This window comes from Pseudooctadecabacter sp. (assembly GCF_020627745.1).
GTDB lineage: Bacteria > Pseudomonadota > Alphaproteobacteria > Rhodobacterales > Rhodobacteraceae > Octadecabacter.
The window spans coordinates 1-55,893 of record NZ_JAHDGE010000007.1; the positions used below are offsets into that span (position 1 = coordinate 1).

The window sequence follows — 55,893 nt, forward strand, 5'->3', positions numbered from 1 at the left end:
TCGCCGACCCCGAACACGCGCTTGTACCGTTCGACTTCCGCCTGGGGGCCCATCGCTTTGTTGGGATTGTCGCTGAGCTTGACTGTCGGTTTACCGTTGGCCTGTACGGCTTTGCAGACCAGTGAAAACGGGGCGAGGGTGTCGCCGTCGGTGAGGCCTTTGAAGTCGTTGGTCAGCATGGTGCCCCACCCAAAGGAGACGCGGGTGCGGCCTTGGAATTGTTGGTGGAGGCCCACGATCTTGTCGACGTCGAGGCCGTCGGAGAAGATGACCAGTTTTTCGCGCGGGTCTTCGCCGCGGCTTTGCCACCAGCGGATGGCGCGTTCGGCAGCGGTGGCGGGGTCGCCGCTGTCCACGCGGATACCGGTCCAGCCGGCAAGCCAGTCGGGCGCGTTGTCGAGGAAGCCTTGCGTGCCGTAGGTGTCGGGCAGGATGATGCGCAGGTTGCCGTCGTGTTCGTCGTGCCAATCGCTGAGCACGTCATAGGGGGCCTGCGCGAGGGCGGCGTCGTTTTCGGCCAAAGCGGAATAGACCATGGGCAGTTCGTGGGCGTTGGTGCCGATCGCCTCAAGATCGCGGTTTTTGGCGATCAGACAGTTGGAGGTGCCGGGGAAATTGTCACCCAAACCTTCCTGCATGGCCTGAACGCACCAATCCTGCCAGAGGAAACTGTGGCGGCGGCGGGTGCCGAAATCCGCGACGCGAAGACCCTCAAGAGGTTGAAGACGTTCAATCTTTTCCCAAAGCTTGGTCATGGCGCGGGCGTAGAGGACCTGCAGTTCGAACTTGCCCATTTCGCCCAGAACGGCGCGGCCGCGCAGCTCCATCAGGATGGCGAGCGCGGGGATTTCCCAGAGCATCACCTCCGGCCAGCTGCCTTCGAAGGTGAGTTCGTACTGTCCGTCGCGTTTTTCCAGATGGTAGGGGGGCAGACGCAGGTTTTCGAACCAGTCCATGAATTCGGGGCTGAACATCTGGCGTTTGCCGTAGAAGGTGTTGCCGCGCATCCAGGTGCTTTCGCCACGGGTGAGCGAGAGAGAGCGGACGTGGTCAAGCTGTTCGCGCAATTCCCCTTCGTCCACAAGGTCGGCCAGACGGATGGATTTTGTCCGGTTGATCAGGCTGAAGGTCACCTGGGTGTCCGGTTTGTTGCGAAACACCGACTGGCACATCAGCAATTTATAGAAATCGGTGTCGATGAGGGAACGAACGATCGGGTCGATCTTCCAGCGGTGGTTCCAGACGCGGGTTGCGATGTCGACCATTTTAGTCCTCCCTAAGGCTGAGCACGTTAGAGCAAACCGGAGGGGCTGTTGCAATGAAGATGACGCGGATGTTGACCGCCGTGGAGGCCCATGCGGAAGGCGAAGGCGGGCGGGTGATCACAGGCGGGATGCCGGTGTTAAAGGGCGCGTCTGTCTTCGAGAAGATGCGATATATGGAGGCGCATCACGACGATATCCGGCTGTTGATGCTGCGTGAGCCGCGGGGCAATCCGGCGCTGTGCTGCAACGTGATTGTGCCGCCGTGTGATCCGACGGCGGACGCCGGTTTCATCGTGATGGAACAAACGGAATATGCGCCGATGTCAGGATCGAACGCCATTTGTGTGACGACCGTTTTGCTGGAGACCGGGATGGTGCCGATGGTCGAACCGGTGACGGCCTTGCGGCTGGAGGCACCGGCGGGCGTCATCGAGGTGCGTGCAACCTGTCGGGATGGCAAGGTGAGGCGGGTCGAATTTGACAACGTTCCGGCCTTCGTGGCCCATCTGGATGTGCCGCTGGAGGTGCCGGGATTTGGCACGGTGGATGTCAGTATCGCATGGGGCGGGATGTGGTTTGTCATCGCCGAAGCCAGCGCGTTCGGCATTGACCCGACGGCAGAAAATGGCGGGGCCTGCGTGCGGGCGATCGAGGCCATGCGTCACGCGGCGGTGGAGCAATATCCGGTGAGCCATCCTGAAAACCATGATCTGCGGGGGCCGACCATCGGACAGATTGTGGCCCCGCCGATTGACGCGGGCACCCACGGGCGTGGTGCGATTTCGGTGTCATCCGGGCCCTTCGATCCGGCGCGACCCGAGGCGTTGACCGGCGCGTTGGACCGGTCCCCCTGCGGGACAGGCACATGCGCGAAGATGGCGGTTTTGCACGCGCGTGGGGAATTGGCGGTGGGAGAGGATTATGTGAATGCGTCGCCCATCGGGACCCGGTTCACGGGCCGGATTGAGAGGGTCACAAAGGTGGGCGACTTTGACGCGATCGTGCCCAGCTTGTCCGGGCGCGGCTGGATTGCCGGTGTGTCGCAATGGATGCTGGACCCGACGGACCCGTTTCCGACGGGGTTCACGATTGGGGATATTTGGGGGTGAACCCTAGTTCATCCGCGCGGTGTGCTGATCCAGCGGGGTGCCGACAAGGGACTTAAGCAACCCGTCATCCAGACGTTCCTTGAACGCCACGCCGGCCTTGGATTCCGTGGCCCATCGCACCACGGCGTCCACGCTTTTGCTTTTGAAGTTGAGCGTCACTTTTTCACCCACCCGCAGGGGTTTTTCGCCCACGACACCGGCGCCCGATTTGCTGACGTTTTCAAGAATGAAATGGCGGCCGAACCCGCGGGCGGCAAGGATGATGGGTGAATGGGCGGGCAATCTGGGTTCACGCGGAATCATCGAAATCTCCTTTCGGTTTATCACCGGTGTAGGGACGACTTCTTAAAATCCGGTAATCAGACGAGGGTCACGCCGGCCTTTGCCATGCCCGTTTTTGCAGCCTCAAGAGAGCCGTCAAAATCAATCGCGCGGCACAGGTCCAGACGGACGGTTGCGGCAAAGCCCAGTCTGGCGGCGTCCACGGCGGAGTAGTTAACGCAGAAATCTGTCGCGAGGCCTACAAACGTCAGATCGGTGATGCCACGGGTGCGTAGATATCCTTCGAGGCCCGTGGGGGTCTGGTGGTCGTTTTCAAAAAACGCCGAATAGCTGTCGATAGCGGGGTTGTGCCCCTTGCGGATGATCAGATCAGCGCGGGTGGTGTTGAGGTCCGCGTGGAACTGCGCGCCGGTGCTGCCTTGCACGCAATGATCCGGCCAGAGAACCTGCGGACCATAGGGCATCTGGATCAGGGTCATGGGGTCGGCGTTATGACTGGTCGCAAAGGAGCTGTGGCCCGCCGGGTGCCAATCCTGCGTCAGGATGATGGCGTCAAAATCGTCCATGAGAGCATTGATCGGGGGCACGATCCGGTCGCCCTCTGCCACGGCGAGCGCCCCGCCGGGGCAAAAATCATTTTGGACGTCGATGACGATAAGGGCGTGCATTGGGGGGCCTCCGGTCAAGATTGGGTGCCGCTATCCTACGGGTTGAGCGGTCGGGCGCAACGGCGTAAAGGGGACGCCATGTATACGGTTGCAGCACTTTATCATTTCACGCGGTTTGACGATCCGGCGGCCCTGAAGGGGCCGTTGGCAGCGGTTTGTTGTGGCAACGAAGTCATGGGCACGCTGTTGTTGGCGCGTGAGGGGATCAATGGCACGATCGCGGGATCGCGCGCAGGGATTGATGCGGCGCTGGCCCACATCCGCACCCTGCCCGGTTGCGCCGATCTGGAGTGGAAGGAAAGCACGGCGAGCGTGCCGCCCTTCAACCGCATGAAAGTTCGCCTGAAACGCGAGATCGTGACCATGGGTCAGCCGGATGTAGACCCGACAGCCGCCGTGGGCCGCTACGTGGCACCCGAGGACTGGAACGCATTGATCGCCGCCCCCGATGTGGCTGTTATCGACACGCGCAACGATTACGAGGTGGCGATTGGCACCTTTGACGGGGCCATTGATCCGCAGACCAAAAGCTTCGGTGAATTTCCCGCGTGGTGGGAGGCCAACAAGGACCGGTTTCACAACAAACGGATCGCGATGTTCTGCACGGGCGGTATCCGCTGCGAAAAGTCGACAAACTTCCTGATCGGTCAGGGTGTGGAGGAGGTTTATCACCTGAAGGGTGGTATTCTGAAGTACCTTGAAGAGGTCCCCAAGGACGACAGCACGTGGGACGGCGAATGTTTTGTCTTTGACGCGCGGGTCAGTGTGGGGCACGGGTTGGAGGAAGGCCCGCATGTGCTGTGCTACGCCTGCCGCAGGCCATTGCTGCCCGAAGACCGCGCGCGGCCCGAGTACGAAGAAGGCGTATCGTGCCATCAGTGCGCCGATGAGACGTCGGACGCCGACAAGGCCCGCTTCCGCGAACGCCAGAAACAGATCGCGCTGTCAAAGGCGCGGGGCGAAAATCACGTGGGCCCCAAAGTCTGACTGGCCATCGTGCGTGATTTAGGGTGAGGTCTGCCCAAAGGAGACACGCCCATGATCACGCCCGAACTGCTCGCCACCATCCGGTCGAAATTCGCCCATGTGGACGCGTGTCCGTTTCAGGGCCCGCGGGTGTTTTTCGAGAACGCAGGCGGGGCGCTGACGCTTAAGGCCGCCGTAGAGACATCGGCGCGGTTTGCCGCCATTCCCGACAATCAAGGGCGCGATAATCCGGCGGCCCATGCGTTGATGGGCATTATCGCCGAGGCAAAGCTGGCAGCGATGGAATGGTTCAATGCGCCCGGCGGTCAGGTGTTCGTCGGTGAAAGCGGGACGGAACTGTTGTTCCGCCTGATCCGTACAGCAGTTGCCGGGACATCGGGCGGGGTGCTGTTGGGGTCCACGGTAGAACACCCGGCATCGCGGTCCGCCATGGCCCATTGGGCGGACAAATTCAGCCGCGATTACCGGCTGGTGGCCCATGACGACGCATTGGGTCTGGTGACGGCGGATGCCTACGCAGCGGCGGTCACGCCGGACACGAAAGTGGCGACGATCCTGCACACCTCACCCGTGACAGGGATGGGCATGGATCTGCCGGCCATTTCGGCGGCGATCCGGGCCGTGGCACCGGAGTGTTTTATTATCGTGGATGGCATCCAGCATGCGTCCCACGGGTTGGTCGACCTGACGGCGGCGGATGTGGATGGCTATGTCGTATCGCCCTACAAGGTCTTTTCCCGACACGGGTATGGGGTGGCATGGGTGTCCGACCGGCTGACGGAGCTTGGACCGGAGCAGTTGACCGGCGGGCCGCAAAACGCGTGGGAATTCGGCACGCGGGACACCGGTGCCTATGCAACGTTCCATGACGTCGTCGATTACTTTGACTGGCTTGGCGGGCAGGTCGGAGAAGCGGAGACGCGGCGTGGCCGTATCGAGGACGCGGGTGCCGCGATCAAGGCCCATGAACACGATTTGTGTGCCGCTATGCTGCACGGGGTTGGAAACCTAAAGGGATTGGCAGACTATGACGGGGTGACGGTGATCGGTGGCACCCAGAACCCGGCGCGCGAGGGGCTTGTGTGTTTCTATGCTGATGGCCACAAGGCGGCAGACATCGTTGCGGCCCTGAATGCCGAAGGCGTGCGGACCCATGTGCGCAAGGCAGACCACTACAGCGGAAACATCCTGACGCCCCTAGGGCAGGATGCAGCGGTGCGGGTGTCAATGTGCCACTACAACAGCAAGGCGGAGGTCACCCGCTTCCTGTCCGTTTTGGCCGATATCTTGTAAGCGGGCCGCCCGTTTCGGGGCGACCCGCGTTCTGTCAGGCCGCCGCTGCGGCGTCGTCCAGTTTTGGGTAATCGGTGTAACCCGCCTCATCCCCACCGTAGAACGTGTCCTGATCCGCCTCTGCCCAATCCGCACCCTGACGGATACGTTCGGGCAAATCGGGGTTGGAGATGAAGGGCCGTCCGAAGGTCACGGCGTCTGCGTGACCGTTTTCGATAGCGTCTTCCGCGCGGTCTTGATCGTACCCCCCATTGGCGATGTAGAGCCCCGAAGAGAAGTTCTTGCGCAGGGTCTGCGCCAGCTTGCCATCGCTTTCGTTACCGGGGAAATTTTCGACCACATGCAGGAAGGCAATCTGTTCATCGCTCAAGGCGCTGTAGATTTGCGCAAAATGCCCTTCGGGATCGCTGTCAGACATATCGTGGGCCTGTCCCAAGGGAGACAGCCGGACGCCGATGCGGCCGCGTTCCCAATGGGAGGCCACGGCACCGATCGCCTCACGCAGGATGCGCAGGCGGTTTTCCAGTGATCCGCCATAGGCATCGTCGCGTTGGTTGACACCGTCCTGCAGGAACTGGTCCAGCAGGTATCCATTGGCTGCGTGAACCTCGACCGCATCGAAGCCGGCCTGTTTGGCAAGGCGGGCGGCGCGTTCGAACTGGCCTATCACCTCGTGAATGCCGTCGATGGTCAGGGCATCGGGTTTCGAGGTGTCGGTAAAGCCGTCGGATGTGAAGGTCTGGGCGTCTGCGGCGACATCCGTCGACGACACCGGATTGCGGCCCTCAGGCAGAACAGAGGTGTGACTGATCCGGCCCACATGCCACAGCTGGATGCACATGCGTCCGCCAGCGGCATGGACCGCGTCGTTGATCTTGCGCCAGCCTGCGACCTGTTCGTCGGTATGGATGCCGGGCGTCTGGATATAGCCCTTGCCCATCGGATCAATCTGGGTGGCTTCCGTCCAGATCATGCCTGCGGTGGCACGCTGGGCGTAGTAATCTGCAGATTTTTCCCACGGGACACCGTCGTCATGGGCACGGTTGCGCGTCAAAGGCGCCATCAGAACGCGATTGGGCAGTTCGATCGGACCCATCGCAAGCGGTTTGAGGAGGGGGGATGTCATCGTTGCGGCCCCCTTATTTTGCGTCGACGTCGTGATAGGGCGCGGTGGCGTCCTGCGCGTCGTCGGCGTGATTGACGTCTCCGTCGCCGGACCAATCGCCCTCAAGCCGGATGGCGTCTTTCATCTCGGGCGGGAGTTCGCGGGCCAGATCGGCCACCGGTGGATCGTCGCGGTCCACCTCTTCGGTGCGGATGTCGCGGCTTTCACCGGGTGTTACGATGCTGAGGCCCTGAGCCTCGGCTGTGCTGTCGGGCTGGGTGCTGTCTGTTGTTTTATCTACCATGGGACGTCTCCTTTGGAGAGCCAACCCGTGGCAGGCCAAAAGGTTCAGAGGAAACGCCGGTTCCCCCCACCCTTTCTTCGATTGAACCGGACCTTCCGACCAGGGGCCAGGTCCTTAACGCAAGTTTTGGCCTATCAAAAATCGAGGTTTTCGACAGACAGTGCGTTCTGCTGGATAAATTCACGGCGCGGTTCGACCACGTCGCCCATCAGCTTGGTGAACAGATCGTCAGCCTCTGCCACATCTTCGACCTTGACCTGCAGCAGGGTCCGCGCGTCGGGATCAAGCGTTGTTTCCCACAACTGGTCCGGATTCATCTCACCCAGACCTTTGTAGCGTTGGAGGGACAGGCCGCGTTCGCCTTCCTCAAGGATCGCTTTGAGCAGATCGAGGGGGCCGTAGATGTTTTGCACACGGTCCTTGCGGATCAGCGTGGCAGGTTGCGAATAGACGTCCTGCAGATGCCGGGTGAAGGAGCCGGATTTGCGCGCTTCCCCCGACCGCATCATCGGGCCGTCCAGCGTGCGGACTTCTTCGACCCCGCGCAGAATACGCGTCAGGCGGATGCCTTTGTCTTGTGTGATCCGGCCCTGCCAGCCGCGTTCCCATTCCAGAGCGATAAGGTCCAGACGGGCGGCAACACGATCCGCCACGCCCTGCAGATCGTTGTCCACGGCACCGGATACAAACGCGCCTGCGATGGCCGCCTGTTCAAGAATGTGGCGGGGGTAATGGGTCGGGAAAGCGTCAAGAACACGTTTCAGGCGCCCTGCCTCATCCACAACACGGCGCAGATCGGCACCGGTGATTTCTTCGCCGTTGCCCTGCCGCAGCATCGCGCCTTCAACGCCCTGTTCGGTCAGGTAATTGTCCATGGCGGCCTGATCTTTCAGATAGACCTCGGATTTGCCACGGCTGACCTTATAAAGCGGCGGTTGCGCGATGTAGAGGTGCCCGCGTTCGATCAGCTCCGGCATCTGCCGGAAAAAGAATGTCAGCAGCAAGGTGCGGATGTGCGCGCCGTCCACGTCAGCGTCGGTCATGATGACGATCTTGTGGTAACGAAGTTTGTCGATATTGAATTCGTCGCGGCCAATGCCCGTGCCCAGCGCCATGACAAGGTTGCCAATCTCTTGGCTGCCCAACATCCGGTCAAACCGCGCGCGTTCGACATTCAGGATTTTACCTTTCAGCGGCAGGATCGCCTGCGTGGACCGGTCACGGCCCGTCTGGGCAGAGCCACCGGCGCTGTCACCCTCGACAAGGAAAACTTCGGTCTTGGACGGGTCTTTTTCCGAGCAGTCTTTCAATTTCCCTGCGAGGAAATTCACATCCATCGCCGTCTTGCGGCGGGTAAGTTCGCGCGCCTTGCGGGCGGCCTCACGGGCGTGGGCGGCTTCGATGATTTTGCCCACGACTTCACGGGCGATGGCGGGGTTTTCCTCAAACCACTCGGCCAGCTTTTCGTTCATCAGGGATTCCACCGCCGGGCGGACCTCGGAACTGACCAGTTTGTCCTTGGTCTGGGAGGAGAATTTCGGATCGGGCACTTTGACCGACAGCACGCAGGTGAGACCCTCACGCGCGTCATCGCCGGTGAAGCTGACCTTTTCCTTTTTCGCGATGCCGCTGGACTGCGCGTAGTTGTTGATGGTGCGGGTCAGGGCCGCGCGGAAACCGGCCATGTGCGTGCCGCCGTCGCGCTGGGGGATGTTGTTGGTAAAGGGCAGCACCATTTCGTTGTAGCTGTCGTTCCACCACATGGCGACTTCGACGCCGATGTCGTCCTTTTCACCGACCACGTAGATCGGTTCGGGGATCATCGCGGTTTTGCTGCGATCAAGGTATTTGACGAATTCCTTAACGCCACCTTCGTAGTACAATTCGGACCGCAGGGGTTCGGCAGGGCGTTCGTCCTCGACAATAATGCGCGCGCCGGAATTCAAAAACGCCAGTTCGCGCAGACGCTTTTCGAGGGTTTCGAAGGAATAGTCACGGTTGGAGAACGTCTCGAGTGACGCCATGAAACGCACTTCGGTTCCGGTGCGGTCGCCCGCGTCGCCCACGACCTCAAGGTGCTTGACGGTATCGCCCCGTTCAAACCGTGCGATGTGTTCCTTGCCATCGCGCCAGATCCGCAATTCAAGCCAATCTGACAGCGCGTTCACCACCGATACACCCACCCCGTGCAGACCGCCGGAGACCTTGTAGGAATTGCTGTCGAATTTACCGCCTGCGTGCAGCTGGGTCATGATCACTTCGGCGGCTGAGACGCCCTCTTCCTCGTGGATGCCCACAGGAATACCGCGCCCGTTGTCGCTGACCGAAACGGATCCGTCGGCGTGAATTTTGACGTTCACCGCATCGGCGTGACCGGCCAATGCCTCATCAATGCCGTTGTCGACAACTTCGTAGACCATATGGTGCAAACCGGAGCCATCATCGGTGTCGCCGATATACATGCCCGGACGCTTGCGCACAGCCTCTAGGCCCTTGAGAACCTTGATGGAATCGGCGCCGTATTCTTCTGGTTGCTGCTGCTCGTCGGCCATGTCGGACCCTTTGTGTTTTGTTCGCTATTTTATAGCGATTTTACAAAGGATTGTCACGCGAACGGGGCACATTTTGTGGGGTTACGTAAGGGGGATCACAAGGCCCACGCAGATCATCAGAACACCTGCCGTAATGTTCATCCGCCGCACGGATTTGGGAGAGGTCAAAAGGCGGCGGACCCGGTCGATCATGGCGGCCATCGCAAGGTTGCCCACAAGCGGAACAAGGGCCGACATGGAGGCCACGGCGATGATATCGGCGGTGGTGAACGCGCCCAAATCGAAGAAGCCGGGCAACATGCCCATGTAGAACAAAATAGCCTTCGGATTGCCGAGGATCACGGCAAGGCCCGCCACAAAACCGGCCCAGACACCGGGACGGGTGAGGCGGCTGTCGGCGCGGGAAAGGTCCTTGTCGGCGGATTTGAGGATCAGGTAGCCCATCAGGATGAATGTGGCACAAGCCACCCATTTCAGCGCCTGTAACGTGCCCGGATACTGGTCAACGACCCACGCCATGCCAAGGACCGCAAACAGCGACCACAGCACGTCGCCGATCACCACCCCCATGGTCAGCGGCCATGCGGCGGCGAACCCGCCCGACAGTGCGCGGGCAATCAGGCCGACCCAAACCGGACCGGGTGTCAGAAACAGAATGGCAAGGGCTCCTGCGTACAGGGCGAGTTCTGTAAGCGTGATGGTCATGATTGCACCGTCTGTGAAATGCCGTCTGTGTCCGTCACTTCGACGGATTGGGCGCGCGGGCCAAGTTCTGCAAAAAGCTCGGGTCCGGTCCCGGTCATGAACGCCTGCGACTGCAATGCTGTGATCTCATCATAAAGGGCGGCGCGACGGCCGGCATCAAGGTGGGCTGCAACCTCGTCCAGCAACAAGATGGGGGCGGCGCCGAAATCATCACGCAGCGCACGGGCATTGGCAAGAATGAGGGAAATCAAAAGCGCCTTCTGTTCCCCCGTGGAGCAATCCTTGGCCGCGACAGACTTTGCGGCAAAGACCGCGCCCAGATCGGACCGGTGGGGGCCCACAAGCGTGCGCCCGGCGCGCATATCGGCCGGACGGCTGGCGGCAAAGGCAGCACGCAAGGCATCCGCGTCTGACGGGTCATCACACCCGTCGGCCACCAGATGGGTCAAAGTCGCGGTCGGAAAGGCGGTTTCTGCAGCGTCCTGTGCCTGTTCCAGACGGGTCAGGGTATGACTGCGGCTGGCGTGAATTCTGGCCCCTGCCTCGGCCATCTGACGTTCCAGTGCGGTGTACCAATGGGGATCGCGCACCATATCCTTGAGCAGGCGATTGCGTTCACGCATGGCTTTGTCATAGGCCAGAACAGCCTCGGCATGGCCGGGATCGAAGCTGAGCGTGGCGCGGTCCAGGAACCGGCGACGTCCATCCGCGCCCTCGATCCAGAGGCGGTCCATGGCAGGGATCAGCCACAGCACGCGCGAAATCTTTCCAAGGGCGGTCTGGGGCGCCGACTTTCCGTCGATTTTTGTCTGACGTGACGCGCCCGCATCTGACCACGTCTCGATCTCGTGACCCTGCGAGAGGGAGGTGAGGTCGGCAGTGACCTTCCAGCCCAGCGCCTCGGGCCGGCGGGTCATGTCCTCGGACGAGGCGCGGCGCAGACCGCGCCCGGGCGACAGAATAGACACCGCTTCAAGAATGTTGGTCTTTCCCGCGCCATTGGGGCCATGAATGGCGACCGGCCGTGCGTCCAGATCAAGGGCCGCACGTTTGTGAGACCGGTAATGCGACAATGTCAGGCGGGACAGATACAAACCCGTCATGGCGCGCGGGTCCCCTGTTCATCTGGCCCGAAAAACTCCCGCCGGAGGCAGAACAAAATTCGCGAATTTTGTTCACACCGCCGACATGCGAGACGGTCAATCACACGCGCATGGGCATGACGACATAGACGGCGGAGGTGTCGTTGCCTTCGCGCATAAGCGTCGGATCGCCGGAGGAGTTGAACATGAAGACCGCATTTTCGCGATCCACCTGGGACGCGATCTCGAGGAGGTATTTGGCGTTGAAGCCGATTTCCAGCCTCTCGTCGCCGTAGGCCACGGCCAGTTCTTCTTCTGCAGCGCCGCTGTCGGGGGCGTTGACAGACAGGATCAGACGGTCCTCGTCCAGCTGCAATTTCACCGCACGGGACCTCTCGGATGACACAGTGGCCACACGGTCCACGGCTTTGGCAAATTCGGAGGCATCGACCTCAAGCTTGCGGGTGTTTCCCTGCGGGATGACACGGGTATAGTCGGGGAAGGTGCCGTCGATGACTTTGGACGTCAGGGTGATGTCGGGGGTCGCGAAACGGATCTTTGTTTCGGACACGGACACCGCGATTTTCATATCGTCATCGTCCAGCAGCTTGCGCAACTCGCCCACGGTTTTGCGCGGCACGATGACGCCCGCCATGTCTTCGGCACCGGCGGGCAGTTCGGCGTCAATACGGGCCAGACGGTGACCGTCGGTGGCCACACACCGCAGGACCTTGCCGCCGTCGGCCTCGGACACATGCATGTAGACGCCATTCAGGTAATAGCGGGTTTCCTCGGTCGAGATTGCAAATTTGGACTTGTCGAACAAGCGACGCAGGACCGGTGCAGGGGCCGAGAAATTCGCGGCATAATCCGAGGATGCCATGACGGGGAAGTCTTCTTTCGGCAGGGTCGCCAGCGAGAAGTTGGACCGGCCCGCCTCAATCGTGAGACGGCCCGAGGCGCTGTCTTCGGTCAGCGTCACCAGAGCGCCGTCAGGCAGTTTGCGCACGATTTCATTGAGGGTGACAGCGGACACCGTCGTGGCGCCGGCGCGTTCGACCTGCGCGGGGGCTTTGTCGACCACTTCGATGTCCAGATCGGTGGCGCGGAAGGTGGCATCGCTGCCTTCGGCTTCGATCAGCACGTTGGCCAGGATCGGGATGGTGTTGCGGCGTTCGACGACCGACTGGGCTTGCGCCACGGCCTTGAGCAGTGTTGCGCGTTCGATGCTGAGTTTCATGGCCCTGTCTCCGTCAATCATGCCCCGTTGTGTCGGGACGCTGAAATTAGCGGTTTCTGCCCCGTCCACAAGGGTTTTGTGGACGGATCAGGGCGTTTGCACAAGGGCTTGGGGGTCTTAATCTTCCAGCGCGCGACGCAACAGTTCCAGATCGTCCGCGATCTGGCTGTCGGACTGGCGCAACTCGTCGATCTTGCGCACCCCGTGCATGATGGTGGTGTGATCCCGTTTGCCGAACTTGCGCCCGATTTCGGGAAGGCTGCGCGTGGTCAGTTGTTTGCACAGCCACATGGCCATCTGACGTGGACGGGCCAATGTGCGGGTGCGTTTCGGGCCCAGCATGTCGCTGAGGCGGATGTCGTAATGTTCGGACACCTTGCGCTGGATTTCCTCGATCGTCAGCTTGCGGTCCGACGCCCGCAGGATGTCGGACAGGCAATCCTGTGCCATTTCAACGGTGACTGTCCGACCCACGAGGGATGCCAGTGCGTAAAGGCGGTTCAACGCGCCTTCGAGGACGCGGACATTGCTGGAAATGCGGTGCGCGAGGAATTCAAGCACACCGGGGGCGATGTCCACTCCAGGATAAATGGCGTGATAGGTTTCCTGTTTGGCGTGCAGGATGCCAAGACGCAGTTCGAAATCCGTCGGGTGCAGGTCAACCACAAGACCGCATTGCAGACGCGATTTGATCCGTTCCGACAGGTCACGGATTTCACCTGGCGCGCGATCGGCTGAGATGATGAGCTGTTTGTTCTGGTCGACCAGTGCGTTGAAGGTGTGGAAAAATTCCTCCTGCGTGGAATCCTTGCCTTCGAGGAACTGGATGTCGTCCACCATCAGCACGTCAACGGACCGGAAGTGCTGTTTGAAATCCATCATCTTGCGGTCCCGCAGCGCGGAGATGAAGCGGTAGATGAACTGGTCGGCGGAAATATAGAGAACGTTCAGATCGGGGCGTTTTTCAGCCAGCTCATGGGCGATGGCATGCATCAGGTGGGTTTTGCCCAGCCCGACACCGCCATACAGGAACAACGGGTTGAACGTGGTGGGCCCACCTTCGGCCACGCGCTTGGCGGCGGCATGGGCCAGTTCGTTGGGCTTGCCGACGACGAAACTGTCAAAGGTGAACCTCTGATCGGGCTGCGCGTCGGTGTTGGCGACAGATTTGGGTGCCGCGGGGACGGTACGGGCCGGGGCGGATGCGGTATTTGCGACAGAGGCCGCGACCGTATCAAAGGCCAGCCGCTGCACGGACAGGCCCTGACGGTTCAGATGATACACGATCTGGTCGCCATAGGTTTTGCTGACGTAATCGCCGTGAAACGGGCTGGGCGCACCCAGATGGGCGACGCCGTGATCCGCTGTCATCAGCGACAAAGGCTCGATCCAGCTTTTGTAGTTGCCTGCACCAATGGCTGACCGCATGTCCGCCTTAACCTGTTCCCAGTGCACCTGTGTCATGTCTTCCCCGTCTGTCCCAAACTGTCCCTGCGGCTGCCGCCACGCTCGCGCAATTCGTTCGGTTCCGTGAGGACGAAAGACACCGGTCGCCGCACGGTGATGTGCGGCGGCGGGTCGTTCAGACCGTTGCGTAAAACCATACCGGATCGGGGTCATACCCCCCTCGCCTCGCATGGCATCGCAGACAACATGGTCACATTAAACCGGCAAAGCTCCCACACTTCGCCGATTCATGGTGTAGCAAGATTGGCCTTGTTTCTAAGGCTCAGAATGCCTGTTTGCAGATGCAAACTGTCCCGACATCCTGTCTTGCAGTCCCACGCTCCCCCAGGAACGAAAATGAATCGCTTGCTGAAATTAGCCTTCCGTCCGATGCGATTTCAACAGCAAGGTTGGCCTTGACAGGGAAAGGTCTGAAACGAATCTGGCGGGCCTTTGAATCTCAAGGAAAAGTCGATTTGGACGATGGCAAAAATGAGACTCCGGACGGCAAAAGGCGGCCCATCGGGACCGCCTTTTGCGTTGTTAACCAAAGAATCGGGCGGCTTCATCCGCCGCCTAAAATTCAGCCGATTGCTTTGACCCGCGCCACGAGGCGGGACATTTTGCGGGCAGCTGTGTTCTTGTGAAAGACGCCCTTGGACACGCCGCGCATCAGTTCTGGCTGGACAGCACGGACAGCAGCCGCGGCTGCGTCTTTGTCGCCGGATGCAATCGCCTCTTCTGCTTTGCGCAGGTACGTGCGGATGCGCGAACGACGGGCTTTGTTGATTTCGAAACGACGCTCGTTCTGGCGTGCGCGTTTTTTGGCTTGTGGTGAATTGGCCATGTCAGTCTCTTTTCGGTTTGTACGTCAAAATTTCAGTAACGCACGCAACCCACCGGAAGACCGCAACCGGGATTGATTCGAGCCTTTAGCGGGCATCACGCGCATTTCAGCGCCGCGTATAGGCGACGCGGCGGGGTTTGGCAAACCCCTACTTGTCGCGGAACTGCGGTTCGCGTTTTTCCACGTAGGATGCCATGCCTTCGGCCTGATCCTCGGTCGCAAAGAGAGACTGGAACAAGCGGCGCTCATAGTTGATGCCTTCGGCCAGCGTGGTTTCATAGGACCGGTTGACCGCATCCTTGACGGCCATGGAGGCCAGCAGGGACTTTTCAGCAATGCGCTGTGCCGCACCCATGGCTTCGTCCTTGAGCTTCTTGGCCGGGACAACACGGCTGACAAGGCCCGAGGCTTCGGCCTCTTCGGCGTCCATGAAGCGCCCCGTCAAATGCATGTCCATGGATTTGGATTTGCCAACATATCGGGTGAGGCGCTGGGTGCCACCGATGCCTGCAATCACGCCAAGGTTGATTTCAGGCTGGCCGAATTTGGCCGTGTCTGCGGCGATGATGAAGTCGCACATCATGGCCAGTTCACATCCCCCGCCCAGCGCGTAGCCCGCGACGGCGGCGATGATGGGCTTGCGCACGCGCAAAAAGCGGTCGGATTCCTCGCCAAAGAAATTCTGGCGGTACATGTCCACGAAGGATTTGTCCGCCATTTCCTTGATGTCCGCGCCTGCGGCAAAGGCCTTTTCCGACCCGGTCAGAACGATGCAGCGCACCTTGTCCGAGGCGTCCGCCTCAGCCACGGCTTTCGACAGCTCCTTCATCAGTTTGGAGTTCAGCGCGTTCAGGGCGTCGGGGCGGTTCAGGGTGATCAGGGCGACATCGTCAGAGATATCGACGGTGATGGTTTCATAGGCCATTTGGGAGGCTCCCGTTGAGGACATGAGCCGCTACGAATACCCCAAAGGGCGCGGCGATCAAGTTATCTTTGGCATTTGGGGCAATAGAATGTGGACCGACCGGACTGGACGATGCGGGCGATGGTGCCGGTGCAATCCGGGGTCTGGCAGGGCTGGCCCTCGCGGTCATAGGCCTGAAACCCGTGCTGGAAATAGCCCAGTTCGCCGTCAGCCTGACGGTAGTCGCGCAAGGACGACCCGCCTGCGGCAATCGCTTCGGACAGGACGTCACGCACGATCGGGACGATGCGGGCGACGCGGGGTTTGGACAGCCCGCCCGCCTTGCGTTTGGGGTTGATGCGGGCGCGGTGCAGGACCTCACACACATAGATATTGCCCAAGCCCGCAACAATGCGCTGATCCAGAAGGGCCGTTTTGATGGGGGTGTTTTTGCCGGCCAGTCTGGCGGTCAGGTAGTCTTCGTTAAATGTGTTGCCCAAGGGTTCGGGCCCGATGGTGTTGATCAGCCAGTGGTTGTCGAGCGCGTGGGTCGCGGCAAGATCCATAGCGCCAAACCGGCGCGGGTCGTTGAAGGTGATCCGCGCGCCGTTACCCATGTGAAAGACAACATGATCGTGCTTTTCGGGCGCGGGATGATCATGGTGGAACTGACCCAGCGGGTCGCCGGACACGGTCATCCGGCCCGACATGCCAAGGTGGATGATCAGCGTTTCGCCTGTGTCGAGGTCGGCCAGCACGTATTTGGACCGCCGCCGCAGCGCCGTAACCTTGGCCCCTGTCAGACGGTCCGCCATGTTGTCGGGGAAGGGCCAGCGCAGGTCGGGGCGGTTGACATCGGCCTGTGTGATCACCTGCCCCTCCATCGAGGGGGCCAGCCCGCGGCGCACGGTTTCGACCTCTGGTAATTCAGGCATCCCGCATCCCCGCGCTGATTTGGCCGTTTGTATCTGAAGGCGGCACGCTATATCTGCGATGTGAACTGCGCAAGGTGCCCGTAAGATGACCGATGACAAGACCACCCATTTTGGTTTCGAAACCGTGCCCGAAGGCGATAAGGCGGGTCTGGTGCAGGGCGTGTTTTCCAGTGTGGCCAGCAAATACGACGTGATGAACGACGCCATGTCGCTGGGTATTCACCGGCTGTGGAAAGACGCGATGATGGATTGGCTGGCCCCGCGTCCGGGCCAGCGGTTGCTGGACGTGGCCGGTGGCACGGGCGACATTTCCTTCCGGTTTTTGAAACGGGCCGGGTCTGGCCACGCAACGGTGCTGGACCTGACGGAACCGATGTTGATTGAAGGGCGTAAACGGGCCGAGGCCGAACGGCTGGAGGCATCTTTGGACTGGGTTGTGGGTGACGCAATGGCCCTGCCGTTTGAGGACAACACCTTCGACGTTTACACCATCAGCTTTGGCATACGAAACGTGACCCGCCCGCAAGAGGCCCTGAACGAGGCTTTTCGTGTTCTCAAACCCGGCGGGCGTTTGATGGTGCTGGAATTCAGCCAGATCCCCAACGACGTGCTGCAAAAGATGTATGACTTCTATTCGTTCAACGCCATTCCGGTGATGGGACAGGTCATCACAGGGGATCGCGACAGCTATCAGTATCTGGTGGAATCGATCCGCAAGTTCCCCGATCAGGAGACATTCCTTGGCATGGTTCGGCAGGCCGGATTCGACAATGCCAAGTACCGCAACCTGAGCCTTGGAATCGCCTGCCTGCATTCGGGGTGGAAACTCTGACATGCGGGGACCGCACAACATTATCCGGCTGATCCGCACCGGCGCCACGTTGGAACGCACGGGCGCGATGAAGGTGATTATGGATGCGGTCGAGGCACCGGCGACGGTGCGGATGGTGATGCGAGGACTGGTCTGGCCGTTCCAGTGGCTGGGTCTGAAAGGTGATCCGAACCAGCCGCCTGTGACGCGGGCTTTGCAGGCGCTGGGTCCCGCCTACATCAAGTTCGGGCAAATCCTGTCGACGCGGCCCGACGTTGTCGGCAATGATCTGGCGCTGCAGTTGCGGGTTTTGCAGGACAAGCTGCCGCCCTTTCCTGTTGATGTCGCGAAGGCAGAGGTCGAACGGGAGTTGGGGCAACCCGTCGACCAGATTTTTGCGGAGTTTTCCGAACCGGTCGCCGCTGCGTCCATCGCGCAGGTCCACAAGGCGCGGCTGGTGGAGGATGGGTCTTTCGTGGCCGTCAAAGTGCTGCGTCCGGGGATCGAAAAGGCGTTTCAAAAGGACATTGACGCCTTTTATCTGGCCGCATCCGTCGTGGATATGGTGTCGCCGTCTTCACGCCGATTGCGGCCTGTCGATGTGATTGAACATTTCGAAGGCGTGGTGCTGAGCGAGCTGGATTTGCGGCTGGAAAGTGCATCAGCCTCCGAATTTGCGGACAACACCAAGGATGATGCCGGATTTTCCTTGCCCATGGTGAACTGGTCGCTGTCCGGGCGGCGCGTCATGACGCTGGATTGGGTCGAGGGCATCAATGCCGCCGATGTCGAGGCGATTGAAGCGGCGGGCCATGACCGGACAGAACTGTCGCGGCGGGTGTTGCAGCTGTTTTTGAACCATGCGTTGCGGGACGGGTATTTTCATGGGGACATGCACCACGGGAACCTGAAAATCGCCGCCAATGGCGATATCGTGGCCTATGATTTCGGGATCATGGGGCATCTGGATGAATACACCCGGAGGGTCTACGCAGAGATTTTGTTCGGGTTCATCCGTCGCGATTACAAACGTGTGGCCGAGGTTCATTTTGAGGCGGGTTATGTGCCTGCCGACCGGGATGTCGATGAATTTGCCCGCGCGCTGCGCGCTGTGGGCGAGCCGATTTTCGGCATGAACGCGGAAAAGATTTCAATGGCGCGCTTGCTGTCCTACCTCTTTGAAGTGACGGAACGGTTCGGCATGCAAACGCGGACGGAATTGATTCTGCTGCAACGGACGATGGTTGTGGTTGAAGGTGTCGCCCGCACCTTTGATCACCGCATGAACATCTGGGACGCGGCGAAACCGGTGGTCGAAACCTATATCAAGGACAGCATCGGGCCGCGCGCGGCGGTGGATGATCTGGTCAAGACAGCGCGGGTACTCGCACGGTTCGGGCCACGTTTGCCGGCGCTGGCTGAAACCGCTCTTATCCGTCTGGGCGAGGATCCGGCCCCGCCACCGCGCCGCAAGTATGGGCCACCTTTGGGGTGGATGGTTCTGGGGGCGGGGCTGGCCGTCGCCATTGCTGTGCTTGTGGATGCCCTGACCTGATCATTCGCGCAAAGCAGACACGTCAGAGGCCAGTACGGCCACGTCCCCGTCTAACAGCAAAATAGCCTGTCCGTTTTCACTGCGGACTTCCTGCACGCGCGCATAGACATCTGCGGTCTCGTTTATAAGAACCTCTCCGTTTGCGGAGCTGATGACGCGGAATTCATAAACACCATCGGGATAAGGTGTTCCATCTGGTGAAGTTCCGGCCCATTCAATCGGGTCGGCAGAGACCGCAATTTCAGTGCGTTCCAGTTCGGTTCCGTCCTCATCCAGGACCAGCAGTTCAACCTTGTCGGCCACAGCCGCCGGATTGGGTGCGATGGTGACGGGGCTGCCATCAAAATAGGCCGGCACTGGCGCGCGCGCCTCTTTACCGACCCAGTCCGCCATCTGCGCCATGCCGGTCGTGTTCATCTGAAGCATCAGCGCATTGAGCAGATCATTGGTCAGAACCTGCTGTTCGACACCCGAAAATGTCGCAAGCTGCATGGCGTATTCGGCTGAATCGGTCGGGTCGAGGGGGTCCTGATTTTCCATCTGGACCGTCAGCATTTTCAAGAATGTCTCAAAATCAGAACTGATGACGGTTTCGGATGTTTCTGCCTGTGGGGCAAAAGACGGACGGGAGGTGGCCGCGGTTTGTAACAGTTCCATCGAAGGTCCTTTTCAGAGTTTCAGATCAAGCGCGCCGAGGGCGGTTGTTGTATGCTGCGGGGTCATTTGCGGACCGGCTACGGGGGGCTGTCCGTCGGGCATATCCTGATCCACGTCGCCGTCTTGCGATTTTTGGTCACCGTCAAAGGTGAAGGACGGGTTGTCGTATCCCATGGATGCAAATTCGGCCATCAGACTGTCAATGTTGCGCCTCATGAGGTCGGCGGTGTCCGGCCGTTCCGCGAGAATGCTTACCACAAGGCCCGCGTCCCCTGTCGTCAGAGAGATGCGGACCGTTCCCAGTTCGTCAGGATTGAGGTGGATTTGCGTGGTGGCCGAAGATGACTGAGCCGCCGCCAATGCGATCTGTTGCGCGATGACAGCCGGTGCAGCCCTGATCGGGTTGGGCACCTGCACCGCAGCGGTCTGGGTTACGGCTGTTGTTGTCCTCAGGGTGACCAAATCCTCCTCCGGTCGGTCCGGATCGGACAGCGCGAATTGCGGGTCGACGAATGGATGCAGGTTATGGGGGAGAGGCATCGCAGATGATATCGGGAAAGCCGCCGCCGGGGTTTGGAAATAGGCGGCTGTCACTGCGTTTGACCCATGTTGCCCCGTTGCGGGAATTCTGTCGAAGCTCTCTGTCTTTTGTGAAGGCGTTAGACCCGTCCGGTCGACTTTACGGGCCATGTCTTGCTGCAGATGTGCGCCCCCCCGATCCCGCGGCATCACGTTGGTATGTGACGCAATTTGATGGATCATAGGCAACGTCTGGGGCTGTCCTTGGGCCCGAGCAGGATGTTGCGACCCATCGAATAGACGTGATGCGTGGGATGAGTGTGCCACGCCGCCTTCCGGGGTCGCCAGCGCGGTCTCGGCTGTGGACATCCGAACAGATAAAGGCGCGATGTCTGTGGCCGTCCTCCCCCTGATCGGCTCCGGCCCGCCAGGCACATGTGTCCGCTGTTTGCCAATGCTTTGGGATGCCGGAAGGGCCAAAAGCGCGCCGTTTTCGCCTTTGGGACGTTCGATTGTCGTGTCGGCCGCCGTTGAGAGTGTTGCAGATTTTGTGGTCGGAAACGCGGCCAAGGCATCAGTCGATACAATTGGTTTCTGGCCCGAGGGTGAATTTTCAGCCCTCCCCTGACGTTTTAGGAGCGCGACATCATTCAGGGCCTTGGACGGGGCAGAGGTCAGGCCGGGCGGGGCCATTTCCACAGCCTCGTCCTCCTCCGCGTCAGCGTGAGGCCCGTCTTCGGCGCCGTAATCGTCACTGCCTTCAGCCTCATCATCCAACTGAGGGGCACCGTTTCCGATATCCCGTAGCGACGACCATGCGGTCATGAAGTCACCGGACGTACCGGCATGGGCAGGTCGCGCGCCATCGCTGCCCGCAAGTGCCGCGAGCGGATGGGCGTTGGGGGCGGTATCAGACAGAATCATCGGTTTCTCCGATCCAGGGTCAGTCGCCTTTCACTATCCGACCTTTCCTTACTGATTCTTTACCGATGCTGATTAAGACATCCCCAAATAGATCAAATTGGAGCATTCGATATGGACGTCTCGGCATCACAGCCTCCTAACCCGACGCAGACACGATCCGCGCTGATGGATGTGGCAAAGTCACTCGAGGCGGCGTTTCTGGCGGATATGTTGAAATCCGTACGGTTTGGCGAACAACCGGAGGGCTTTGGCGGGGGCGCAGGCGAAGATCAATTCGCGTCGTTCATGCGCGAGGAACAGGCCAAACGGATGACCGAGGCCGGGGGCATCGGGCTGGCACAGACCCTGTTTGAAGCGATGACGGAGGGTCAGCATGTCGAAGACATCAATTGACCGCCTCAAGCGGCTTCTGGAAACCGAGAAATCCCTGCTTCTGTCCGGTAATCTTGCGGGCGTTGCCGATCTGACCGAAGAGAAGGAGGCTCTGACAAAGTCGCTTGAAAATGGTGGGCCGTCAGACCTGCTGCCATTGGCTGCCCAGTTGCAGGAAAACGGGCGGCTGATGGCAGCGGCGAAAACCGGGGTCGCCCAGGTGTTGGAAACGCTCAGACAACAAAGGGCCGCGCGGGCGTCGCTTTCGACCTATGACCGTCACGGGACGGCGACCCATATCGGGGCCGTTCGCGAAGGAACATCGCGGCGGTTCTGAAAATTGATGGCAAATCGTATGTTTTCGGCCGCGGCTCATTAAGACCTGATTAATGGATTGGTCCGATGTTGCAGGTGCACTTGAAGAAGTGGCGCAGGGCCAAAGCCAGCCGTTGCATCCGTCAGAACGACGTCTGCCCGAGAAAACCTCGGGTTTTCCGAAATCAGCGCAAAACGCGCTTCAAAAATGGATGACACAACATGTCCAGCATTCTGACAAACAACGGCGCAATGGTTGCGTTGCAAACCCTCAAATCCATCAACAACGATCTGTCCAAAACCCAGTCGATGATTTCGACCGGTAAGGATGTGGCGTCCGCAAAGGACAATGCGTCTGTGTGGGCGATTTCCAAAGTCATGGAATCGGATGTCAAAGGTTTCAAGAGTATTTCCGACAGTTTGAGCCTTGGCGAATCCACGGTCGCGGTGGCGCGACAGGCGTCCGAGTCGATCACCGATCTGCTGACTGACATGAAAAGCAAGATTGTCGCCGCTCAGGAAGAGAACGTGGACCGTTCGAAAATCCAGACCGACATCGAGGCGTTGACCGACCAGATCACCTCGGTCGTTGGTGCCGCACAGTTCAACGGCCTGAACCTGATTGACGGGTCCTCCAGCGATGCGCTGGGCGTCTTGTCGTCCCTCGACCGCAATTCCGACGGCACCGTATCTTCCTCGACGATTGATGTGGCGCGTCAGAATTTGTCGGTTACGACGCCGGTCAGCGCTCAGGCCTTCGGCGGAACCGACCTTGCCAATGTCGCCGCAGCATCCGCGCTTCTTCAGGGGTCCACCGCCAACACGATCGCAGACGATACGGCCTATACACCTGGCACAAACGATACGGATACGATCGCAAACAACACCACTGAAACCTTCACGATTGGTGGTGTGGCTGAGGGAAATTCCTATCAGATCGTTCTTGATAACGTTGCGATCAACACCGCCGATGGCGGCACGGCCCAAGGCCAGCGAACATTCGAATATGTTGCAACGGCAGGTGACGGTACCGAGGATGTGGCCCGCGCTCTGACAAGCCAGATCAACGCTTTCTTCGGCGCAGGGACTGATACGGCAAATGCCTATTCCGTCGCGCAGGGGACCGGGGCCAACACCAACCAGCTCACGATTACCAATGGGTCCGGGACGACGACAAACGGTGCCATTGGCGTGTTTGCGCGCGTTCAGACGGGCGGTACTCCCGGCACTGATGTCAGCAGCGGCGGTTTGGGCGCCCTGCAGAACATTGACGTGACATCGGATTCAGGTGCGACGTCAGCCCTTGTGGCCATCGACGGGCTGATCAGCCAGTCTATTGATGCCGCAGCCGCCTTCGGTTCCGCAGAAGGCCGGATCGAGACGCAGTCCGATTTCATCAGCAAACTGTCCGACAGCCTGAAATCGGGCATCGGGGCTTTGGTCGATGCAAATATGGAGGAGGCATCCGCCCGATTGCAGGCCCTTCAGGTCCAACAGCAGCTGGGTGTTCAGTCTTTGTCCATCGCAAATCAGGCGCCTCAGTCGATCCTGTCACTGTTCCGCTAAACGTCTTGTCGGGGGTGTCCTCGGGCGCCCCCGAACCCCATCTCACGCGAGGTAAAACCTCGCGTCTGTCAACGTCGTCCCGAAAGGACCAGATGTGAATATCATCGACCAGGCCCATCAGGCCTACGCCCCCAAAACCTCCGTCATCCGCACCGATAAATCCACAGAACACCAGCTTTTCAGCGATGTGACTGTGCGCCTTCAAAAGGCAGCCGTTGATTCAAAGGCGCAGTTTCCGGCCTTCGCGGAAGCCCTCCATGCCAACCGGGCAGTCTGGATCCATCTCGCCACACAAGTTGCTGATGATGAGAACGCCCTTCCCCGGGATCTGCGCGCCCGGATATTCTATCTGGCGGAATTTACGGCCACCCATTCTGCAAAAGTTCTAAAGGGTGAGGCCGACATAGCGCCTTTGATCGAGATCAACACGGCCATCATGCGTGGTTTGAACCCCGGGGCTGTCGTCTGATGTCGGGGCTTGTATTGAAATTGGGACCCAAAGAACGGGTCCTCGTCAATGGCGCTGTCATTGAAAATGGGGATCGTCGATCCAGACTGTCGATCCTGACCCCCCATGCGAACATATTGAGGCTCCGCGATGCGATCCGTCCCGACGAGGCCAATACGCCTGTCAGCCGCCTGTGCTATATTGCCCAGCTGGTCCTATCGGGGGATGCTGACGAAGCCGAGGCGGGAGAGCAACTGCGTCGCGGCGTCGAACAACTGGGCCATGCGTTTACGGACGCTGAAAGCCTGAATGTCCTGTCCGATGCGATGATCGCATTCGAGGAGCAAGAATTTTACCGCGGTCTCAAGAAATTGCGCAGCCTTTTGCCGCGCGAGGCTGACCTTCTGGCCCGCCATCCGAGGGCGTCATGACATTTCAGCCGGTCATTCCGTTCTCCGGATATAGCGGCTGGCTTTTCCTCGACCGGACCGGCGCTGCCCAGAAAGAGGCCTTTGTCGAAAGTGCGGCCGTGGAGCGTGTCACTGACACATTTCGTACCAGAATTGCATCCATTACCTCCGCCGACGATCTGGTGAAGGATCGCGCCCTTCTTTCGGTCGCACTGGGTGCGTTCGGGCTGGACGATGATATCAACAACACATTCTTCATTCGGAAGGTCCTGGAGGATGGAACCAGCGATCCGGATGCCTTGGCCAACCGGCTTGCCGACCCCCGATACCGGGATCTCAGCGCGACATTCGGGTTTGGCACCGGTCTGGTCCTGACGGGACTGTCTGTTTTCGCGGACGACATTATTGACCGTTATGAGGCCAAACAATTCGAAAAGGCCGTGGGCGAACAAAACAATGACCTGCGGCTGGCGATGAACCTTGCCCCTGCGATGGGGGATGTCCTCTCCGGAAATCAAACCGACACGGGCCGATGGTTTGCAATGATGGGGAATGCCCCCATGCGAGAGGTGTTCCAGACGGCTTTGGGGTTTCCATCCAGCTTTGCGGCGCTTGATCTTGATAAACAACTTGAGCAATTTCGCGCACGATCTGAGGCCACCTTTGGCAGCAGCAGGATGGAAGATATCTCGTCACCGGAAAATCAGGAAAAGCTGATCCGGCTGTTCCTGTTACGGTCAGAGACTGCATCTGCAGTGACGTCAACGGCCTCAATTGCGCTTACTTTATTGCAGCAGGCTTAAGGACCGGACTTATCCGACGCGAGGGCGCGCTGCAAAAGTCGATATGATCCAGCGATGCCTTGGGTGCCTTCGTTGGCGACAAATTTTTCCAAAGCGTCCCGCGTGGCAATCGCTGCATCAATCTTGGCGTCGCTTCCATCAACATAAAGTCCAGATTGGATCATCAGTTCGGACTGCGCGTAGGTGCCCATAAGATGGCGCGCCTGAGAAATCAGTTTGTTTTCTGCGGGATTGGCGGCTTGCGGCAAGGATCGCGACACCGACCGTGTCACGTCAATCGCAGGAAACCGGCCCCTTTCAGCAATCGTGCGGTCCAGTACGATATGGCCGTCCAGAACACCGCGCAACATATCGGCCACCGGTTCCTCCATGTCCGAACCGCTGACTAAAACTGTGTAAATGGCTGTGATGTCGCCCTGACTTTCCAGCCCGGGTCCAGCACGTTCACACAAGCCCGCGATCGCGGCGGGTGTGGTCGCCGGATGACCGCGCAGGCTGGCGGCCTCACCGGCCGCGACGGCGATTTCCCTGTGGGCTTCGGCAAAGCGGGTGATGCTGTCGATCAGCAGTAGAACCTGCTTTCCCTGATCGCGAAAGAACTCCGCCACCGCTGTGGCCGCCATGGGACACGCCCGTCGTGTTTTGGCCGGTCGGTCGGACGTTGCGGCGATGACGACGCTGCGCGCCATGCCGTCCGCCCCGAGTGCGTTTTCGACAAATTCACGAAGTTCCCTGCCCCGTTCCCCCACGAGGCCGATCACGATCACATCTGCATCGACTTTCTTAGCGAGGGAGGACAGTAAAGTCGATTTGCCGACGCCCGAGCCGGAAAAGAGGCCGATACGCTGGCCGCGCACGATCGGTAAAATTGTATCGAACACCGCAAAACCAGTGGACAAGCGCGCGCCCAAACCCCGGCGGTCGGCAGCCGCCGGCGGGGGCGCATGAAGGGGAACGTCAGCACATGCCGGCAGCAGCGGTCGCCCGTCCAACGGGAGGCCGTCCGGGTCCACAACGCGACCAATCCACCCATTGTGCGGCGCGAACGGCGTCCGGCGCGACAGGGCCGCGTGAAGGCCCGGAGACAAACCATCGGTTGGCCCGTCCATCATCGCGGTCACGCCGGTGGGGCAGACGCTGACGATATCCCCCTTTTGAGAGGCTCCTAAAATTTGAACCGTATCCCCCACCTTTGCGTGGCCGTTCAAACCCGCGATTTCAACGTGGGAGCCCTTGACCGCACTGATCTTTCCGACCGGTCGGGTCGGGGAAATACGCGTCAGGCTGGCCGATATCCGGTCGAAGATTTCTTCTGTCATGGGTCCTCACAGTTCTGGCGACAACCAATTCTTAGGGAATCATCATTAAGGCTTAGTTGAAGCCAATCGAGGGAGAAGCCCCGATGTTTGAAAATCTGAAGATGTTCGAGACATCCTTTGCCATGGCCCGTCACGCGGGCGCCCGACAGGCCGCAACTGCGGCAAACATGGCCAATGCGGACACGCCGGGATATCGCGCCCGCCATATCGCATCCTTCGCAGAGAGTTACTCTGCGCATTCTGCAAGCCCGATGAAGATGACCCGCGCCGGTCATCTTGCGCTTGATATGAGCAGCGCGCGTGCACGCACGGATGCCGGGAAGGGCGAACCCTCCCCCAACGGAAATTCCGTTTCCCTGGAGCAGGAGATGATCAACGGCGTCGAAATCCAGCGGGAGCATAATCGCGCGCTGGCAATCTATAAACATTCGCTCGACGTGATGCGTCTGAGCATCGGACGGAGGTGACGGATGGCCGATTTTTCGGACGCCATGAATATCACGGCCAGCGGGATGCGGGCGCAGGCGTCAAGGCTGCGCCATGTGTCGGAGAATATCGCGAATGTAGACACCCCCGGCTATCGCCGCAAAACGGTCAGTTTCGAGGCTGAAATGCAGGCAGGTCGCATGACAGGACATGTCGAGACCGGGCGCATGCGGCTGGATCAATCCGATTTGAGCCAGATTTACGATCCGGCACATCCAATGGCCAACGAAACCGGAATGTACGACGGGTCGAACGTCAACCTCCTGATTGAAATTGCCGACGCTCGCGAAGCGCAGCGCAGCTATGAGGCCAATTTGAAACTGTTCGATCAGGTGCGGCAGATGTCGTCGTCCCTGATGGATCTTCTGCGGAAATAGGGGCATACAACATGGAAATTGCTACACGTCTTGTCGCCGACGCCTATGCGGCCAACAAACCTGCGACCGCACCGGACCCGTCAGGCGGGCCCGCAGGGGTCTTTGGTCAGGTGGCGACATCGTTCACCGAGACGCTGCAAACAAGCGAAAACACGGCAATGGCTGCGATGACGGGTGGGGCCGACCCCCATGCGCTGGTGCAGGCGCTGGCCCAGACGGAACTGGCCGTCGAAACAGCCGTCACGGTGCGCGATAAAGTGGTTGAGGCCTATCAGGAAATTCTGCGGATGCCTGTCTGATGGATGAGGCTGTCTTTTACGACACCCTGCGACAGGGGCTTTGGGTTGCGACGCTGATCTCGCTTCCCATTTTGTCTGTGGCCTTGTTGACGGGACTTGCCATCGGACTGTTTCAGGCGCTGACGTCAATTCAGGAAATGACATTGACCTTTGTCCCAAAGCTTGCGGCGATCGTAGGGGTGTTCTGGGTGACGATGGGGTTCATGACGGAATCGCTCGTTTCCTATTTTCAAAACACGCTTGTGCCAATCATTTCGGGGGGTTGAGACATGGAAAACGCAACCTATGCCGTGCTGACACGGCAATCCGGACTGACGAGCCAGCTTCGTGTGGTGGCCAACAACATCGCCAACCTGTCGACCACCGGCTTTCGGGCGGAGGACGTCATATTCTCGGAACATGTGGCGGCGTTGGAAGGGGGGCATCGGTCTTTGTCCATGGCGACCGCGGCCGCACACAATGTGGTGTCGTCGCAGGGCACCCTGACCCAAACGGGCGGTCCCTTCGATCTCGCGATTGAGGGGGAGGGATTCTTTTTGATCGAAACACCGGCAGGGGAACGCCTGACCCGCGCGGGGGCTTTCACGCCGAACGAAAACGGTGATCTGGTCACGATGGACGGATTTCGGGTTCTCGATAGTGGCGGCGCGCCTGTGTTCGTCCCGCAGGGGGCAGGTCCTGTTGGCATTGCGCCGGACGGTACGATTTCGGCCGGTGGGCAACCTGTCGGGCAGATCGGTTTGGTCGTGCCTGCCGACGCTACCGGACTGGTCCGGGAAGACGGGGTCAGGTTTCGGTCTGAGGAAGGGTTTGATCCCGCCCCCGAAGGCCGGATGCTGCAAGGATTTCTGGAGGAATCCAACGTTAATCCGATCCTTGAAATTGGCCGCATGATCGAGGTGCAGCGCGCCTACGAACTTGGTCAAAGCTTTATGGACAAAGAAGACGAACGCATCAGAAGCGCAATCCGCGCACTGGGCAAGTAACCTGCAGGAGGCAACACAATGCGCGCCTTGAGAATTGCTGCCGCCGGGATGGCGGCCCAACAAACACGGGTCGAGGTGATTTCGAACAACCTCGCCAATATGAGCACGACGGGCTACAACGCGCGTCGCGCGGAATTTGCCGACCTTCATTATCAACAGATGCAACGGCCCGGCACGATCAATGCCTCTGACGGTACGGTCTTGCCGACCGGGGTCCAGCTTGGCCTTGGTGTGCGTCCGTCTTCGGTGTCGATGATGTTGAGCCAGGGGTCACTGGCCGCGACGGGTGGGGATCTTGATATCGCAATCGAAGGGAACGGCTATCTGGAGGTGACGTTGCCCGACGGTCGCGCAGCCTATACGCGCGACGGCGCGCTCAAGCGCACCGGCGACGGTTTGATCGTCACGTCGGATGGATACCCCGTGGCCCCCGACATCACGATCCCGCAGGATGCACGGTCCCTGTCGATCAATGCGGAAGGGGAGGTTTATGCCTTTTTCCGGGATCAGATCGAACCGCAGCTTCTTGGACAGTTCAATCTGTCCGGTTTCACCAATGCCAAGGGTCTGGAGGCGATCGGATCAAACCTGTTTCTGGAGACACCCGCGTCGGGCCCGTCCGTCGCCACGACGCCCGGACAGGACGGTTTGGGGGTGCTGCGGCAAGGGTATCTGGAAGACAGTTCCGTCGATCCTGTGCAGGAGATTACCGATCTGATCAAAGCCCAACGGGGGTATGAACTGAATTCAAAAGTCATTTCCGCAGCTGATCAGATGCTCGGCTCAATGGTGCAGATCCGATGATCCGTCTGGCCATTTTGCTGTGTTGCCTGTGCAGTCATGCCGGCGCCGAAACACTGATCGCGGCCCGCACGATTCCCGCCCGGACGATTCTGGGACCGGAGGATATTCTGATCCGCGATGTCTCTGTCGCGGGCGGGATGGCCGACCCGTCCTTGGCCATCGGGCAGGAGGCACGGGTTGCTTTGTATGCGGGCCGTCCGATCCGGTCGGCCGACCTGTCGGCGCCCGCCGTCGTCGAACGAAACCAGATTATCCAGATCATTTATCGGCGTGGGGGGATTGTCATTTCCACCGAAGGCCGCGCGCTGGATCGGGCAGGCCCGGGGGACTGGATCAGAGTGATGAACCTGTCATCCCGCGCCACGATCACAGCACAGATTCACGAAAGCGGCGTGGCCGTCGTCAGCCAGTAGTAGGAGCCTTCCCTTGCGCAATCTTGTTTTTACCTTGCTGATCGGTCTGATATCCCTGACGGCCTGTTCCCGTGTCAAAGCCATCGGGCAGGAGCCTCAGTTTACATCCCCGCAGGCTTCTCCCGAGGCGGTGGCGATGACCACATTCGGGCTTGAGAACGAATTGACAGTCGGCCCTGTTCGCACCGGCACACCCTCGCTTTGGACCGGGGAGAGGGGGTCGCTTCTGGGGGACCGGCGCGCCGTCCAGCGGGGGGACATTCTGACTGTGGTCATCGAAATTGATGACAGCGCGTCAATCTCGAACTCGACCGACAGATCGCGCAGCGGATCTGAAAACCTGTCTATTCCCAACCTGTTCGGGTTGCCGCAACTGGCAAACGAGGGCCTGCCTGAAGGCGCGTCGCTGGACGCCGCTGTCGGCATTAATTCGTCAAGTTCGTTTGGCGGCGATGGGTCCGTCAGGCGGAACGAACAGTTGGAGTTGCGGATCGCCGCGACTGTTGTCGGCGTGATGCCGAACGGTGTTCTGTCGATACAAGGGTCACAGGAGGTGCGCGTCAACTTCGAGATGCGGGAGCTTCTGGTGTCGGGCTTTGTGCGGCCGGAGGACATTTCGCGGCAGAATGAAATCACCTATGACAAGCTTGCTTCGGCACGGATTTCCTACGGCGGGCGCGGACAGATTTCAGACGTTCAGCAACCCCGCGCCGGACAGCAGCTTACCGATATTCTGTTGCCGTACTAGGAGGCACCCATGGCCAAGTTTCTTCTTCCTCTTTTGTTATTAATCGCGGGCACCGCAGCCGGCAGTGGTGTGGGATATTTCTTAAGGTCGGAGCCTGAGACAGAGCCCCTTTCCAGCTCCGTCGCGGCGGAGCCGTGCGGTGATACCGAGATGGCAGCAGCCGCTGTCGCAATGGCCCCCGTTGCGCTGGAAGAACGCGAATATGCCCGCATGAACAACCAGTTCGTCGTTCCAGTCATTCTGAACGAAAAGGTCGCCGCATTGATGGTGATGTCGTTAAGTCTTGAGGTGGAGGCAGGCGGGCAGGAAGCGGTGTTCTCCCACGAGCCGCGCCTACGGGATGCCTTCTTGCAGGTTATGTTCGATCACGCGAATATCGGGGGGTTCAACGGCGCATTTACCACAACGTCGAATATGCGTCTGCTGCGTGACGGTTTGCAGGACGCCGCTGACAGGATCATGCGCGGCCATATTTCGGATGTCCTGATTGTTGATATTGTCCGTCAGGATATTACCAACTGATCCGGCGTTCGGCGGCCTTTGCATCCTCGGCTTGCAGCTTTTGCTGAAGACGTCGCGCCACTTCGAGTTTTGCAAAGGCTTGTGCCACATCCGCGCGATGATTTTCCAGATCGCGGGACGCCAATGCGATATCGCGCTGAAGCACCGTCTTGCGCCCCATGACCCATGTTTCCCACAAGACATCCGCCCCGGCGCGGGTTGACGGCTGTGCCAAATCGCCTCCCCTGGGCCCGTCAAGTTGAGCGACTTGCGCCTTGAGGGTCGCAATCCGTCGGGCAATCGCTGCCAGTTTCATGTGCTTTGACTGATAGGCCACCTCAAGCATCGGCAGCACTTTTGTCAGTTGTTCGGAATGGCTTGTCATGTGCGTGCCAGCTTTCTGACTTTGTCGGCAAACCGGATGGCTGCGGCCACGGCCTTGTAATGGTCGGGGGGTATATGTTGGCCGATCTCGACGGTGGCATGGAGCGCACGGGCCGTGGGCGGGTCCGAATGGATGGGGACACCATTTTCCTGAGCGCATTCGCGGATACGGGCCGCAACCAGATCGACACCTTTCGCAACGCATTCCGGTGCCCCTCCCCCCGTCCGATCCCATTTGAGGGCGACGGCATAGTGGGTCGGATTGACAACGATCACATCCGCATCGGGCACGTCCGTCAGCATCTGGTTCATGGCAATTGCCATCCCTTTCTGGCGGCGTTGTTGTTTCAGAGCCGGGTCACCCTCGCTGTTTTTGGTTTCATCCGTCAGTTCCTTGCGCGACATGCGGTTTTTGCGCAGATGTTCTGCGCGTTGCCATGCATAATCGACAACGCCCAGTGAAAGCGCGATGATCAGGACAATGCCCATCAACGCCATACACAGCTGCAGCAAAAGGGCGATCACCTGACCCGAGGATACGGCCATCGCGCCCATGATTTCGGGAAGGCGGCCCAGCACAAACAGAAACAGGACTGTTGAATACAAAACCAGTTTGGCAAAGCTTTTGGCAAATTCGAACAGACCGGTCCGACCGAATTTGTTCTTGGCCTGCGCGACGGGCGAAATGCGCGATAATTTGAGCTCCAGTTTGGAGGGGGCGAACACAAATCCCTTCTGCAAGATCAGCGAAAGGATCACGGCCACCGCCGGAATGGCAAACCACGGTGCCAGCCAAAGGCTCAGGTCGCGCGCCACGCCGCCCATGAAGGGAGCACCTGATGACGCGAAGACCTGCGCCGAAACCTCGTCCGCACGCGCAAGGGTACCGGCCAAGATCGCGCCGGTTTCGATCAGCGACGCCGCACCGACCGACACGCCTGCCACAAGAAGGCCGGCATAGGCCGCGGCGGTATTCAGATCGGTGGAACGAGGGAAATCACCCTTTTTGCGGGCCTCCGTCAGTTTGTGCTGGGACGCCTCGTATTGCTTGTCATCATCGGTGTCCTGATCGCTCATCCCGGCGCTCCGAAAGGATCCATCAGGAACCGACCGAGTGCATCGACCCAAAGCGATAGCATAAGCGGGGCCGCAAGCATCAGGATGATCAGCCCACCGGCCGTGATTGCGGGCGCCCCCACGAAGGCGACCATCAGTTGTGGCATCGCCTTGTTGATGACGCCCAGAGTCACGTTATAGATCAGCGATGCGATGACGAAGGGCGCCGCAAGGGTGAACCCCAGCGCGAAGGACCGTGAAATTTCGGCGACACCGGATCGGGTCATCATGTCGGACGGGATGACCTGCCCCAGCGGGATCATGTCGTAGCTGTGGATTATGAATTGCGCGATCTGGACGTGCAGCCCCATCAATGTGGCCAGTGCAAGGCCCCCGATCACCAGAATGTGGCCCATGGCAGGCAAGGGGTCCATGCCGGCACCACCGAAAATCTGTGACAGTGATGTCGATTGCGCGGCGATCGACCCGGCGACCTGCAGGGCCATAACGAAAAGCCGCAACATCAGGCCAAGGAACGCGCCGGTCAGAGTTTCACTGATTAGCAATCCCAGGCTGGACACGGCGGAGGATGGGAGTTCGGGGACAGGTGCCGCAGGCGCGACGATCGCAGTGAAAGCGATGGCCAGACCCAGTTTGACCCGCATCGGAACCGATTGTTCGCCGAATGCCGGAAGCAGCGAAAGCATGGCACCGACCCGCAAAAAAACCACGAAAACCTGCCATAAAACAGTCTGCCCGAGGCCGGACAAAAGGACCATATCCTCAATCATGCAGGGACCAGACCGACCAGGGCCGGCTTTGCATCGACCCCGATTTCTTCGAAGGACAACACCGGATTGGGCAGACCCTTTGCCGTCAGAACGGTGCGCAAAAAACGCCGGCGTTTCATCGAGGTCACAAGGGCCGGGTAGGATCCCGCCTCGCTCGCGGTGGCGATCTTGTCTGAAATCGCAGTGGCAAGGCGGTTAAATTCGTCCGGCGGGAGGGCCACATCGCCGGGCGATCTGTCCGACGCGATCTGGTAGGTCGAAAAGGTATCCTCCCACTCCGGTGCGAGTTGAACGAGAGGAATGGTCCCGTCGGTCCGACGCATCGCGGCAACCAGTTGAAACCCCAGCCTTTGCCGCACGTGTTCAGCGACACCTTCGACCGCTGGATAGAGTTGTCGACCCTCGGCACATCCCTCAATGATCAGACCAAGGTTGCGAATTGATACTCTTTCCTCCAGCAGGAGGCGCAAAACGGACAGCAGCAGATCAAGCGGCACTTTATCAGGGATCAGTTCATCCAGCATTTTGCGGTTGGCGTCCGCACGGCCACTGTCCGTCAGGTTGCACATTTCGTCCAGCAAGCGGCGCAGGGCCTTATGTGTCAGAAGACGCGCAAAGTTCTTCTTGATTGTTTCAAGAAGATGGGTTGCCAGAACTTCGGTTGGGTGAACCGTCGTCAGGCCGGCAAGTGATGCGGTTTCCTGATCGGTCGGATTGATCCAGCGCGCCGGGGCGCCGTAGACCGGTTCACTGACATCCTGACCCTCGGGTGCGGTGATACCCGGATCCGACAGCAGGGCCAGAACGCGCCCTGGCTGCAGCGCATCACGCACCTGTTCGACGCCGTGCACCAAAATGCGGTAATACCCATCCGGCAGGGCAGCATTGTCCGTCAATCTGATTTCAGGCAGCAGAACCCCGAATTCCGTGGCCACGTGGTTGCGCATATTGCCAATCCGGACATCAAGGCCGACACCGGGATCAAGTACCATTTCCACCAGATCCGGGGCAAATTCGACGTGGATATCATCCAGGTCCAGCATATCGCCCATGCTGTCTTTCACGGGTGAAAGAACCGGTTGGGCGTCGGCCTCTTCTTGAAGCTGCGTTGCCACCTTTTTTCGATGGCTGAACAGGGCCGCCAGTCCAAGGATGCAGGCACCGGCCAGAAACGGAACGAACGGCAGGCCCGGAACCAGGGCGAACAGCCCCATCAGGACCGCGACTGTCGTCAATGCGGCAGGGTGCCCGCCAAGTTGAGCGACCAAGGCAAGATCGGTCGCGCCGGTCGCCCCGCCGCGCGCCAGCAGGAGAGCCGCCGCGATCGAGATGATGACCGACGGGATCTGGTTCACCAAGCCATCCCCGACGGTCAGGATCGCGTAGGTTTCGAACGCAACGCCCAAGGGCATACCATGAACAGCCGCGCCCATGATCAGCCCCATGACCAAATTCAGGGCAGTTATCAACAGCCCCGCAATTGCATCGCCTTTGACGAATTTCGATGCCCCGTCGAGGGAGCCGAAGAAAGTCGTTTCAGCCAGTTCGACTTCGCGACGGCGCTTGGCCTCGGCGTGGTCGATGGCCCCCGCACTCATATCGCTGTCAATGGCGAGCTGTTTTCCCGGCATCCCGTCGAGGGCAAATCGCGCACCGACTTCGGCCATGCGGGTCGCCCCTTTGTTGATCACGATAAAATTGACAATCAAGAGGACGCCAAACACCACAAGCCCAAGAAAGACACTGCCCCCCATGACGAAATTGGCAAAGCCTTCGATCACATCGCCCGCGGCATTCGTTCCGGTGTGACCCTCACCGATGATCAGTTTGGTCGAGGATACATTCAGGGAAAGGCGCAGCATGAGGGACGCGAGAAGGATTGTCGGAAAGGCCGAGAAATCCAGCGGACGTTCGATGAACAGGGTGACGGTGAAAATCAGGATCGCGAGGGCAAAGGATGTCGCAAGGCCAATGTCGAGAACCCATGATGGCATTGGCAAAATCATCATGACGATAATGGCCATCAGCGCGAGTGCCAGCAGGATTGTTGGCTGGAAAATGTTTCGCAGGGAAAGGTCCGGCATCATGGCTGTCCTGCCGCTGGATCGGTACCGGCAGAGTGATGCGAATGGGTCATGGTCCAGCTCTCCAATAAGTGCGCCTATGTTGGTTAATGGCGAACCCTTTCGATTTGGTAACCAAGATTGCTATTGAGGGGCGGTGGCCTCGTCAAACTGCTGCAAGAGGCTTTCAATCGCACGGCGGCTGTTTTGCGATTGCTCCACAAGCGATTGCCGGTCTGTCAGGGACAGGGTTTCAAGCGGACCGGTTCCGTCAAGGCGGGCGCGTGCAAAGTTTGCAAGAACCGGGTCCTCGCTCAAAGTAAGCCTCTCCCATGCTTCTGCCCGAAACTGTTGCAGAATTTCGGGTTGCGATTGTCCGGCGTCGCCTTCGGATAAAGCTGTCCGGTAGTCCCCCAAACCTGCAAACGCGTCGGCGCGAAGGTCTTTGGCACGTGGCGTGTTAATACCTCTCAAAACCTCGATGGCATCGGCGTATTGTTCCGAGGAGATCGCCGATTGCGCGCGCAGATATCTTCGTTCGGCTGCGGCGTCACGAACCGCGGGACGGTCCAGCACTGTCCATGCCTGCTGCGCAAACCCGAGATCCAGCAAACGTGCGCCAAACGCATTGATTGTGTCATCGGGCACATGGTCCGGCAGATCCTCGAATGCAAAGTTCAAAAACTCGCTTGCCGGAGACTGATCCACCACAGCGGCATAAATTTCATTGAGCTGGAGAGACTTCATCTCAGATGGCAGATCATCCGCAAAATTGATGGCATCCTGGAATTGACCCAATGCTGCGGAGCCGCGGGATTGGGCACGTCGAAGTTCGGTGAAAATCGAGCCCGTGCGATGTTCGTCTGCCAGACCCGCGGCGACCAACATATCTGCCTCACGCGGCCGTTGTCCTTGCGCGATCGTAAGGTCGATAAGGTCAACAACTGCTTGCGGTGAAACGTGGGGATTTTGAGATACTTCTTGTCGCAACAGCTGCAACGCCTCTTCGGGCTGGTTTTGTGCCTGCGCAAGATCAGCGCGTGATGTCTGCACATCGGGAAGGTTTGCCACATCGGGAATGTCCGATGATTGCAGGGTGCGTTCAGCCTCGTCGGGGAGGCCCGCATTCAGGAATGCAGCCGACACTCTCGGCGCAAGGTGGCCTCTGAGAGGTTGGGGGACGGCAAAGAAGGCACGCAAAATAGTGCTTCGATCCTCCTGCGTGTCAGGTGCATCTGACCCGGCAAGAAAAGCCCAAAATGCGCCTGCGGTGTTGCAGCCTGACTGTGTGGATATCTGGGGAAATGGGCCATCGTAGTCGTCGATAAGGGCCGCCAATTCCATCAAGACCCCCCATTCCTGACTTGAGGTCGCATCTGACCTCAGCACCGAAAGCGCCTCCGCCCCGAACCCGAAATGGATGTACAGGCGTGCCAGATCGGCCAAAGCATTGCGAGGTTCGGACCCGAAGGACCCGGACAAATCCTCCGCCATTGCGGCAATCTGGTGATGCAAGGATTGGTCCGTGGCCCATGCATCCACATCGAACGTCGCCGCATCAAGGCAGTGGGACACATTCAGCGTTTCCAGCCTTTCGTTTATCTCGCTCAAAGTGCCGTCGAGCGCCGTGGACACCCCGATGCCAAGTTGGGCCAGCGCCGGATCGGTGACGGAGAGAGACACTTCCTCTTCCACCGGAATATCTTGTTGTAAGGTCGGCACCGGCGGGCGAGCGGTCGCAACCACCGGGTCCAGATATCCCTGAGACGCAGCCCGTGCCAGTCCTTCGACGATTGTGGCTTGCGTCGAGGCCAGATTTGCCGGCGCCGGTGGAGGAACCGGCTCCGGACGGGGCATCGGAACACCCCACGGGCCTGCACGGCGCGGCATCGCCCCGGTCAGGGTCAATCCATTGGGAAGCGCCAGAAGGTCGGGCAGCGACGAAACCGGTCTGATGGGCGGTGATGCCGGTCGCGGGGATGGCGCAGAGGGTGCAACCACAGCAGTTTGTTCTGTTATCGGGCGCAAAGCATCACGCGTGCCAGCGCCGTCCACAATGTCGATCACCAGCCGATCGGGTCGCCACAAGAAGGCGTCCGCATGGCATGTGCAATCGACAATCAGGGCAAGGGTCTCATCAGATTGCTGCCTGATATCAATCAGACGATCACGGGGGATTCTGTCGAACACTTCAATCGTATCATAACCGTCGGACTCACCCGGCAGGGTGAGGAGGAACCCCGTCGTTGAAGGCGTCAGCTGCCAGTCCGTCCCGGTTTCGATGGACAGCACCAACCGGCTGAATGTCTCGTGTTCACCGCTGCGGATAAACACGGGATCGGCGAGCACCGTGACCGGCCACAACAGAATAAAGATCACTCCACGGATCATGCGGCGTCCTGCTTGACCGATTTCAGGGCCTCTTCAAGGTCGCCAAAGCTTGGACGAACCGGCCCGGGCGTGTTCTGGCGCCCGACTTCGATGCAGATATTCGGGGCGTGCTGGTACAGATTTGCGACAAGAACCTCGCGGATCAGCTGGTAGAAATGGGCGTCTTCTTCGACGACGGTTTTCACACGCCCTGCAAACGGCCCGACCAGACCATAGGCGAGAAAGACGCCCAGAAAGGTGCCGACCAAGGCCCCCCCGATCATCTTTCCCAGAACTTCCGGAGGCTGATCAATCGAACCCATCGTTTTGATAACCCCAAGGACAGCGGCGACAATGCCCAGCGCCGGCAGCCCGTCGGCGACCGTCTGCAAGGCATGCGTGCCATGCATGCTGTGGTGAAAATTCGCCTCGATCCGTTTTTCCAGAACCTCCTCAACCTGATGGGGGTCATCGTAGTTCATCGACGCGGACCGCATGGTATCCGCGATGAGGGCGACAGCCTCCTTATCAGCGAGAATTTTGGGGTACTTGGCGAAAATATCGCTGCTTTCAGGCTCTTCGATATGCGTTTCAAGGCCGACAGGATTGCTCCGTGCGAGACGTATCAACTCAAACAGAAGACACAGCAAATCCCTGTAATCATCGGTCTTCCATTTGGTGCCCTTGAACACCTTTCCCATGTCCTTCAGCGTGTGCTTGATGCCATTCATGTCATTCGAGATGACAAAGGCACCGACAGCCGCGCCCCCGATCATAATCATTTCAAAAGGCAGCGCCTTCAGGATCATGCCGAGCTTGCCGCCTGCCAGCGCATAGCCTCCGAAGACCATGATGAAGACAAACAGGATACCGACAATGCCAATCATGATTCGCGCCCCTCAAACATTGAACTCTTCATTGCATCCCAACCGTTAAGGTTCCGTGATCAGACGCTATTGGGTCGGTGCGTTCGCGTTGCGACCGGCAATGATCACGCTGATCGAATATGCGGTCTGCGGATCCAGCCCCGCCATAATCGCGGCAGATGCCTCGGGTTGCATCCGGACCAGAAAACCGGAGGCAAATTCCGGTGCCATCTGTTCAAACAGATTGGCCGCATCCGCCGGTTTCATGCTTTCGTAGACGGCGGTCAGCCGTGAGATATCGCTGTCATTCGCCGTTTCGGACAGGGACAAGGCCGCCAGAAGGGACTCCTCTGCGGCTTGAAGGTCAGCCAGCCGTCTGGTGATCTCCTCATCTGCAGCGGCAAGAGCGCGTAATTTGTCTTCGAGTGCGGTTTCACGTTCCGCGACACGGGCCTCCCGTGCTGCCAGCGCTGCGAGGATCGGATCGAGACCGGTTGCGGGTGGGTCCTCCTCCGGTTCTGTCTGCACCGCCTGTGCGATAGCCAAAGCGGGGCCCAACCCCATGGCCACGCGGACCGCGCCGGACACCAGCAAGAGGGTTGCAACCACAAGCAAGACATGTTTCTGACGATACCTGAACACGCTTAAAGGGCCCCTTCCGCAGCCGCTGGCTGGCGGACGAAGAACGGATCAATCTGCGGATCGGTTGGCAGGGTCTCGGGCAGGTCGTGCAAGGACGCCATCAAAAGCTCCAGCCGTTTTGCCGCCGCCTGCGCCGATCTGGTTTCCGCAGCCAGGCCGTTTGCCGACGCCAAAGACGCGGCTTCCGCGTTCCTCAGGGCCTGTGAAAGGTCGTCAACCTGTACCGATAGAATCGCAATCGCGCCGCCGACACCCTTTTCAAGGTCCGTAAACCGGCGCAGCCTCTGTGACAGGATAAAACAATACAGGGTCGCCGAAAGGGCCCCCGAAATCAGTAAGATATCCGCGATAAACGCCATAGCTGTCCCTTTCTAGTTCAACACAAATTCCATGATCAGAATGTCCTTCACCCGACCCTCGCCGGCGACAACCTGAACCCGCCGCAGCATCTGCGCCCTCAGCCGCACCAATGCGGTCGGATCTTCGAGTTCGGACAGGCGCACCGCCCTGAGATAGCCATTCAGGACATCCACGATACGGGGCATGATGGCATCGACGTCATCGCTATAGACCGGATCAACCTCGAGTTCGGCGGTAAACAAAAGATGTTCGGCATCGGCGGAGTCCGGCAGGTTAATGACCAGTGTTTCCATCGGGAGGAATTTCGGATTGCCCAGGTCCATTGGTTCCTCAACCTCGGCAATCTGGTCGCCCTCCGAATCGCCGGACAGCAGCCCCATCTGAACGGCCGCAAACCCACCGCCGCCGCCCAGCAATGCCAGCACTACGCCTAGAACCAAGGGCATTTTCGACCGTTTCCGGGCCGGTTTTTCCCCTGAACCATCTTCTGTGATCACGTCTTCGGACATGGCGACCCCTTTTCATCACTGCACCGTGCTTAACCGCAAAGGCACTAACCGATTGTTAAGGCTGCGCGGACTATTGAGGACGCATCGGAAGAATCCGAATATTGAGGGAGAACCCGTTTGAGCAATCTGAATTCCGTCTGGTCCAACATGGATATGCGTCGCAAGGCGTTTGTCGTGGCGGCGACAGTTGCAATGTTTGCGGCTGTGTTGTTTCTGGCACGCGGCACATCGGGTGGCGCGCAGTCCCTTCTCTATGCCGGGCTGGACTCTGCGACAGCCGGCGATGTTGTAACAGCGCTGGATCAACGTGGAATTGTCTACGAAATCCGGGGCGATTCCATCTTTGTGCCCGCCGCGGATCGTGACCGGCTGCGCATGTCCTTGGCGGGCGAAGGCCTGCCTGCGAACAGCTCTCAAGGGTATGAACTGCTGGATACATTGTCGGGGTTCGGGACGACGTCGCAGATGTTTGATGCCGCCTACTGGCGCGCCAAGGAGGGTGAACTGGCGCGGACAATGCTGGCAAGCCCCCACATTCGTGCCGCGCGTGTGCATATTTCTGCAAACACCGCGCAGCCCTTCCGGAGGGAACAGACCCCGACGGCAGCCGTGACCGTGACAACGCTCAACGGATCACTTGATGCGGCGCAGGCCGATGCGCTTAGGTTTCTGGTTGCCTCCGCCGTGCCCGGACTGGCCCCCCGTGACGTGGCGGTGATTGATGGTGTTGGCGGCCTTGTTGCAGGGGTCGATGACAGCGGGACAGCGCAGAATGCCATGGACCGGTCGGGTGAGATACGTGCACGGGTTGAACGCCTGCTGGCCGCGCGGGTGGGTCCTGGCAATGCCGTGATCGAGGTCAGCGTCGACACGGTGACCGAAACGGAATCCATCATTGAACGCCGCTTCGATCCTGAAACGCGCGTGGCGATCAGCACTGAAATTCAGGAATCGACCGCCTCATCCCAAGGGCGCGCCAACGGGGATGTTACAGTGGCCTCCAACCTTCCCGACGGCGACGCCGCGGCGGAGGCTGGCCAGCAATCCAACGAAAACTCCGAAACCAGATCGGTGACCAATTTTGAAGTGTCGGAAACCCAACGCGAAATTCTCAAGGCACCGGGGGCGATCAAACGCGTCAGCGTCGCAGTCTTGGTAAATGATATGGAGACGGCACAAGCGGACGGCACACTGGTAAGGACGCCCCGGTCGGCTGAAGAGCTTGAGGATTTGCGTGTTCTGGTCGCATCGGCAATCGGATTTGACCCTGAACGAGGCGATGAAATTACGATCCGGTCAATGACTTTCGAGGCGATCCCCGAGTTGGGAACGCCCGCCACGGCCGCCATGGTTGAACCACAACCCCTTGATGTCATGCGGTTGATCCAATCTGGCGTCTTGGCCCTTGTGGCCTTGATCCTCGGTTTGTTCGTTGTGCGCCCTATCCTAATGTCGTCGCGCCAGTCGCCTCCGATGCTGGATGACAGCGGCAGGGCAGCCGGGCTGACAATGATTCCACAGGACGGGTCAATCCTCGAAGGTGTGGCGCGCAGCGGGACGGGGCCACAGGAGAATGGCGAACGCACCAATAGTGAAATCGCTGGGCAAGCCGCCGACGATCCGGTTGGTCGTTTGCGCGATCTGATCGAAGACCGCCGGGATGAGGCTATTCAGGTTCTTCAGGGCTGGATTGACGATCCGAAATCCGGAGCGACGAAATGAGTGCGGTCTATCTGGAAAGCTTTGATGGACCAGAACAGACGGAACGGGTTCTGAGCGCCGATTACAAGCGCGGCTTCGCCGATGCCACCGAAGCCGCCGAGGCGTCACACGCGGCCCGGATCGCGGAGGCCGCACAAGAGGTATCGACCACTCTGAAAGATATGACATTCGGATTTGAGGAAGCACGCCACTTTATGGAGGGCCGAATGGCGCCAGTGCTGGGACAGGTTGCTGAATTGATTGTGCCGGACATCTTGCAGGCCACATTTCGCCTCCACCTCATACAGACGCTTGATCACGTGGTGAAAACCGATGTGGCCCGACCCGTTCTTGTGGCTGTCCACCCGGATGTGGTGACGCTGCTTCAGGACGCGGGGCCGGAGATGCCGCCGCAGGTCCAACTGGTTGCGGACGCATCTTTGAAAGCGGGACAGGCCGTGATTGCCGATGATGGTGAATCAACGCTTCTTGATCTGGCGTCCCTGTCAGAGGCGTTGACAGCAGCGCTGACGGCGATTGAAACAAATGAACGGAGAAAAATCCATGGATGATCCACAGCCCCAGCGCCACCCTCTGCGCAACATACCGGTTGAATTGACAGTGTCGGTCGGCAGGGCCCGCCCCCTGGTTAAGGACCTCCTTGAACTTGGCGAAAACGCCATTCTTCCTCTGGACAAGAGGGTCGACGACCCTGTCGACTTGTTCGTCAGCGGTCGTTTGATCGCGCGCGGTCAACTGGAACAGCTGGACGGGGATGACAGCGGGCAGCTGGCTGTTCGCCTGACAGAAGTTGTCTCCAACGTCAGCCATGAATAAGGTCGCTGTCGCCGCCTGGTCCGCGGGCTTCGTCATGGTTGCGGGCCCTGTTCTGGCCCAGAATGTCTCTATAGATTTTGCGGACGATGGGTCACTGGCGACCCGGTCGATCCAGTTGTTCGTCCTGATAACCTTGCTGAGCATCGTGCCCGGCCTCGCCATCATGATCACCTGTTTTCCATTTATGGTGACTGTCCTGTCCATCCTGCGGCAAGGCATCGGGCTGCAACAGTCTCCTCCGAATATGCTGATCGTCAGCCTGGCATTGTTCCTGACCTACTTCGTGATGGAGCCTGTCTTCCAAACGGCGTGGGCCAATGGTGTCGATCCACTGCTTAACGATGGACTTTCTGTGGAGGACGCATTTGTCCGCGTGATGCAGCCTTTTCGCGTCTTCATGTCGGCGCGGATTTCACCGGAAACATTTGAAAGCCTCGCCGCCCTGCGCCCGGGTGTGACGCTCGACCAGCCGGTTGAAGATGCATCTTTATCGCTGCTGATACCGTCGTTTCTTCTCAGCGAGATCGAACGGGCCTTTCAGATCGGGTTTCTGGTGTTTTTGCCATTCCTGATTATTGATCTGGTCGTGGCTGCTGTTCTGATGTCGATGGGCATGATGATGGTCCCCCCTGCTATTGTTTCTCTTCCGTTCAAGCTGGCCTTCTTCGTCGTCGCAGATGGGTGGAGCCTTATTGCAGGCAGTCTGGTCAGAAGTTACTTCTGATCCGCCCCCTAGCGCACGACGAATTCTGCGTGCAGGGCCCCCGCAGCTTTTATGCTTTTGAGAATGTCGATCATATCTCGTGGTGAGACACCTAGAGCGTTCAGGCCTGCGACGACCTCTGACAGGGATGTCCCCTCCTGAATTTCGGCAAGACCGATACCGGGTTCCTCCTCGATTGCGGCATTGGTATTGGGCACCACGATCGTCTGGCCGTCAGAGAACGGGTTGGGTTGAACCACGAGCGGGGCCTCCTCAATTCGTAGGGTCAAGTTCCCCTGAGAGACCGCGACCCGCGATATGCGCACGTCATCGCCCATGACAATCGTGCCTGATCGCTGATCCACAACGACACGGGCACGGCGTTCGGGTTCGACCAGAATATTCTCAACCCGCACGAGAGCATGTGCCGGTGAAATCGCACGGGTGGCGGCGATGTCCAGCCGGACCGTCCCGGAGTCGAGCATAACAGCGACCCCGCGTCCGAAAACGGAATTGATCGCGGCTTCGATCCGCGCTGCAGTGGTAAAATCAGGGGATCTGAGTGCCAGACGGATCACCTCCAATTCGGCAAACTCAAATGCGACCTCGCGTTCTACAGTGGCACCGGACGGAATGACGCCAGCCGTTGGCACCCCCTGCACCACGCCGCCGCCGTCACCTTCGGCAGAGACGCCTCCGGCAATAATTGTGCCTTGCGCCACGGCATAAATCTCCCCGTCGGCAGCATTCAAGGGGGTCATGATCAACGTGCCGCCAAGCAGGCTGTCCGCGTCACCGATGGCAGAGATCGTCACGTCGATCGACCCTCCTGTCCGGGCAAACGGGGGCAGCTCCGCGGTTACGAGGACTGCAGCAACATTGTTCGGACGAAATTGTTCACCGGTCACATTCACACCGAGACGTTCCAGAATATTGCTCATGATTTCTTCGGTGAACGGCGAATTGCGCAGACCGTCCCCTGTGCCATTAAGGCCGACCACCAAGCCGTATCCGACAAGATCGTTTGATCTGACGCCGTCAAATTCGACCAGATCCTTGATCCGGATCGGTGTCGCGCTTGCGACAGTTTGAACAAGGATGAGCGCCAGGGCGAGGAACAATCTGATCAACGCAAATACTCCGTAAGGGTGAGGCGCGACAGGCGCGCGGTGAGAGCGTAATGGGTTTCAAGTTGCACCTGCAGCGCATCCAGTTGTGTCGCAGTTTCAAACGGGTCTGCCGAAACCATGTCGTTTCGGGCCATTCCGAATGATGTTTTTTGGGTCGCGATGCGAACCGCAGCGTCCTGCACCTGCCCCTCTAGATGGCCCAAACGTGATTGAACCCCTGCAAGGGACGATGACACCGACAAGAGGTTTACCCCCGCCGATTTCTGCAAATCCTGAGCCGCCGCCTGCGTCAGCCCCATGGTCGGATCACCCGCAAGTGCGCCCTTGGCCAACGATTTCAGAAGGTCGCGGATCATCTGGTCGTCGGCCCGGAACTCGATCGAGATGTCCTGCGTCTGGTCCGCAGGGCGGGTCATGAAACCCGTTGGATCGCCTTGATAGGCCAGGGTTTCAAAGCCGCCGCCGGGGGTGTCAAACCACGCATCGACGGCTGCCGCGACATCGGTTGCAGAAGTTGCGCCCAGCGCAGTCGCTTTGATATCGGCAAGCATATCCGAGGCGTCGGCAAGCGCAGGACCTGTGACAGCGTTTCCGGCAAACAGTGATTGGTCACCCCATCTTGTATTGAGGGCTTCAAAGGTTGCCTCGAAACCCAGTCGTGCAATACGACCTGTTTCTTCAAGCTGGGAAGGCGTGCTGGCTTCGTTGATGGCGAGCATGGCACTGCTTGATGCCTGCCTTTGATCTTCGAGAGTGCCAAGAACAGTCTGCATCGCTGCCAAAGTCTGTCCGGTGCTGGTGTTGGCAGACGCGTAGCTGCCCAGAAGGGAAAGTTGGCGATCAAGGCTCGTCAAAACGATTTGGTCCGGACCCAGATGTTCGACGATATCTTCTTTTCGTCCTGTGGTCATTTCCTGAACCAGAGTATCAAGCTGCGATTTCAAGCGCGAACTTGTTTGGCTGAGCTGAAAATGTTGGCGCATGTCGCCGATGCCGGAAAAACTCATATCCTAAATCTCCATCAGGCGTTGCATCAGGGAATTAACCGTCTGGATGACTCGCGCATTGGCGGCATAGGCCTGTTCGATGCGCAAAAGCATCTGCATCTCGAGATCGGTGTCGACACCATCAGCGGCTTCGGCTTCTTTCAGGGATGTCCAGCGCGCCGTGTCAAAGCTCAATTCGGTTTCATACGTCAGACGTTGTTGGCCGATATCGGCCTGCAGGTGGGCACTTCGCGCGGCTGCGCTGCGCAAAACCGGATCGCCCGGGCTGGCCTTCGGCGCAGACAGGGCGTCAGCGAGGGCGGTCAGGAATGACGCCGATCCTGCGGGACCGGATACCGTGGCATTGGCGCCGTCGCGCAAATTGGTCAGGGTGCCACCTTGAGCCGGGTCAACTGCAGCGTTCAGGCTGATGCGCGACGCGAGACCGGTCGTATTTGCAGGATCGAACGAGGACCCTGCGTCGGTCAGGATGCCGGGCGATCCCGGACCCGCTGTCGGATCGACAGACGTGTCTTCAAAGCGTGACATCAGATCGCCGGCCAGATCGTCAATTCCGGCTTGGGCCTGAACAAGTGTTTCGTCCCGTGCGGCAAAGGTGGCACCCAACGTGCCGCCCGACATCCGCCCGGTTTCATCCGTCGCCAGTGGCGAGCCGTCAACTGTCAGGCCGGACAGCGCCCCGCTGGCCAGTGTCATGTCTGCTGTAATCACAACGTTCGGGGTAAATTCAAACGTCTTGGCCGGTCCGTCAATTAACATCTGTCCTTGGGGGGTCATCAGGCCGATGCGGCCATTCTCACGTCGCAATTCACGGACAGGTACGATTTCGGCGATCGTATCAACCACTCTTTGTCTGGCATCCAGAAGGCCAGACGGATCGCCGCCGCTGTTGATGGAATAGGCGATGTCACCGTTAAGCTGTTCAAGCTGTTGCAAGGATGCGTTGAGCGTTTCGACCTGCTGCGCGATGGACGCATCCGCACGTTCACGTTCGGTCTGAATCTGTCGTGACGCGTCATTCAATCCTGACGCCAGTTCGCTGAAACGATCCCGTACCGCGGTCAGGCGCACTGTTGACGACGGATCGGTTGCGGCGTCGACCAATGCCGTCTCAACAGCCACGATCCTTGAGGAGAGGCCGCCCGCTTCGCCTGCCTGACCGACGATATCCTGCAAGGTCGTCAGCGTTGAAACCATGGCAGAATTTGATCCGATCCCTGCATCCGCCAGTCGACGGTCTGCGAGGATGCCCTGATCAACATGCCGGATGACATTGCCAACCTCGACCCCTGCCCCCCGTCCCCCGACGACCGCTGCGGACAGATTGACCGAACGTCTGCCATATCCCTCCGTCAGCGCATTTGACACATTTGACGAGACCACCTCCGCCATTCGGGCGGAGGCTGTCAGGCCGGACAGGGCGTTGGACAGGGAATGGGTTATGCTCATGTCATGTGGCTTTCATTAACGTTTGATGTTGGTCGTTTCCTGAAGCATCTCGTCCACGGTCTGGATGACCTTGGCGTTGGATGAATAGGCGCGTTGGGTCTGGATCAGCTGGGTCAGTTCACCGGCGACATCGGTCGCGGATTCTTCGCGGGCAAAACTGACGATATCACCGGTGGGGCCGCCGCCCGCATCCCAGAGATAGAAGTCGCCGCTGTCGGTTGTAACCGAATAGGTTTGGCGATCTTGGGTCAGAAGGCCATTGGTGTTTTGAACGCTGACAAGCGGAACCTGATAGATCGTGCGGGACAATCCGTTGTCGAAAAAGGCGTGAACATATCCGTTTGCATCGACCTCGATCGAGGTCATGGTCCCGACCGAGGACCCGTCCTTGCTGATGGATACGGGCGCAAAGTCGTCGGACAACTGGGTCAGGCCGCCCGGCTCCCCTATCTGGCCGATACCGATGGTAATGTCGCCGCTGGCGACGGTCACGCCCACGGTCCCCTCAGCCGGATCATAGGGCGTACCGGTCGTGTCCGTGACTGACAAAAGGCGCCCCCCCAGACCGGGGGCATCATCAAATTCCAAGGTATATTCACCGACGACAGCGCCGCCGCTGTTGCTGTCCTCAATCAGCATTGTCCAGGTGTTGGAGGCGCCGGTTCCGGGCACCGTGGGCGAAAAGCTGATCGACAGATCGCCTGAAATTCCCAGATTGTCGAAATATTCGACCGAGAGGACTTCGGTATCGCCGGATGCACCCGCGATCGTGCCGGTTGCCGGCAGGTTCACGGCCAGATCGACGCGGGTCGTCGGATCGGCGATAAACTGGTTCGCATTGACCTGTATCGGTTCCAGGCCGCCCGTACTTTCACGCGGGAAGGGCGGAATGGTCCCGTCGGAATTAGCAGGCCACCCCAACAGCGCAAGACCGCTCGACGTGGTCAGAAACCCGTCCGCGTCAGGACGGAATGACCCCGTTGTGGTCATCTGGAAGGGCAGATCACTGACGCCTGCCCCGATAGCGGAGGTTTGTGTCACAGGCAGCATCCCCTGCCCCCGCACAGCAAGATCGGTGGGGTTTGTTGTGGACACCAGTGGTCCGCGTTCGTCAATCAGGCGACTGGACGTGACGCGAACACCACCTGCGGCGTACCGGCCCTGCCCACTGTCAATCACCATGGAATGAAAGTCGGTCACCGCACGTTTGTACCCGTATGTGGCGGAATTCGCGATATTGTCGGAAATTGTCGCAAGGCGGCTCGCATTCGAGGCGAGACCTGCCACGCTGGCATTAAGGGAAGAAGAAATCGTCATGAGACTTGGCCTTTCTGTCGCAAGGAGTGACGGACTTGCCCCCTGCCTACAGATCAGCCCTTAATGGCGGCCTAATACCTAAAATAGTTTCTAATTTTCGCCACGATGGACCCGCAGCAATGTGATCTCGATCCGGTCGTTCCGGACCGACAGGGCATCCTGTGCGGCAAGATCGCGATCTGCGTGACCTGTCAGACGTGCTATCCGCGCGCCGTCAAATCCATTTTGCAAAAGCAGATCACGAACGGCGAACGCCCTGCCGCTGGAAATATCCCAGATCGGATGATCGACGACCACGATCGGCAAGGCCCGGGTGTGGCCCTCGATGGCGACGGGATTGGTGACAGTGTCGAAAACATCGGCAAAGACGGCCGACAGGTCCACCAGAAGAGGGGCGGGTTCGGTCCCGTTGCCAACAAAAAGCGGGGCATTTTCACGGGCGAAAACCTCAATCACCAGACCTTCGTCCGTCAGGCGGGTGATGACATGGCGCAACGCCTCCTGCTGGATCAGGCTTTCGCCACCTATCCCGAGAAGCTGGGCTTCGACCGATTCAAGAACTGCCACTTCGGCTGCGGCAAGTTCCGATGCAGTCGGGGACCCGTCAAATGGGGTCCCTCCGGTGTCGCCATTGCCATCCTGCATCGCGCTGTCATCGCTGATGGTATTGGTGCCCCCAAAAAGGCCATCGCCGCCGCCCGAAACCCGATTGATCGCAATGGTCGGAGAAAAGTAGTCGGCGATGCCTTTGCGTTGTTGTTCCGTCGTCGCATTGAGAAGCCACATCAGCAGAAAAAACGCCATCATCGCCGTCACGAAATCGGCATAGGCGACCTTCCATGCACCGCCATGATGGCCGCCACCGACGACTTTTTTCTTTCGTTTGATGATGATGGGCGCGTTCGAACGGTCTGACATGATCCACCTTAAGGCATTTCGCCCCAAGGTAGTGCCGTCACTTTACGGGCCTGTGGTCAAATTGGGGCGCGCTTATGAAGAACGCTTAAAATACATTTCATCAGGGCCGCAAAATTCGATCAGGTCGTAGCCGTTCTTATCCATGATCGTCTTGATCTCCGGCGTGCCGGTGTTGTTTTCGATCGCCCAGATTTTCACGTCATGATCCGCGAAGGGAAAAGATTTGAGGCATGCAAGTTCGCCGCCTTCGATGTCCAGAGAGATGAAATCAGGATTCTCAAGGCCGGTGTCTTTCAGGATGCCGGACAACGTCTGGGTTTTGACCTTCAGTGTGGTTTCCTTGTGCCGTTTGTCCTTTCGCACCGTCCCGAGAAGTTTTTTGTCATAGGTGGCGGCAAGGCCGCTCATCTGGGTGTAGCCTTCGGTGATTTCGATGAAATCCGCCTCACCTTCTTCGGCGGCAACAGCAAGGCCAAGGCAGGGGCACCGCCGCACGGTTTCTGCCTTTTCAAGCTGCGCGGGCACCGGTTCAACCAGCGCACCGGTCCAGCCGCGATGGGTTTCCAGATAGAAGGTATTGGATCCGGTGGTGCCGTCATACCCGCCCACATCCACAAACGTTCCGCCGCGTTTTCCCTTCATTACGCGATCAACGACCAGATCCTGACCGGCCTGGGATGTGTAGGCATAAGCCGGTGACAGCATCCGGCGCACGTCGTGCAGGCGGCGCACCACCGGGCCGCGTTTGCGCGTCGTGTCCTGTTCCAGCTTCTGCGCCAGACGACGGGCTTCGCCTTGCAGGATCTTCTGCGCTTCTTTCAGTGAATCTTTCATGTCTCGACCCCGTGATCGCTATAGGATTTCTCTTCGATCAGGGCGGACCCCAACAGCAGATTGATCTTCTTTTTGACGTCGGCGCGACGGTCGTTGGTGATGTAAACGGCGCGGGCCAGACGGATGAACGTCTCTCCGAAATCTTTTGCCTTTTCGCAATCGCGAATGTCATCCTCAATCACCCAAAGGTCCGCATTGATGCGGTAAAGGTCTTCCCACAGGGCCTCAAGATCAGCACTGGCGGGAATGTGCGCCGTTGCGGTCGCCATCAGCGCGTCCTTTTCGACGCGGACATTGGCGACCTTGGCCGGATCGTCGATGCGTTCCTCTTTCAGGCGCAGAATGGTGAGTTTGTCGATCAATTCCCCCGGTGCGGTGGGCACAAGAATGTGGTCAGCCATGAACGGATACCTTTTCGGCAAGGGCGGCGGTGGCGGCGTCAAAGGCAGACGCCCAGTCTTGCGGTGCCGCCTGACGGAACAACCGCATCGAGGGATACCACGGTGTGGTGTCCCCGTGGTGACGATAGACCCAGAAAGCGTCCCAATGAAGCATGACCCACGTCGGAACGCCCAAGGATCCGGCGATATGGGCGGTGGCTGTATCGGAGGTGATAATCAGATCCATCTCCATCATCGTTGCGGCGCAATCGGCGAAATCGCGATCGGTGCTGGCCGAGTCGATGATCAGCGCGGCAGTGCCGTCATTTTGATAGGCCTCAAGATACGGGCCCTTATAAAGGGAAAAGAGCTGAACGTTGGGCAACCCTGCCATCGGGATAAACTCGCGGTGGGTGAAGGACCGAAAGGTGTTGCCTTTGTAGGTCGCGGACCCGGACCAGACGACGCCGACCTTGAACATGTCCTTGTGCTGCGCGGTCAGAACCTTGGCGCGATCCACCGCATCGTCGGGAATGGACAATGTCGAAGGCGGCGGGATATCCCCGCGTTCCTCCGCCCCGTATACAAGTTTGGGCAGGTCCATCAGGCTGACCCACAGATCAACCGGATCGGTCGGACGGGCCGCTGACCCGATCCAGTCAATCCCCTCAAGACCCTCCAAAAGCCGGATCAACGGTTTTTTAGCGACGACCCGCACCTTTGCCCCCATGGCCGCCACCAAGGGAACAAACCGCGACATCAGGATCATGTCACCAAATCCCTGTTCGGGCATGACCAACACAGTCTTTCCTGCGACCTCCATACCGTCTTCCCACTTCGGGAATGGCAGTTTCGGGGGCCGCAATTCGTCACTGTTCCAACGCGCGTCATAAGTTCGGAATGCCGCACCATAGTGACCCGCACCAAGTTGCGCGAAGGCCAGCTGAAGCGCGATTTCCGTCTCTGCCGGGTGCTCTGCCACTTGGGGCGTCAGATAGGCGATCGCTTCATCATAGCGGCCCATGCCCCGATAACAGCGACCGATCATCGCATGGTGCATCAGATGGGATGGGTCTTTCGCCAAAGACGCCTGTCGCAGGTCTATCGACTTTTCGTACTCCCCCAGATCAGACAGGATGTTTGCGTAATTGTTCAGAACGCCTGTGTCGTCCGGCGCCAACGCATAGGCGCGAGACTGCGCCACCCGCGCTTTGTCATGCTGGCCCGACGTGCGGAACAGCGCGCCAAGGTTCGTCCAGATGCCGGCATCATTGGGATATCGTGCAAGGTAGCGGGTGTACCCCTCCAGCGCCTGATCCATCCGACCGGCCTGATGGGCGTTGACAGACTGCGCACGCAAAGACGCACGGGGGTCCTTTTGCATGACCTATTCCTTGGACCGCTTGCGAGAAACCGGCTTTAGCAGGGTTTCGGGCCGCCGCTCCTCAGCTGCTTCGAACAGGCTGAACGTCTGGTTCACGTAATTGACCGCCCCCGAAATCATATCCATGTAGTCCGTCAGTTCCGGCGTGACCTCTGTTTCGGTCAGGACCACGGGACGGTCGGGGGAAACAGTCTCGAACGCGGCATAAAACAACGGATCACCGCGTTTAAGTTTGATGGGCTTGTCAGGTTCATGCCATTCGAACGCCCACATCAACGGACGCGGCCAGACATTGATCGGGAAGCGTCCGCCAAAGATCGTGCCAGGCCACGGGTCACGGTTGTAGTGCATGAACGGGCTGACCTGGCTCATGTAGACCGGCTCATCCGATATAAAGACATACGGCAGAGACAGCTGTATCGTGGGCACCCCCTTGGTGCGCCATTCAACCTCATTCGTCAGGTGCAGCTTGTCGCCCAGCTTACTGCCCCGAATGGCGGACTTTGACCCTGCAAGATTGCGCAAAACGCCCTTGCCGTCCTTGTCGCGTGCAAAACCGACGTGGATGTCGAACGGGCATTTCACCATGAAATACCGGCTTTCCATATTGATCACCGCAGGGCAGCGGGACGCGGATTTCGCATGTTCGCGGTTCACATCCACAGACCGGACACGTTCAGGCGCGTCATAGATAATGCTGCCCTTGTTGTCGTTCAGAAACCAGCCGACCTGAACCGGGCCACGGCCCGACGGCGTATCTTGCGTGTTTTCAAAGGATACCGACAGGCGCATGGCCTCTCTCCAATACTGCTTATGTTTTTGGCGATAGAATCTGATCGCTGCGCGTAAGTCAAAACGCATGTACGCATTAGCGCCCCGCCGTGACATCAAAACAGCGCCCTTGCGGCAAAAGCGTGGCAGCAAAATTCGACACGTCTTGTCGCAAACAACGCTAGACAGGCCCAAAGGCGGCTGGTCTCGTGATGACAGCATAGGGAAGGGTCGGGGTCATGAAAGATCAGTATCGCGTTGTCGTTATAGGGGGCGGTGTCGTCGGGGCATCGGTGCTGTACCATCTGGCAAAATTCGGATGGACGGATGTTGCACTGGTTGAACGCAACGTTCTGACCGCCGGATCATCCTGGCATGCAGCAGGCGGCATTCACGCGCTAAACGCAGACCCGAACATGGCCGCCTTGCAGGCCTACACCATTGATTTGCTGTCAGAGGTTGAGGCCGAGTCCGGCATCGACATTGGCCTGCACATGACCGGCGGCATCACGGTGGCCTGTGATCCGAACCGGTGGGAGTGGCTGCAGGGGGCATACCGGACCTTCCAGACCATCGGCATCGACGACTGTCACCTGATGGGCGTGGACGAGATCAAGGAGAAATGCCCGATCATCTCAACCGACGGGATCATCGGCGGGCTTTGGGCCGATCGTGAAGGCTATGTCGACACCACGGGCACCGTGCACGCCTATGCCCGTGCCGCCAAAAAGCGTGGCGCGGATATTATCGAACACAACAAGGTCGAGGAGCTTCATTGGAAGGGCGACCACTGGCAGGTTGTCACCGAAAAAGGCACTATTCGCGCCGAACACGTCGTAAACGCCGGCGGTTTGTGGGCCAAACAATGCGGCCGGATGGTCGGCCTTGACCTGCCGGTCTCACCCCTGTCGCACCATTATTTTCTGACCGAAACGATCCCGGAACTGGAACAGATCGACTTCGAGGTGCCCATGACCGTGGATCTTGAGGGGTTCACCTACATGCGCCAAGACAAGAAGGGCATCTTGGTCGGGATCTATGAGGTTGATCACCAACACTGGATGATGGACGGCGCGCCGTGGAATTACGGGATTGAGCTTCTGCAAGAAGACACCGACCGCATCGAAAATGAGCTGATGATGGCGTTTGACCGCTACCCGGCGCTGAACGACGTGGGCATCAGCGATTGGGTCAACGGGGCCTTCACCTTTTCCCCCGACGGCAACCCGCTGGTCGGACCTGTGGAAAGCGTGCCCAACTATTGGCTCGCTTGCGGGGTGATGGCGGGGTTTTTGCAAGGTGGCGGCGTGGGCAAGACGCTGGCCGAATGGATGATTCACGGTGACACAGAGACGGATGCGTGGTCCATGGACATTGCCCGCTACGGCCCGCAACATTCCAACCGCGAATACATCAAACAGACGACCGGCCAGTTCTATTCCCGCCGGTTCGTCATGACCTATCCGAACGAACAACTGCCCGCTGGACGCCCCCTGCGCATGGCACCAGCCCATGACGCGATGACTGCTGCCGGATGTCGTTGGGGCCAAAGCTGGGGCCTTGAGACACCGCTTTATTTCGCGCCTGAGGATTTCGTCGAAACCCCGTCCCTCAACCGGTCCGACGCGTCCCCTTTTGTTGAGGCTGAATGCAAAGCGGTCCGTGAGGCCGCGGGCCTTCTGGATATCACCGGTTTCAGCCGGTTTGAGGTCACAGGGGCAGGCGCTGAGGCTTGGTTAGACACTCTTTTCGCGACCAAGCTACCCAAACCCGGCCGGTCCCGTCTGGCGGTGATGCTGTCACCTGAGGGTAAGTTAAAGGGCGATCTGACGCTCTTCAACTGGGGCGACGGGACATGGTGGATCATGGGCAGCTACTACCTGCGTGAGTGGCACAAACGCTGGTTCGCGGATCACGAAGGCCCGGACATGATCTTGCGCGATATCTCGGACGATGTGTGTGGCTTTTCCGTCGCCGGGCCGAATGCGAAGGCGATCATGCAGTCTGTCCAGCCTGATCTTGAGCTCCCCTTCATGGGCTGTGGCACCTTCGATCTGGGGCTTTTGCGCTGCAAGGTGGGCCGCCTGTCCGTCACAGGCGAACACGGATACGAAATTCACTGCCGCGCCAACGAACACATCGCGCTGCGGCGTATGCTGCTTGAGGCGGGCGCAGGGCATGGCCTGCGCGAGGTTGGATTTAATGCGCTCCTGTCCCTGCGGATCGAAAAATCCTACGGCATCTGGTCCGCCGAATTCACCCAGGATCGCACGGCGGCTATGACAGGCATGGACCGCTGGATCGACTGGCAGAAACCGGACTTTATCGGGCGCGACGCAGCGATCAAGGAACGGGACGATGGCCCAGAACAGGTGCTTGTGACCTTGGGTCTTGATAGCCCTGATGCGGATTGTTCGGGCTATGAACCGGTCTGGTCAAACGGCACGCGGATCGGCTTCACCACCTCCGGCGCTTATGGCTACACCGTCGGCCAATCCATCGCGATGGCCATGGTCGACCGCGCCTATGCGGAACCGGGCACGGAATTGACGGTGCACGTCGTGGGTATCGAACGGCAGGCCAAGGTCCTTGCGCCGTCGCCGTACGACCCGGACGGCAAAGCGATGCGGGGATGACCCGCCGTCAGGGACGCAAAGCACGCGGCGCGGCTGAGGTCGCGCGCAAGGTCGATTACAAGACCCTGCGCAACCCGTTCCCGCCCCTTGCGGTCTTCCCTGATGATCGGATCGACGCCATTCATGCAGCGGCTTTGGATGTCCTGAACCGGCTGGGCATCAAGGTCCTGCTGCCCGAAGCGCGGCGGTTGTATGAGGCCGCAGGCGCAAAGGTGCAGGGCGAGATGGTCTATCTGCCGCCGACCCTTGTGGAGGACACCCTGGCCCTCGCACCCAAGTCGATCCTTCTCAAAGGCGGCACACCGGACAGGGACGTCACCCTCGAACTGGGCAGCCTCATCTTTCAACCGGGTGCAGGCGCGCCCCATGCCACGGATCTGGAACGGGGACGCCGCGCAGGCAGCCTTAACGACTACCTCGAACTTACAAAACTGACCCATCATTTCGACGCGCTGCACATGCTGCCGCCGCTGGTGGAACCGCAGGACGTGCCCGTGCACTTGCGCCACTACGCCATGATGCGCGGGCAGCTGACCCTGTCGGACAAAATCCCTTTCGTCTTCTCCCGTGGGACCCCTCAGGTGCGCGAAAGCTTTGAGATGCTGAAGGCGTTTCGCGGTGTAACAGACACTGAATTTGCCCAGAACGCCTATTGCTACACGATCATCAACACCAACTCTCCGCGCCAGTTGGACATTCCCATGGCGCAGGGCATCATCGACTTTGCCCGCGCGGGGCAGGTGTCGAT

60 protein-coding genes (1 of these 60 only partly in view) are annotated in these 55,893 nt (G+C 59.3%); 26 read left to right on the forward strand and 34 right to left on the reverse strand.

Annotated elements, in window-relative coordinates; all coding sequences use genetic code 11:
- A partial coding sequence (gene pncB, locus QZ653_RS04970) for a nicotinate phosphoribosyltransferase (RefSeq protein ID WP_296418164.1) occupies window positions 1–1,265 on the reverse strand: 1,265 nt, incomplete at its 3' end.
- A gap of 59 nt (window positions 1,266–1,324) precedes the next feature.
- On the opposite strand from pncB, the gene QZ653_RS04975 reads away from it, so the two are divergent.
- The gene (locus QZ653_RS04975) at window positions 1,325–2,374 is read left to right on the forward strand and encodes a proline racemase family protein (protein WP_296418166.1); all 1,050 of its coding nucleotides are present in this window, start codon (window positions 1,325–1,327) and stop codon (window positions 2,372–2,374) included.
- 3 nt (window positions 2,375–2,377) lie between these two features.
- On the opposite strand, the gene QZ653_RS04980 is transcribed toward QZ653_RS04975, so the two are convergent.
- Window positions 2,378–2,677 carry a PilZ domain-containing protein gene (locus QZ653_RS04980; RefSeq protein WP_296418168.1) on the reverse strand — a complete coding sequence of 100 codons (300 nt, stop codon included), beginning with the start codon at window positions 2,675–2,677 and terminating at the stop codon, window positions 2,378–2,380.
- A 56-nt stretch (window positions 2,678–2,733) separates the two neighbouring features.
- Window positions 2,734–3,324 (reverse strand): bifunctional nicotinamidase/pyrazinamidase, encoded by a 591-nt coding sequence (gene pncA, locus QZ653_RS04985; protein ID WP_296418170.1) that lies wholly within the window; start codon window positions 3,322–3,324, stop codon window positions 2,734–2,736.
- Window positions 3,325–3,402: 78 nt separating this feature from the next.
- Between pncA and QZ653_RS04990 the strand changes: the two genes are divergently transcribed.
- Both QZ653_RS04990 and QZ653_RS04995 read left to right on the forward strand, forming a co-directional pair.
- Window positions 3,403–4,311, forward strand: coding sequence for a rhodanese-related sulfurtransferase (locus QZ653_RS04990; protein ID WP_296418172.1), 909 nt, complete (start codon window positions 3,403–3,405; stop codon window positions 4,309–4,311).
- A gap of 51 nt (window positions 4,312–4,362) precedes the next feature.
- Entirely contained in the window at window positions 4,363–5,604 is a 1,242-nt protein-coding gene (locus QZ653_RS04995; protein ID WP_296418175.1) for an aminotransferase class V-fold PLP-dependent enzyme, read from the forward strand.
- A gap of 34 nt (window positions 5,605–5,638) precedes the next feature.
- Here QZ653_RS04995 and QZ653_RS05000 read toward each other — a convergent pair whose 3' ends face one another.
- The 10 genes from QZ653_RS05000 to mutM form a co-directional block, all read right to left on the reverse strand.
- Entirely contained in the window at window positions 5,639–6,730 is a 1,092-nt protein-coding gene (locus QZ653_RS05000) for an alkene reductase (RefSeq protein ID WP_296418177.1), read from the reverse strand.
- A gap of 13 nt (window positions 6,731–6,743) precedes the next feature.
- A complete protein-coding gene (locus QZ653_RS05005) occupies window positions 6,744–7,013 on the reverse strand; it encodes a hypothetical protein (RefSeq protein WP_296418179.1) in 270 nt (89 codons plus the stop codon).
- A gap of 134 nt (window positions 7,014–7,147) precedes the next feature.
- Entirely contained in the window at window positions 7,148–9,565 is a 2,418-nt protein-coding gene (gene gyrB, locus QZ653_RS05010; RefSeq protein WP_296418181.1) for a DNA topoisomerase (ATP-hydrolyzing) subunit B, read from the reverse strand.
- 81 nt (window positions 9,566–9,646) lie between these two features.
- Entirely contained in the window at window positions 9,647–10,270 is a 624-nt protein-coding gene (locus QZ653_RS05015) for a LysE family translocator (protein ID WP_296418183.1), read from the reverse strand.
- Entirely contained in the window at window positions 10,267–11,373 is a 1,107-nt protein-coding gene (gene recF, locus QZ653_RS05020; RefSeq protein WP_296418185.1) for a DNA replication/repair protein RecF, read from the reverse strand. The genes QZ653_RS05015 and recF overlap by 4 nt, the downstream gene beginning before the upstream one ends.
- 100 nt (window positions 11,374–11,473) lie before the next feature.
- The gene (gene dnaN / locus QZ653_RS05025; RefSeq protein WP_296418187.1) at window positions 11,474–12,592 is read right to left on the reverse strand and encodes a DNA polymerase III subunit beta; all 1,119 of its coding nucleotides are present in this window, start codon (window positions 12,590–12,592) and stop codon (window positions 11,474–11,476) included.
- Window positions 12,593–12,709: 117 nt separating this feature from the next.
- Window positions 12,710–14,056, reverse strand: coding sequence for a chromosomal replication initiator protein DnaA (gene dnaA / locus QZ653_RS05030; protein WP_296418189.1), 1,347 nt, complete (start codon window positions 14,054–14,056; stop codon window positions 12,710–12,712).
- 565 nt (window positions 14,057–14,621) lie between these two features.
- A complete protein-coding gene (gene rpsT, locus QZ653_RS05035) occupies window positions 14,622–14,885 on the reverse strand; it encodes a 30S ribosomal protein S20 (protein ID WP_296418191.1) in 264 nt (87 codons plus the stop codon).
- 148 nt (window positions 14,886–15,033) lie between these two features.
- Complete coding sequence (locus tag QZ653_RS05040; protein WP_296418193.1) at window positions 15,034–15,810, reverse strand: enoyl-CoA hydratase; 777 nt, start codon at window positions 15,808–15,810, stop codon at window positions 15,034–15,036.
- A gap of 62 nt (window positions 15,811–15,872) precedes the next feature.
- Entirely contained in the window at window positions 15,873–16,724 is an 852-nt protein-coding gene (gene mutM, locus QZ653_RS05045; RefSeq protein WP_296418194.1) for a bifunctional DNA-formamidopyrimidine glycosylase/DNA-(apurinic or apyrimidinic site) lyase, read from the reverse strand.
- An 85-nt stretch (window positions 16,725–16,809) separates the two neighbouring features.
- Between mutM and ubiE the strand changes: the two genes are divergently transcribed.
- On the forward strand, window positions 16,810–17,556 hold the full coding sequence (gene ubiE / locus QZ653_RS05050) for a bifunctional demethylmenaquinone methyltransferase/2-methoxy-6-polyprenyl-1,4-benzoquinol methylase UbiE (protein ID WP_296418196.1): 747 nt from the start codon (window positions 16,810–16,812) through the stop codon (window positions 17,554–17,556).
- A gap of 1 nt (window position 17,557) precedes the next feature.
- On the forward strand, window positions 17,558–19,090 hold the full coding sequence (gene ubiB / locus QZ653_RS05055; RefSeq protein WP_296418198.1) for a 2-polyprenylphenol 6-hydroxylase: 1,533 nt from the start codon (window positions 17,558–17,560) through the stop codon (window positions 19,088–19,090).
- Here the strand turns inward: ubiB and QZ653_RS05060 are convergent, their stop codons facing one another.
- Both QZ653_RS05060 and QZ653_RS05065 read right to left on the reverse strand, forming a co-directional pair.
- On the reverse strand, window positions 19,091–19,747 hold the full coding sequence (locus tag QZ653_RS05060; protein WP_296418199.1) for a flagellar hook capping FlgD N-terminal domain-containing protein: 657 nt from the start codon (window positions 19,745–19,747) through the stop codon (window positions 19,091–19,093).
- 12 nt (window positions 19,748–19,759) lie between these two features.
- Window positions 19,760–21,190, reverse strand: coding sequence for a flagellar hook-length control protein FliK (locus QZ653_RS05065; RefSeq protein ID WP_296418200.1), 1,431 nt, complete (start codon window positions 21,188–21,190; stop codon window positions 19,760–19,762).
- A 171-nt stretch (window positions 21,191–21,361) separates the two neighbouring features.
- Between QZ653_RS05065 and QZ653_RS05070 the strand changes: the two genes are divergently transcribed.
- From QZ653_RS05070 to QZ653_RS05095, 6 genes are all read left to right on the forward strand, one after another.
- Window positions 21,362–21,583, forward strand: coding sequence for a rod-binding protein (locus tag QZ653_RS05070; protein ID WP_366933050.1), 222 nt, complete (start codon window positions 21,362–21,364; stop codon window positions 21,581–21,583).
- Window positions 21,564–21,899 carry a hypothetical protein gene (locus QZ653_RS05075; protein WP_296418204.1) on the forward strand — a complete coding sequence of 112 codons (336 nt, stop codon included), beginning with the start codon at window positions 21,564–21,566 and terminating at the stop codon, window positions 21,897–21,899. Before QZ653_RS05070 ends, QZ653_RS05075 begins: the two co-directional genes overlap by 20 nt.
- A gap of 200 nt (window positions 21,900–22,099) precedes the next feature.
- Window positions 22,100–23,443, forward strand: coding sequence for a flagellin (locus QZ653_RS05080; protein WP_296418206.1), 1,344 nt, complete (start codon window positions 22,100–22,102; stop codon window positions 23,441–23,443).
- Between the two features lie 94 nt (window positions 23,444–23,537).
- Window positions 23,538–23,912 carry a flagellar biosynthesis regulator FlaF gene (gene flaF, locus QZ653_RS05085; protein ID WP_296418208.1) on the forward strand — a complete coding sequence of 125 codons (375 nt, stop codon included), beginning with the start codon at window positions 23,538–23,540 and terminating at the stop codon, window positions 23,910–23,912.
- Window positions 23,912–24,322 (forward strand): flagellar biosynthesis repressor FlbT, encoded by a 411-nt coding sequence (flbT, locus tag QZ653_RS05090; protein WP_296418210.1) that lies wholly within the window; start codon window positions 23,912–23,914, stop codon window positions 24,320–24,322. Before flaF ends, flbT begins: the two co-directional genes overlap by 1 nt.
- Entirely contained in the window at window positions 24,319–25,104 is a 786-nt protein-coding gene (locus tag QZ653_RS05095; protein WP_296418211.1) for a DUF1217 domain-containing protein, read from the forward strand. The genes flbT and QZ653_RS05095 overlap by 4 nt, the downstream gene beginning before the upstream one ends.
- On the opposite strand, the gene QZ653_RS05100 is transcribed toward QZ653_RS05095, so the two are convergent.
- Window positions 25,101–26,423, reverse strand: coding sequence for a FliI/YscN family ATPase (locus tag QZ653_RS05100; RefSeq protein WP_296418213.1), 1,323 nt, complete (start codon window positions 26,421–26,423; stop codon window positions 25,101–25,103). The two genes, QZ653_RS05095 and QZ653_RS05100, sit on opposite strands and share 4 nt — an antisense overlap.
- A gap of 83 nt (window positions 26,424–26,506) precedes the next feature.
- Here QZ653_RS05100 and QZ653_RS05105 point away from each other — a divergent pair, with 83 nt between their 5' ends.
- The 9 genes from QZ653_RS05105 to QZ653_RS05145 are packed head-to-tail and all read left to right on the forward strand — an operon-like array spanning window position 26,507 to window position 31,058.
- Window positions 26,507–26,890, forward strand: a complete 384-nt coding sequence (locus tag QZ653_RS05105) for a FlgB family protein (protein WP_296418215.1) — start codon at window positions 26,507–26,509, stop codon at window positions 26,888–26,890.
- Between the two features lie 3 nt (window positions 26,891–26,893).
- A complete protein-coding gene (flgC, locus tag QZ653_RS05110) occupies window positions 26,894–27,286 on the forward strand; it encodes a flagellar basal body rod protein FlgC (protein WP_296418216.1) in 393 nt (130 codons plus the stop codon).
- Window positions 27,287–27,297: 11 nt separating this feature from the next.
- Complete coding sequence (gene fliE, locus QZ653_RS05115; protein WP_296418219.1) at window positions 27,298–27,585, forward strand: flagellar hook-basal body complex protein FliE; 288 nt, start codon at window positions 27,298–27,300, stop codon at window positions 27,583–27,585.
- The gene (locus QZ653_RS05120) at window positions 27,585–27,851 is read left to right on the forward strand and encodes a flagellar biosynthetic protein FliQ (RefSeq protein ID WP_412765991.1); all 267 of its coding nucleotides are present in this window, start codon (window positions 27,585–27,587) and stop codon (window positions 27,849–27,851) included. The genes fliE and QZ653_RS05120 overlap by 1 nt, the downstream gene beginning before the upstream one ends.
- Window positions 27,852–27,854: 3 nt before the next feature.
- Window positions 27,855–28,571, forward strand: coding sequence for a flagellar hook-basal body complex protein (locus QZ653_RS05125; RefSeq protein ID WP_296418221.1), 717 nt, complete (start codon window positions 27,855–27,857; stop codon window positions 28,569–28,571).
- An 18-nt stretch (window positions 28,572–28,589) separates the two neighbouring features.
- Entirely contained in the window at window positions 28,590–29,375 is a 786-nt protein-coding gene (gene flgG, locus QZ653_RS05130; protein WP_296418222.1) for a flagellar basal-body rod protein FlgG, read from the forward strand.
- Window positions 29,372–29,788 (forward strand): flagellar basal body P-ring formation chaperone FlgA, encoded by a 417-nt coding sequence (flgA, locus tag QZ653_RS05135; protein ID WP_296418224.1) that lies wholly within the window; start codon window positions 29,372–29,374, stop codon window positions 29,786–29,788. Before flgG ends, flgA begins: the two co-directional genes overlap by 4 nt.
- 13 nt (window positions 29,789–29,801) lie before the next feature.
- Window positions 29,802–30,536 (forward strand): flagellar basal body L-ring protein FlgH, encoded by a 735-nt coding sequence (gene flgH / locus QZ653_RS05140; RefSeq protein WP_296418226.1) that lies wholly within the window; start codon window positions 29,802–29,804, stop codon window positions 30,534–30,536.
- A 9-nt stretch (window positions 30,537–30,545) separates the two neighbouring features.
- The gene (locus QZ653_RS05145; RefSeq protein WP_296418228.1) at window positions 30,546–31,058 is read left to right on the forward strand and encodes a flagellar basal body-associated FliL family protein; all 513 of its coding nucleotides are present in this window, start codon (window positions 30,546–30,548) and stop codon (window positions 31,056–31,058) included.
- On the opposite strand, the gene QZ653_RS05150 is transcribed toward QZ653_RS05145, so the two are convergent.
- The 9 genes from QZ653_RS05150 to fliL form a co-directional block, all read right to left on the reverse strand.
- Window positions 31,048–31,422 (reverse strand): hypothetical protein, encoded by a 375-nt coding sequence (locus tag QZ653_RS05150; RefSeq protein ID WP_296418230.1) that lies wholly within the window; start codon window positions 31,420–31,422, stop codon window positions 31,048–31,050. The genes QZ653_RS05145 and QZ653_RS05150 overlap by 11 nt on opposite strands.
- Window positions 31,419–32,498 carry a flagellar biosynthesis protein FlhB gene (locus tag QZ653_RS05155; RefSeq protein ID WP_296418232.1) on the reverse strand — a complete coding sequence of 360 codons (1,080 nt, stop codon included), beginning with the start codon at window positions 32,496–32,498 and terminating at the stop codon, window positions 31,419–31,421. The genes QZ653_RS05150 and QZ653_RS05155 overlap by 4 nt, the downstream gene beginning before the upstream one ends.
- Entirely contained in the window at window positions 32,495–33,268 is a 774-nt protein-coding gene (locus QZ653_RS05160; protein ID WP_296418233.1) for a flagellar biosynthetic protein FliR, read from the reverse strand. Before QZ653_RS05160 ends, QZ653_RS05155 begins: the two co-directional genes overlap by 4 nt.
- The gene (gene flhA / locus QZ653_RS05165) at window positions 33,265–35,352 is read right to left on the reverse strand and encodes a flagellar biosynthesis protein FlhA (RefSeq protein ID WP_296418235.1); all 2,088 of its coding nucleotides are present in this window, start codon (window positions 35,350–35,352) and stop codon (window positions 33,265–33,267) included. The genes QZ653_RS05160 and flhA overlap by 4 nt, the downstream gene beginning before the upstream one ends.
- Before the next feature lie 123 nt (window positions 35,353–35,475).
- Window positions 35,476–37,722 carry a tetratricopeptide repeat protein gene (locus QZ653_RS05170; RefSeq protein WP_296418237.1) on the reverse strand — a complete coding sequence of 749 codons (2,247 nt, stop codon included), beginning with the start codon at window positions 37,720–37,722 and terminating at the stop codon, window positions 35,476–35,478.
- Window positions 37,719–38,588, reverse strand: a complete 870-nt coding sequence (gene motA / locus QZ653_RS05175; protein ID WP_296418239.1) for a flagellar motor stator protein MotA — start codon at window positions 38,586–38,588, stop codon at window positions 37,719–37,721. The genes QZ653_RS05170 and motA overlap by 4 nt, the downstream gene beginning before the upstream one ends.
- 66 nt (window positions 38,589–38,654) lie before the next feature.
- Window positions 38,655–39,176, reverse strand: coding sequence for a MotE family protein (locus QZ653_RS05180; protein ID WP_296418394.1), 522 nt, complete (start codon window positions 39,174–39,176; stop codon window positions 38,655–38,657).
- Window positions 39,177–39,211: 35 nt separating this feature from the next.
- Entirely contained in the window at window positions 39,212–39,568 is a 357-nt protein-coding gene (locus QZ653_RS05185; RefSeq protein WP_296418241.1) for a hypothetical protein, read from the reverse strand.
- A gap of 12 nt (window positions 39,569–39,580) precedes the next feature.
- Window positions 39,581–40,078, reverse strand: coding sequence for a flagellar basal body-associated protein FliL (fliL, locus tag QZ653_RS05190; protein WP_296418244.1), 498 nt, complete (start codon window positions 40,076–40,078; stop codon window positions 39,581–39,583).
- Between the two features lie 117 nt (window positions 40,079–40,195).
- Here fliL and fliF point away from each other — a divergent pair, with 117 nt between their 5' ends.
- From fliF to fliP, 4 genes are read left to right on the forward strand one after another with little or no spacing between them, the layout of a single operon-like run.
- The gene (gene fliF, locus QZ653_RS05195; protein ID WP_296418246.1) at window positions 40,196–41,800 is read left to right on the forward strand and encodes a flagellar basal-body MS-ring/collar protein FliF; all 1,605 of its coding nucleotides are present in this window, start codon (window positions 40,196–40,198) and stop codon (window positions 41,798–41,800) included.
- A complete protein-coding gene (locus QZ653_RS05200) occupies window positions 41,797–42,351 on the forward strand; it encodes a hypothetical protein (RefSeq protein WP_296418247.1) in 555 nt (184 codons plus the stop codon). Before fliF ends, QZ653_RS05200 begins: the two co-directional genes overlap by 4 nt.
- Window positions 42,344–42,616, forward strand: coding sequence for a FliM/FliN family flagellar motor switch protein (locus tag QZ653_RS05205; RefSeq protein WP_296418249.1), 273 nt, complete (start codon window positions 42,344–42,346; stop codon window positions 42,614–42,616). The genes QZ653_RS05200 and QZ653_RS05205 overlap by 8 nt, the downstream gene beginning before the upstream one ends.
- A complete protein-coding gene (fliP, locus tag QZ653_RS05210) occupies window positions 42,609–43,340 on the forward strand; it encodes a flagellar type III secretion system pore protein FliP (RefSeq protein ID WP_296418251.1) in 732 nt (243 codons plus the stop codon). Before QZ653_RS05205 ends, fliP begins: the two co-directional genes overlap by 8 nt.
- A gap of 8 nt (window positions 43,341–43,348) precedes the next feature.
- On the opposite strand, the gene QZ653_RS05215 is transcribed toward fliP, so the two are convergent.
- The 9 genes from QZ653_RS05215 to QZ653_RS05255 form a co-directional block, all read right to left on the reverse strand.
- Window positions 43,349–44,446 carry a flagellar basal body P-ring protein FlgI gene (locus tag QZ653_RS05215; RefSeq protein ID WP_296418395.1) on the reverse strand — a complete coding sequence of 366 codons (1,098 nt, stop codon included), beginning with the start codon at window positions 44,444–44,446 and terminating at the stop codon, window positions 43,349–43,351.
- On the reverse strand, window positions 44,446–45,360 hold the full coding sequence (locus QZ653_RS05220; protein WP_296418253.1) for a flagellin: 915 nt from the start codon (window positions 45,358–45,360) through the stop codon (window positions 44,446–44,448). Before QZ653_RS05220 ends, QZ653_RS05215 begins: the two co-directional genes overlap by 1 nt.
- A 99-nt stretch (window positions 45,361–45,459) precedes the next feature.
- Window positions 45,460–46,905, reverse strand: coding sequence for a flagellar hook-associated protein FlgK (gene flgK, locus QZ653_RS05225; protein WP_296418255.1), 1,446 nt, complete (start codon window positions 46,903–46,905; stop codon window positions 45,460–45,462).
- Between the two features lie 15 nt (window positions 46,906–46,920).
- Entirely contained in the window at window positions 46,921–48,222 is a 1,302-nt protein-coding gene (locus QZ653_RS05230; protein WP_296418257.1) for a flagellar hook protein FlgE, read from the reverse strand.
- A gap of 90 nt (window positions 48,223–48,312) precedes the next feature.
- Window positions 48,313–49,140 carry a flagellar motor protein MotB gene (locus QZ653_RS05235; protein ID WP_296418258.1) on the reverse strand — a complete coding sequence of 276 codons (828 nt, stop codon included), beginning with the start codon at window positions 49,138–49,140 and terminating at the stop codon, window positions 48,313–48,315.
- A 72-nt stretch (window positions 49,141–49,212) separates the two neighbouring features.
- Window positions 49,213–49,974 carry an FkbM family methyltransferase gene (locus tag QZ653_RS05240; protein ID WP_296418260.1) on the reverse strand — a complete coding sequence of 254 codons (762 nt, stop codon included), beginning with the start codon at window positions 49,972–49,974 and terminating at the stop codon, window positions 49,213–49,215.
- On the reverse strand, window positions 49,971–50,375 hold the full coding sequence (locus QZ653_RS05245) for a DUF6165 family protein (protein ID WP_296418262.1): 405 nt from the start codon (window positions 50,373–50,375) through the stop codon (window positions 49,971–49,973). Before QZ653_RS05245 ends, QZ653_RS05240 begins: the two co-directional genes overlap by 4 nt.
- A complete protein-coding gene (locus QZ653_RS05250) occupies window positions 50,368–51,738 on the reverse strand; it encodes a tetratricopeptide repeat-containing glycosyltransferase family protein (RefSeq protein WP_296418264.1) in 1,371 nt (456 codons plus the stop codon). The genes QZ653_RS05245 and QZ653_RS05250 overlap by 8 nt, the downstream gene beginning before the upstream one ends.
- A 3-nt stretch (window positions 51,739–51,741) precedes the next feature.
- Window positions 51,742–52,530, reverse strand: a complete 789-nt coding sequence (locus QZ653_RS05255; RefSeq protein WP_296418266.1) for a hypothetical protein — start codon at window positions 52,528–52,530, stop codon at window positions 51,742–51,744.
- Between the two features lie 218 nt (window positions 52,531–52,748).
- Here QZ653_RS05255 and QZ653_RS05260 point away from each other — a divergent pair, with 218 nt between their 5' ends.
- A complete protein-coding gene (locus QZ653_RS05260; protein ID WP_296418268.1) occupies window positions 52,749–55,145 on the forward strand; it encodes a GcvT family protein in 2,397 nt (798 codons plus the stop codon).
- Window positions 55,142–55,893: the beginning of a trimethylamine methyltransferase family protein gene (locus QZ653_RS05265; protein WP_296418270.1), read on the forward strand. 766 nt of this gene lie beyond the right edge of the window; only the first 752 of its 1,518 coding nucleotides appear in the window; its start codon is at window positions 55,142–55,144; its stop codon lies beyond the right edge, outside the window. Before QZ653_RS05260 ends, QZ653_RS05265 begins: the two co-directional genes overlap by 4 nt.

Bases quoted from the DNA above. Each gene is read 5' to 3' on its own strand.
- QZ653_RS04975 (WP_296418166.1), top strand. From the start codon at position 1,325: ATGACGCGGATGTTGACCGCCGTGGAGGCCCATGCGGAAGGCGAAGGC.
- QZ653_RS04980 (WP_296418168.1), bottom strand. From the start codon at position 2,677: ATGATTCCGCGTGAACCCAGATTGCCCGCCCATTCACCCATCATCCTT.
- pncA (WP_296418170.1), bottom strand. From the start codon at position 3,324: ATGCACGCCCTTATCGTCATCGACGTCCAAAATGATTTTTGCCCCGGC.
- QZ653_RS04990 (WP_296418172.1), top strand. From the start codon at position 3,403: ATGTATACGGTTGCAGCACTTTATCATTTCACGCGGTTTGACGATCCG.
- QZ653_RS04995 (WP_296418175.1), top strand. From the start codon at position 4,363: ATGATCACGCCCGAACTGCTCGCCACCATCCGGTCGAAATTCGCCCAT.
- QZ653_RS05000 (WP_296418177.1), bottom strand. From the start codon at position 6,730: ATGACATCCCCCCTCCTCAAACCGCTTGCGATGGGTCCGATCGAACTG.
- QZ653_RS05005 (WP_296418179.1), bottom strand. From the start codon at position 7,013: ATGGTAGATAAAACAACAGACAGCACCCAGCCCGACAGCACAGCCGAG.
- gyrB (WP_296418181.1), bottom strand. From the start codon at position 9,565: ATGGCCGACGAGCAGCAGCAACCAGAAGAATACGGCGCCGATTCCATC.
- QZ653_RS05015 (WP_296418183.1), bottom strand. From the start codon at position 10,270: ATGACCATCACGCTTACAGAACTCGCCCTGTACGCAGGAGCCCTTGCC.
- recF (WP_296418185.1), bottom strand. From the start codon at position 11,373: ATGACGGGTTTGTATCTGTCCCGCCTGACATTGTCGCATTACCGGTCT.
- dnaN (WP_296418187.1), bottom strand. From the start codon at position 12,592: ATGAAACTCAGCATCGAACGCGCAACACTGCTCAAGGCCGTGGCGCAA.
- dnaA (WP_296418189.1), bottom strand. From the start codon at position 14,056: ATGACACAGGTGCACTGGGAACAGGTTAAGGCGGACATGCGGTCAGCC.
- rpsT (WP_296418191.1), bottom strand. From the start codon at position 14,885: ATGGCCAATTCACCACAAGCCAAAAAACGCGCACGCCAGAACGAGCGT.
- QZ653_RS05040 (WP_296418193.1), bottom strand. From the start codon at position 15,810: ATGGCCTATGAAACCATCACCGTCGATATCTCTGACGATGTCGCCCTG.
- mutM (WP_296418194.1), bottom strand. From the start codon at position 16,724: ATGCCTGAATTACCAGAGGTCGAAACCGTGCGCCGCGGGCTGGCCCCC.
- ubiE (WP_296418196.1), top strand. From the start codon at position 16,810: ATGACCGATGACAAGACCACCCATTTTGGTTTCGAAACCGTGCCCGAA.
- ubiB (WP_296418198.1), top strand. From the start codon at position 17,558: ATGCGGGGACCGCACAACATTATCCGGCTGATCCGCACCGGCGCCACG.
- QZ653_RS05060 (WP_296418199.1), bottom strand. From the start codon at position 19,747: ATGGAACTGTTACAAACCGCGGCCACCTCCCGTCCGTCTTTTGCCCCA.
- QZ653_RS05065 (WP_296418200.1), bottom strand. From the start codon at position 21,190: ATGATTCTGTCTGATACCGCCCCCAACGCCCATCCGCTCGCGGCACTT.
- QZ653_RS05075 (WP_296418204.1), top strand. From the start codon at position 21,564: ATGTCGAAGACATCAATTGACCGCCTCAAGCGGCTTCTGGAAACCGAG.
- QZ653_RS05080 (WP_296418206.1), top strand. From the start codon at position 22,100: ATGTCCAGCATTCTGACAAACAACGGCGCAATGGTTGCGTTGCAAACC.
- flbT (WP_296418210.1), top strand. From the start codon at position 23,912: ATGTCGGGGCTTGTATTGAAATTGGGACCCAAAGAACGGGTCCTCGTC.
- QZ653_RS05095 (WP_296418211.1), top strand. From the start codon at position 24,319: ATGACATTTCAGCCGGTCATTCCGTTCTCCGGATATAGCGGCTGGCTT.
- QZ653_RS05100 (WP_296418213.1), bottom strand. From the start codon at position 26,423: ATGACAGAAGAAATCTTCGACCGGATATCGGCCAGCCTGACGCGTATT.
- QZ653_RS05105 (WP_296418215.1), top strand. From the start codon at position 26,507: ATGTTTGAAAATCTGAAGATGTTCGAGACATCCTTTGCCATGGCCCGT.
- flgC (WP_296418216.1), top strand. From the start codon at position 26,894: ATGGCCGATTTTTCGGACGCCATGAATATCACGGCCAGCGGGATGCGG.
- fliE (WP_296418219.1), top strand. From the start codon at position 27,298: ATGGAAATTGCTACACGTCTTGTCGCCGACGCCTATGCGGCCAACAAA.
- QZ653_RS05120 (WP_412765991.1), top strand. From the start codon at position 27,585: ATGGATGAGGCTGTCTTTTACGACACCCTGCGACAGGGGCTTTGGGTT.
- QZ653_RS05125 (WP_296418221.1), top strand. From the start codon at position 27,855: ATGGAAAACGCAACCTATGCCGTGCTGACACGGCAATCCGGACTGACG.
- flgG (WP_296418222.1), top strand. From the start codon at position 28,590: ATGCGCGCCTTGAGAATTGCTGCCGCCGGGATGGCGGCCCAACAAACA.
- flgA (WP_296418224.1), top strand. From the start codon at position 29,372: ATGATCCGTCTGGCCATTTTGCTGTGTTGCCTGTGCAGTCATGCCGGC.
- QZ653_RS05145 (WP_296418228.1), top strand. From the start codon at position 30,546: ATGGCCAAGTTTCTTCTTCCTCTTTTGTTATTAATCGCGGGCACCGCA.
- QZ653_RS05150 (WP_296418230.1), bottom strand. From the start codon at position 31,422: ATGACAAGCCATTCCGAACAACTGACAAAAGTGCTGCCGATGCTTGAG.
- QZ653_RS05155 (WP_296418232.1), bottom strand. From the start codon at position 32,498: ATGAGCGATCAGGACACCGATGATGACAAGCAATACGAGGCGTCCCAG.
- QZ653_RS05160 (WP_296418233.1), bottom strand. From the start codon at position 33,268: ATGATTGAGGATATGGTCCTTTTGTCCGGCCTCGGGCAGACTGTTTTA.
- flhA (WP_296418235.1), bottom strand. From the start codon at position 35,352: ATGCCGGACCTTTCCCTGCGAAACATTTTCCAGCCAACAATCCTGCTG.
- QZ653_RS05170 (WP_296418237.1), bottom strand. From the start codon at position 37,722: ATGATCCGTGGAGTGATCTTTATTCTGTTGTGGCCGGTCACGGTGCTC.
- motA (WP_296418239.1), bottom strand. From the start codon at position 38,588: ATGATTGGCATTGTCGGTATCCTGTTTGTCTTCATCATGGTCTTCGGA.
- QZ653_RS05185 (WP_296418241.1), bottom strand. From the start codon at position 39,568: ATGGCGTTTATCGCGGATATCTTACTGATTTCGGGGGCCCTTTCGGCG.
- fliL (WP_296418244.1), bottom strand. From the start codon at position 40,078: ATGTCCGAAGACGTGATCACAGAAGATGGTTCAGGGGAAAAACCGGCC.
- QZ653_RS05200 (WP_296418247.1), top strand. From the start codon at position 41,797: ATGAGTGCGGTCTATCTGGAAAGCTTTGATGGACCAGAACAGACGGAA.
- QZ653_RS05205 (WP_296418249.1), top strand. From the start codon at position 42,344: ATGGATGATCCACAGCCCCAGCGCCACCCTCTGCGCAACATACCGGTT.
- fliP (WP_296418251.1), top strand. From the start codon at position 42,609: ATGAATAAGGTCGCTGTCGCCGCCTGGTCCGCGGGCTTCGTCATGGTT.
- QZ653_RS05220 (WP_296418253.1), bottom strand. From the start codon at position 45,360: ATGACCACAGGACGAAAAGAAGATATCGTCGAACATCTGGGTCCGGAC.
- flgK (WP_296418255.1), bottom strand. From the start codon at position 46,905: ATGAGCATAACCCATTCCCTGTCCAACGCCCTGTCCGGCCTGACAGCC.
- QZ653_RS05230 (WP_296418257.1), bottom strand. From the start codon at position 48,222: ATGACGATTTCTTCTTCCCTTAATGCCAGCGTGGCAGGTCTCGCCTCG.
- QZ653_RS05235 (WP_296418258.1), bottom strand. From the start codon at position 49,140: ATGTCAGACCGTTCGAACGCGCCCATCATCATCAAACGAAAGAAAAAA.
- QZ653_RS05240 (WP_296418260.1), bottom strand. From the start codon at position 49,974: ATGAAAGATTCACTGAAAGAAGCGCAGAAGATCCTGCAAGGCGAAGCC.
- QZ653_RS05245 (WP_296418262.1), bottom strand. From the start codon at position 50,375: ATGGCTGACCACATTCTTGTGCCCACCGCACCGGGGGAATTGATCGAC.
- QZ653_RS05250 (WP_296418264.1), bottom strand. From the start codon at position 51,738: ATGCAAAAGGACCCCCGTGCGTCTTTGCGTGCGCAGTCTGTCAACGCC.
- QZ653_RS05255 (WP_296418266.1), bottom strand. From the start codon at position 52,530: ATGCGCCTGTCGGTATCCTTTGAAAACACGCAAGATACGCCGTCGGGC.
- QZ653_RS05260 (WP_296418268.1), top strand. From the start codon at position 52,749: ATGAAAGATCAGTATCGCGTTGTCGTTATAGGGGGCGGTGTCGTCGGG.